Here is a 57,671-nt window from a genome sequence, read left to right as displayed (position 1 = left end):
ACTTTTGATACCCATCAATCTCCTTCTGCCATTAAAAAACGCTTTGTGTTGCATTACGTAAGAAGTGAACATTCAAAAGCCCAACAAAAAATGATTAAAGATGGGTTTGTCTATTATATGAAGAATGGGAAGTCACATGTGAGAAGTGTCGTTAAATCACCGTACTTTCACGGCATGATACAAAAATTGCAGCACATTGATGGAGCTTTGGATGGACATGCTCCTACTTCTCTCATTCAAATGCAAGACCAACCTGATCACGAAGAAACGATCTCCAAAGAAGCAAAATCAGAGCAAGATCAATATGCAGGATCACTAAATTACGTATCAATGCTCGAGCACGAGTTGCCCGCGCCTTTGCAAAACCGACTGCGCCAGCTTCTAGAACGGTTGTATCCACTTAAGCAACAACTTAGACACCTATCGGTTGAAGATCGGTATCAAGTGAAACGCATGCTCCAACAAGACATTCCAAACCTATTAGAAGCCTATCAGCAATTGGATGAGGAAGAGCAGTCGGAGCAGATGGAAAAGGTGTACGAAGCCCTGACACAAATGGAAATTACAGTGAGCCGTTTGCAAGAAAATGAAGACGATATGAAGTCAGAGCGATTCGATTACCTCATTCGACTAAACGAACGCCGCTATAATGAAAAAAAAGACCGCTAAACAACGTTCAGCGGCTGAATGTAACCCCAAGTTCGAACCATAAACGAATTTGGGGTGTTTTATTTGTGAAAGCATCGAGAGCGTGTATGAAGAGGTGGTTTAGAAGTCTATGGAAGGCTCGGATTGTAACATTCAATTATCGCAAAACAACAAGTCATAAAGTTCATCTTGTATCCATTCAAAATATCTTATTCATAATACCAGTACAGAAGACGACGAAGTGAATTTTTATAAATCGGAAGATTGTTAAGATATCCTTTATGCAAATTGTGATTTTACGTTAAAATAATGAGCATATGGCACTTGCCGTTACAATCAGCCACTTTGGAAAGGAATCGATGATGCAGAAACTATTTGATCACACGTATCTCATTGACGGACTCGACCTTGGCATGAAAGAACGTACCGGAATTTATGTGTTGGATAATGAGCAACTAACCATTATCGAAACAGGACCGAGTCAATCATTTGAGCCGATTCGCCTTGGACTCAAACAGCTCGGTTATAAAATGACTGATATTTCTCACATTATCTTAACCCACATTCATTTAGATCATGCAGGAGGTGCTGGGCAGCTCGTTCAACACGCCACTAATGCTCGCGTCCACGTTCACCCAAGTGGCTACAAACATCTCATTGACCCGACGAAATTGATCGAAGGAGCTCGTGTTGTGTATGGCGATGCGTTTGACCGCACGTTTGCACCTGTTCTCCCCGTTCCAAAACGGATGGTCGTTAGTCAAGAAGATGGAGCACAGCTCTCTATTGGCAACAACCGAACGCTCACATTTTTCCATACTCCTGGCCATGCAATGCATCATATCTCCATTCTAGACAGCGAAACGAATGGGATCTTTACTGGCGATACGGTTGCGGTCTATTATAAAAGTTTGAGCGATCGTCACAATCAATGTGTAAGCGTGCCGAGTACATCCCCTTCCCAATTCGACCCAGCAATGATGGCAAATTCGTGGGAAAAGATTCGTCGGTTATCTCCGGATGTTTTGTATTTAGGCCATTTTGGCGCCCCTCAGCAAACCGATCAACTGTTTCTAAACAGCGAACAACTGCTCGAGAAATTTATTGATGCTTTAAGAACAGAGTCACAAGATGCAAAGCGGTTAGCGCGCGTCCTTCAACAAACCGTTCAAGATTATTATCAGCTCGAACAACTTACAGATGATGAATCCAATATGTTAAACGTCGATTGCCAAGTTTCAGCACTCGGTCTCATCCACGCTTATGAAAAAGGGAGAATCGAGCTAGATGGTTGAACAACGGTTGAAAGCCCTTTATAATGATTAGGTGAACTGTGTTGAAAAGAGAGGATATGTATGAATCGTAAAGAAGCATTGCAATGGCAAGGAAAAACGGTTATTTTTCAAAATGATTCGACGTGCAGTTATTACGGAGTGCTAGAAGAAATCCATACACCCCAAAACAAGATTTGGACCGGAACCATTCTCGTTCAAGGTGTACACGAAATCTTTGATGTGGATGCGATCTTTTCGCTAAAAGACCGTGGTGGTGAACGGTTTACGATCTCGGGAAACAACATCCATCCTTTTGACGGAAAAACCTCTCGTTCATTTCGAGGGTCTGTGCTCAGAGCGCTCACAAATCTAGAAAACGTAACAAGTGCAAACATCCAACATTTAAAAGAACAAAAGAAACACCTTCAAGATTCTCGCTTGCGCTTTAAAAATGGCCATCGTCAATCAGAAGATCCTTATTTATATTTTACATTAGGGTATGAAGAAGAAGAAATTGTACTCATCGAAAACTCGCAAAAAGAGCGCATGATGCTAGACGGTTGCCTTTTGATTTAGAATGGTACAATGCAAAACATGACGAGTGGTTGATGGTTCTTCATGAGCGCGAATGGAAATTCAAATTAAGAAACGGCAAGAAAGTCCGGCTCGAACAAGGTGCTGCCGTTCGTATTCACAAGGAACAGTTTGAACCTTTCCAAATTCTGCTCAACGAACTTGAAACGCCAGCGAAAGAATCTCTAGCAAGTATTCTTAGAGATTTCGGATATAAACGTAAACATCTTGTGAAATGTCACAACACGTTACTTCGCCAATTGTTGCACGCACAAGAGGAGCAAAAGTTTACCGGAGTGAACTTCTTGATCTTTGAAAAAGAAGCGTCCTCCATCATTATTCAACATCGTTACGAACGCATTTTGCACCATATCGGTGAAGATTACGTGTATGACCGATTTGAATGCACGTCTGACCAAAACGAGCGTCAAGTGCTTACGTATACGAATATGCAGACACTAAAATAAAGAAGATGAACCCTTTAGAGCGGTTCATCTTCTTTTTCGTTTGAATCCAGTTGTGTATGATGTTTTGAAAACCAGGCGAGTAACGTCCGTCCGTCTTCTTCGCCTAAATCATATACTTCAAAACTTTTCCCCGATAAACTTGAAAGAATGGATACTGAAAATGTTGATAACGTTCTCCACCTTTGAATTGGGGATTGTACGACGTCAGCAGCTTGAATTCTTCGCTTAGGAATGAGAACTCGGTTCAGGTTGAACAATCGCCATTGCATAATAACAAATTGATCATCATGATAAAATCCTCCGTGCTTATGTCGCCAATGCCCGACGAGCATACCCGGAATAATCAACAATAAACTGTACCACCCTACCGGTTGGAAGAAATAGACGATCGGAACAATCACGAATAAGAGAGGGAAAACGGAGCGAATCATGTAGCGGAACTTCGCCCTCTTCGGCAAACGTGACAACGTGTATTCCTCTTCAAAAGAGAATTCTGGTAGAAACTGAGCGAGCACGTCCTCCACTTCAGAACGTTTAATAAGCGGAATGAGCATCGTTGACTGTTGCTCCTCTGCACTGCCGCCACCTTTAGATTCAACATATAAGGTTGTATAGCCAAACGGCTGTCTAAGAATACTCGAAACCATGCGGACAGCAGTAATCCGGTGTTCTTTTAGTGTGAGTTGTTTTCTTTCCAACAATCCTCGGGAAACGATAATATCCGTCCCGCGCTTTTCCACTTGAAATTGCCCGTACTTGATGACTGTAATTCCTATTGAAATAACCCAAGCAATAATGGCAATAGAAACGACAATCACAGCAATAAGCGTCATCGTTAAGGAGAGTGCAATACCGATCGTTGACTCGTAAAATTGTTCAGGCAAAAGGAAGTCGATTTGGGATACGAGTGCCACTACTGCTGATAGCACAAGTCCGACACCGCCAGACGTCATACCGGCTACGATTAGTCGCTTCGTACCGAGTACCCACTTTTCTTCTGGCTCTTCTTCTACCCAATCTTCTCCCACCTCATCCAGTTCTTGATCCACAAGTTCTTCATCTGTGTGCGGCTCTTCATAAAGCGCCTTTTCATCTGTTTGGACCTCTTCATCAACCATCTCTTCTTGAGGTTTTTTGAGAAGTTTTTTCTTTAGGCGATTCGCTTCACTTCGGTCGAGTGCAATTAACTCTACATCAGGCTCACTGCCTCCACCTGCAGTCTCAATTTTCACTTTTACTAACCCAAAAGTCGTTGTAAAAGACCCGCCGACATGTCAAAGCTTTGTACACGACTTCTTTGAATATAGCGCTGTTTTTTTATGAGGACGCCTTGGCGAATATGAAGTTCTCGATCTTCCACACGGTATCGGTACATGAACCAATACAAAAAGCTATATCCTCCAGAGATGAGCAAGATTGCAGGTATGATGATGAGTGCGAATAAACCTGGAAATCCTGTACCTCCGATAAAAAAGGCTATGATGATCGGGATAATAAAACTTTTCAAGCCCGATAACACCATGATTACGACAGCTGCCCAGTGCATTCTTTTACCGTCAGTCATCTTCATCAGCCGTTTGGGCCAAAACGGCAATTTGATCCCGAAGATCCGAGGCCACTTCTTCTGTTAATGCAGGAATTTGATGAATGGTCGCAGCCGTTGATATGGAAACAGCCGATAGCTTATAGTGTCTATAGATCGGCCCTTGTTCTGTATCTACATGCTGCACACGATTCATTGGAACGAGCGTTCTACGTATAATGAATACACCGTACTGAAAGTCAATTTCCTCGTCGTGAACTTCATAGCGCCATCGGCGCCACCTAACTGCTGGAATGACAAGACTTTTTAATATTGCAATCAAGATCCATAGCAGCATCACCGGGTATAAAATCCAAAACGGCCAATCAAAGAAAAACGACAACCCTGCATATGCAAGTGGTAATACTAAGTAAAATAAACTTTCTAAAAGTCCTGTAATACGCCAAACAGGAAGCGCCTTTTTAGATAGGCGCTTCGCCGGTACTTCTCGCATAAGCGGTGCTCCTTCCTTGATTACTCCTCATCAGTTACGTACACGATCTCGACACCGATCTCTTCAAGTAACGCAATTACTCGTCGGTTCAAGTCTTCATCACGCAACAATCCAAGAGATTCAACGAGCTCGAGCTCATCAAACTCACCGGCTTTCGCTTCTTCTATGAGCTCGAGCACGTCGGTCATTTTCTTGTCTTCAAGTTGTTGAATTAATTGTTCGTTCGTCATCTCTTCCACCTCTTAAGATTCCCTGCTCGCTCTTACTGAATCGGTCATTTGTTTCCAGACTGACCCTTTCGCTTCTTCACCACCAGCAATTCTTTCAAGCGCGAGCTGCATCTGCATGTCAACTTCAAATTCCGAGTCACCAATGGCTGCTTTTAACGGTTCAATCGCCCGCTCGTCTCCAAGCTCATATAAGAACATTGCTGCTCGCCAACGAACGAGTTTGCTTTTGTCTGTTAAGCTTTCAATGACAACGTCCATTGCACTCGCATCGCCAAGATCAGAAAACGCATCTGCAGCTGTCCGCCGTACCGTTGCCGACTTATCGTTCATCGCCTCGTACAAATAAGGAAGAATGGCTGGCGTTTCGATCATGCCGATTAGTGTAACCGCAAGACGCCGAACTGATAACTTCTGGTCTTTCATCGCCTTTTGCAGTACTTCGAGGTCCTCCTCAGACGGGTCCATCTGATCTAAGGCGGCAAAGCGTGCTTTCCAATCTGGGTTATCAAGCATCTCCAGCGTAACAGCATAAGGTTCTGGTCGGCTGTTTGATCCAGACACTTCGCTCCACTCAATCAGTTTATTCAAACGTTCCTTCGTGTAGGCCGCTTCAATTTCCTCTGCTACCTCTTCACCGATCTTATCCAAATCACTTCCGTAGCGAACACTTCGCTCTTCCCATTTACGTTCTGTCACAATGTTTTCCGAATCTCCAGCCGCAGTAAACGCCGCTTCCATGAAGCGCCCAGGTAAAGCGACGCGCTTCTCCTCATCACCTGCGACGAGCTTAATTTGCATCGGAATGTTTTTATACACTTGCAGTTGAACAGTGACCTCTCCGTAATGTTCATCCATCACGTGTTCACCCGTGCTCGTGCTCTGGGTTTGCTCGCCAAAGACTTTTCTTGCCTCTTGCAGGACAGCTTCCCATTTCGCTTTTGGTTCACGTTCTAATGCGATGAAGTCTGCGACGTGATAAACCCCTTTAATTCCTTCGATTTGAAAAAGCTCTTTGATTTCTTCGGGTGCACCCGCATAGTCCGTTTTTGTATAATTATTGCTCTTCCCACTGGAAAGAGATTCATCTAGCGTTAGTTTCATCGTATTCGGACTTGGTGTCGGTTCAATAGAAATTATTTTCATCGTTTGTTCCTCCTCAAAAACAGCGTTCTCGGCTTCTATCATAACAAATTGCGTATGAGATAGCTATTTAACGAATCCACGGGGTCAAATGTTGCACAATTTCCGTAAAAGGCGTTTTGTCACCGAATCGCTCTGATACCTCACCCCGTTCATTGATGAGGACCGTCGTTGGTACACCGATGGCGCGATACGCTTCGTATGTAGTCATTCCGTCATCGATCACATACAAAACGGTGTACGGGGCATTGTCCATAAATTGTTTGCCATCACCACGGTTTCTCTCACGGCCTTCTACATTAATAAACAACAAGTGTAAACCCGCTTCTTCCAACGACTGTTGGATTTTCGCTTTTTTGTCGAGGTCGATTTGCGAATCAGGCACCAAGATGCCCAAAACGTCAGAAGTAATGGCTTGCCTTTATAATCTTCCAAAGATATCCGTTCGTTTGATACCGGATTTAATAATGAAAATGCTGGCGCTTTCACTTCGATTCTCCTTTCCTCGTTTCGACAACCATTGGATGACGTTTGCGGTGGACCGAATTTGTGTGAGCTGAGTATACCCCTCAGGTTGTTTGCATAATAACGTCGGGACGGTTTCAATGTTGTAATCATAAGCAAATGTCTTCGTGAGTTGTAAATTTAATTTATACATTGTTTCTTTTGGAGCTACGTACCGAAACGCTTCTTCAACCATCGTTTCTGCCACTTGACAACTTAAACAAAACGGGGACACGATCAATGTGTATCGGATGTTTCTTTTTCGCCACTCGGCCTCGGTAATTTCTTCTAGCACGCTCATTCCCCTTTTTGTTTATGGAGTCAATACACTATGATGCACAAACAAAAAAGCGCTACAGGCAGTCAAGTTCACTACTGCCAACAGGTGAAAATCTACACCCGAGCGCTTCTTCAAAAACCGTTATTTATGCTTCGCTTGCTTTCATGAACGTCACGATATTCTTTTCCATTTTGGCATGATTCCACGCTGCTTTCAAGCCATCCGAAAACACGATCTCCTTTTGCAAGTGAAAACTGTGTAATGGGTAACGGATCGTCTCCAAAAGCGGAAACGGATCCAAAACAATCCGCCGCTCGTCGTGCCAATGTGCTTGCACAATTTGATCATCTAAAAATGTAAATCGAGAAGAGAAACCATTCTTAAACCAAGGAAACTCATCTTTCTTTTGTACTCCCGGTCGGTTCAAGCATGCATATAGCGACAGCTCGTCGCACATTGTGAGTATTTGTTGGTCGATCGTCGTATCTGTCTTTATCCTCATGTTCGATTGCCGCAGCTGCTCACCCTTTATAAATGCAGATGCACGAGGCGTATCAATACTTATAAAGAATGCCGACAAATGGCGACTCACCAAATATGCTGCTCGCTCATCCATCAACTGCACTTCTTCGATCCCGTTTCGATAAAGTGCAATCTTATCCTCATCTGGATAGGAATTAAAGTCATGCGGTTGCCCATGAATGGCGTCCCATTTCGGGAGGTGGTCGGCTTCTTTCCACCCGCGATCATGTTCCCGCGCGGCGATTACAACCGATTGCCAGTCGCTTTGTTTCCTTCGATTTGTATCACCCCAACGACTGGCAAGGTGACCGCTTAGTCCCCCGTGCTCATGTTGCGTCGTAACGACCCAGAATTCAGACTCCTCTCGAATGATCATAAGACGAAATTGAACAATTTGTCTGACGTAGAGATTTCATCAACATCAAACCCTTCAGATCGCATACGAGCCATAAGAACCGGATAGTCATCAGCATGTTTCAGTTCAATTCCGACAAGCGCGGGCGCAACTGACCGGTTATTCTTTTTCACATAATCAAACCTCGTAATGTCATCATTTGGACCGAGTACATCATTTAAAAATTCTCGTAAAGCTCCAGCTCTTTGTGGGAAATTCACGATAAAGTAGTGCTGTAAACCTTCATAAACGAGCGATCGTTCTCTCATCTCTGCCATTCTACCGATGTCATTGTTTCCCCCTGATACGACACAAACGACCGTTTTTCCTTTAATCTGATCCTGATAAAAGTCTAGAGCAGAAATGGACATGGCTCCAGCAGGTTCTGCGACAATGGCTTGCTGATTATACAACTCCAAAATTGTCGAACAAATCTTACCTTCAGGCACTAATACGACATCATCTAAAAGTTTTTCACACATTCTAAATGTTTTGTTGCCGACACGCTTCACTGCAGCGCCGTCAACAAACTTGTCAATCTCACCAAGCTCAACAACCTCACTTTTTGCGAGGGAGTCCCGCATTGATGGCGCTCCTTTAGGTTCTACACCAATGATGTTAATGCGAGGGTCAATCGACTTTAAATACGTGCCGACACCGGAAATAAGGCCACCACCTCCAATTGAGGCAAATACATAATCAATGTTCTCTCCGATATCATTAAGAATTTCCATTCCAACCGTTCCTTGGCCAGCAATGATCTTTTCATGATCAAACGGGTGAACAAAAGTCATGCCATGCTCTTCTTCATAGCGTTTCGCCTCTTTAAATGCATCATCAAATGTATCTCCAGTAATGATAACGTCAACAAATTCTTTCCCAAATTGCTTCACTTGGTCTTGTTTTTGCCTCGGTGTCGTTGTTGGCATGAAGATTTTCCCTTTAACTTTTAACTGCCTGCAGGAATAGGCCACTCCTTGAGCATGGTTGCCTGCACTTGCGCAAACAACACCGTTTTGGAGGTCTTCTTCAGGAAGGCTTTTCATTAAGTAATAAGCGCCTCTAATCTTAAATGAGCGAACGACTTGCATGTCTTCTCTTTTTAAATATATATTGGCATCGTAGCGCTCTGATAAAACCTCATCTCTTTGAAGAGGGGTGTGCGTCACGACATCTTTTAACGTTTGGTATGCAATAATGATGTCTTCTAGTTGGACTTCCTCGATTGTTTCACTTTTTTGTGCCATCTTTTACGCCGCCTTTGTATACAATTCTAACGCTAACCGTAACATATATAACGTGAATTATAACACGCTTGTTTGAAGATTTCTTCTATTTCTTTAACGATGTGATGAGTTTATCGACAAAAGCGTACAAAACGAGAAACCGTAATACATTTCGTTGAAAATCAAGCCCAATCCTTCTATAATTAATGAAGAATGGCGTCTACGAAGGAGGAAGAGAAAAATGAAATTTAAAACCGCAATGATGAGCATGATTGTTTTCTTAGCATTTTTAGCCCCAACTACGCAAACACTAGCAGCATATGGGGAAGAGGCTGGTAGTGACGCGAGCACATTTCTTGTATTTTCACTTAGTGCTTTTTCAATCGTTACACTCGTCTACTTAGTCGTTTCAGCATTTAAAGACAACAACAGCTAACAAATGGTTAAAATCTTGGTTTTTCGGGAAACTAGATAGCTATAACGATTGTATTAGGGAGGCTGTTAACGATGAATGATTGGTTAAAGAATGGATTTTTCTTAGGACTTGGTGCTGCCGCTGCTGGAACAGAGAAAGTGCAAAGTTATTTAGACGACCTTGTTACCCGCGGAAGAATTACGCCAAAGGAAGCTGAGCAATTTGCAGAGGAACTGATCTCTAAAGGTGAATCAAAGGAACAAGAATGGTCAGATGCCTCCAAAGTGCGTATGAAAAAGATGTTCAAAGACATGGGTCTAGTTACGACGGATGATTTAAGCCGCCTTGAAGAACAAATCGCTCATCTGGAAACACTCGTGAACAACCAAAATGATTCAACTGACTCTAAAGAGTCGTAAGGAAGATGACTATTGCTCTCTAATGGGTTAAAACATGCCAATCGTTACCGAAAAATTGTCACCATCCTCGCCCGCCATGGGTTTGGATACGTACTCAAAGAAGTTGGTCTTTTTCATGTGTTGTCCCTTCCAAAGCGTATGGCTACAAATCGGAATGACCCGAACTATCGACTGATTGGCGAGCGCTTCGTAATGCATTGGAAGAACTCGGGCCGACCTTCATTAAATTAGGTCAAATGGTCAGTACTCGCCAAGATCTTTTTCCGAAGCATATTGTTGATGAACTTGTTGAACTTCAAGATAACGTGGCAGCGTTTAAATATAGCGAAGTGAAGGCCATTGTTGAAGAAGAATTAAACATGCCGATTGAAAAAGCATACAAAAGCTTCAATGAGTTGCCCATTGCTGCAGCTTCAATCGGGCAAGTTCATAAAGCAGAGCTGGATGACGGTACAATTGTTGCCGTCAAAGTGGCTCGACCAAATATTAAAGAGACAATAGAAAAAGACTTGGACATTCTTCATGACATTGCTCGCCTATTTACACAACGTTTTCGTTGGGCGGAATATTACCGGTTAGAAGAAGTTGCAGATGAATTCGCAGAGGCCATTCGTAATGAAGTGGACTACACACTTGAGATTCGCAACACAGAAAAAATGCGGATGAATATGAAGAAATTTTCGCTCATTCAAGTTCCAGAAATCTATGAGCCGCTTTGTACCCGGAAGATGATTACGATGAGCTTTATAGATGGGGACAGCTTACATGATTGGGAACCTCCGAATGAAGAGATACGCCAGCAGTTCGCTCGCGAACTTGCTGATGCTTTTTTACAACAAGTATTGATCGATGGCTTCTTTCACAGCGACCCCCACCCCGGTAACTTCATTGTCACCCGTGATGAGAAGATTTGCATGCTTGACTACGGTCAGATTGGTCGCTTGAATAAATCAATGCGAAATCAATTCGTTGACTATGTGATCTCTTTGACGAGAGGTGACCCTAACGATGTGGCTCGGTCTGTGTATACGATGGCGGATGTCCCAGATACGGTCGACCCCGAAGAGTTTAGTGAAGAAGTAGAATACTTACTGGATAAATATTATGAGCAACCATTTGAAGAAGTAAAAATAGGCGAAGCGATTAATGATATCTTTTCTGCGTCCCACCGGTATAACATTCGAATTTATAAGGAATATACGTTACTTGCAAAAGCATTCATTACCGTGGAAAGCATCCTTTCCCGCCTTGATCCGAATTTAAGTATCGTTGAAATTGCCGAGCCGTATGGACGCGACTTAGCCCGTGAACGATTGAATCCAAAGAACTGGTCAAAGGATATCTATCGACAAGCAAAGTCACAGTCAAAAACGCTTTTTGCTCTCCCTACTTCACTGAAACGAGCCATTGATCGTGTTGGAAATGACGAACTCTCGGTTCAATTGCGGTTGCCAAAGTTGAATTTGTTCTTTCGCAAACTGGACCGCATTTCCAACCGCATCTCTTTTAGCCTGACGTTACTCGCGTTTAGCATCATCATGGTCGGTCTAATCATTGGTTCTACGTTTGGTGAACAAGGATCTATCCTCGTGCAATTACCTGTCATTCAAATTAGCTTTATCGTTTCGTTCCTCATGTTTGTGCTTATCCTCTTCTCGATTTTAAAGTCGGGAAGGTTCTAACACGGAAAAGAGCAACGCCCTAATCGGCGTTGCTCTTTTCGTTCATCTCATCGAATAGCAATTCCATGACATAGTAAATTGCTTGTATCCGTTCTTCATATCGTTTCTCGCGAACGTGTGCTTGAAACGATTCTGTTGGAATCACATACATATTTTCGTATGTATGTTCAATTTGCACCGCATTTAGCGTATTCATTGCATTTTCTTCTGCGAACGCTAACGCTTCTCCCCGCCACACTTCAACACGCTCTTGCACTTCATTCACGAATGGAAGAATCGTTCCTTCAAATGAAAACGACTGTCCTTCTTGCTTTTGTCGATGATATTGCTTCGCTCGCTCAACGTCACTGAGCAGTTGAAGTGACCGTTCGCGAAGTTGCTGTACCATGGTTAGTCCCTCACTTTATGAACCGGAGAAAGAGAACATTTTGCCGAGTTTTCTTTTCTCACGTACCGGTTGTTCATCCGTTTTTGTTTCACTACTTTGATCGTCATTTTGAAAGGATGCGAGCTGATCTTCAAGAGAGAGCATCGATTTTTGAACATCATCCAACTCATGGCGATGTTTAAGAAGTTGAAAGCTAACGACTTCATCGGCTTTTCTTTCAATCATTCTTTCTAAATGTTCAAGTCGAAACAAGATGTCTTCCATCTTCTTCTCTGCTTCTCTCGTTGACGCCATGAGTGTTGGTGATTTCTCCTCTTGGTTGATGATGAACGCCTCTTGCGCCGGCATTTGCCGCTCTTTTATGCCTTTTAGCATTTCAATCATCTGTTCGTCATACAAATAATGGCCACGATCATTGGTGTTCACTTGAACTCCGTGTTTTCTTACCCAGTTTTGAATCGTCTTTGGTGCCACTTGGAGCATGTCTGCCACTGCTTGCGTTTTTACATAAGTCAATCGAATCGCCCTCCCCGTTTAAGAAAACGTACTGCCTTCTTTCTTAACGGTAAGATTCACGCAAACAAGTCCCATCTCCTTTCTGGCTGACAAAACTGGTATTAATTCGTCAAATGTTCTCTTTATTCATCGCCAAGACGATGGCCGATCGTCTCAGGTGGATCGCTGACAAAACGACATGGTTACTATCCATAAGAATAATACTTCTCGTTTTACGTCCATTTGTGGCATCAATGCACATTTTTCTTTCTTTCGACTCTTGCACAATACGCTTGGTCGGTGCAGAATCTGCATGTACAATGGAGATAATGCGCTCGCCGGGAACAATATTGCCAAAACCAATATTCGTTGGTTTATCGTTCATGTTTTGTTCACCTCTTTCATAGCACTTTAAAAAGTGTAACATGAGCCCGTCTCATAGAAAACAATTCTTCAAAAATCGTAAAACGTATGCTATTATTAGCTGTTGTTATTATTCATATTGAGACCTCCGGGAAAGGATGAGACGATTGACGTTTCGTTATCCGAACGGAAAGCGCTACACGAAATCAGCGACCCCCAGAAAATGGGGAAAGCAAACCGAGGAATGAGCTTAGAAGAAGACATTAACCAATCAATCATTCACTATCGAAATACTGAACGAGCAATTATTCATAAAAAACCAACGCCTGTACAAATTGTAAACGTCGATTACCCGAAAAGAAGCCGAGCCAAAATTACAGAAGCGTATTTTCGGCAAGCGTCTACGACGGACTATAACGGCGTATATAAAGGTCGATACGTCGATTTCGAAGCTAAGGAAACCCATCAAGTTCAATCTTTTCCTCTAAAAAACTTACACGAGCATCAAATTACACATATGCAAGAGATTGATGCACACGGAGGTTTTGGATTTCTCATCTTGCGATTTGCCCGCTCTCAAGAAACCTTTGTCATCAAAACGAGTGATTTCTTGCATTTGAAAGCTTCAACCGAGCGAAAATCTGTACAGAAGACTCACATTGAAACATACGGTGTAAAACTAGCAAATACTACGCTTCCACCTGTCGATTTTCTGCCTGCTGTCGATTTATTATTTCAATAATGTAACCTGTGACAGGTTGTAACGTCTAAAGTAATGAGAAATGAGGGGAATTTATGACAGAATATAGATCAAGAACGGAGAAACGGCGAGCAGCCGAAACTTCTTCTAACAAAAACCAAAAACCATCTAAAAAGAAATCAAAAGGAAAACGCTCACTATTTAAAAAGTTAATCATTAGTTTTGCAATTGTCATTGTCGTTGGCTTGCTTGCGGGCGTTGCAACCGCTGCTGCAATTATAAGTGGTGCACCTGAATTAGACCCAGATGAGTTGATGCTCGCTGAAGGAGCTACGGTGTACGATGTGAATGACAATGAAATTGGACGGCTGCACGGAAATGAAGCGCGTAGCTACCGGACAATCGAAGAGACCCCACAACATGTCCAAGACGCTTTTATCGCTGTAGAGGATATGCGTTTTTATGACATATGGGTGTCGATGTTCGACGCGTTGGTGGTGCCGTTATTGCCAACATTACCGGTGGCTTTGGTTCAGAAGGTGCGAGTACAATTACGCAACAAGTTGTTCGGAATGCGTTTTTGAGCGCAGATAAATCAATGTCAAGAAAGGTACAAGAACAGTGGCTGGCTCTGCAATTAGAGCGTCAATTCAGTAAAGATGAGATTATGGAAATGTACTTAAATATCATCTATTTCAGCCATGAAGCTTACGGAATTGGCGAGGCTTCGATTCGTTGGTTCGACAAAGAGAGCTTAGAAGAATTAACGATTGCTGACGCAGCGGTTCTTGCAGCCGTGCCGAGAAGACCGTCTTATTACAACCCTATTGAGAACCCAGAGAACGCTGAAAATCGACGAAACTTGATCATTTCTATGATGGAAGACCAAGAGTTGATTACAAATGAAGAAGCCGAGGAAGCGAGAAATACGAACATTGAAGACCAGCTTGACTACACTCCTGCTGATGATTCAATTGGGCATACGTCGTTTATTAACCACGTAATGCGTGAAATTGAACAAATCGACGGATTAGAAATCGGCGACTTGTACGCAGCTGGCTTTGATGTGTACACAACAATTGACGTTGAAGCCCAGCGTTATGCTGAACAAGTCATTCAAACGAACGATTATATTAGTGGATTCCCAGATGACCCTGCTTTCCAAGTCGGGTTCACCATGCTTAATACGAATACCGGCGGAATTGCTGCCATTGTTGGAGACCGAGGCGGCGAGGAAGTGCTTCGTGGCGATAGCTATGCGATGAATCGCGTCGGCCAACCTGGTTCAACAGTAAAACCGATGCTTGATTTCGGGCCAGCGATCGATAACCTCGGTTGGGGGACCGGTCAAACGCTCGTAGATGAGCCGCACAGCTATTCCGATGGCACACAAATTCGGAATGCTTCTGGTAATTACAGCGGGCAAGTGACGATGCGTGAAGCACTCGTGCGGTCATTAAACATTCCAGCGCTAAAAGCCCATCAAGAGGTGGGCAAGGAAGAAGCACATGAGTTTGCGAACCGTCTAGGCATGGAGTTCGATAGCGTTGAAGAAGGAAATGCGCTTGGTTCACAATACGAGTCACCAGAAACAATTGCAGGAGCGTATGCTGCTTTTGGTAACGACGGTGTGTATAACGATCCGTACAGTGTGCGCAAGATTGTCTTTACAGACGAACGTGAATTGGACTTAACGCCTGAGTCCACTCGGGCGATGAACGATTACACCGCTTATATGGTGACCGATATGCTTAAAGATGTCGTGACGGACCCACGGGGAACGGGTACCGCTGCGAACATTGAAGGTCTTCCACTCGCTGGTAAAACAGGAACATCGAACTTCGGTGATGGAGAAAGAGACAACGTTCCCGCAGGTGGCGTGCCAGACATTTGGTTTGCAGGGTACACCCCTGAGTACACCGCAGCAGTATGGACGGGATACGAAAATCGTGGTGCCGGGTATTTGCTCGGTGAAGAGCATCAGCTTGCAAGAAATATCTTCCGAACGATTATGACCGAAGTTCATGCAGGTATGGACGTATCGGACTTCCAACGTCCTGATTCCGTTTGTGAGCAAGGTGGAGAACTATATATTTGTGGTGGAACACCGGATATGCCTGACGAACCAGAAGTGAGTGAAGAAATATCTGATCTTACAGCTGGATTTGATGAAGGCAATAACCAAATTATCGTAAGCTGGAACTTCCCTGATGAAGCGATGGACGGCGTAAGCTTTATCGTCCGCCACGGTGTAAACGGTCAAGGAATGAGTGACGTACAGGAGAGCAGTGACCGACAATTTGTGCTCACTGACCCAGAAAGAGAGAGTACTCATAACTTTGAAGTCGTTGCAGTTCGTGACGGAGAACCGATTGACAGTGCGCAAACGTCCGTAGAAATCGCTGAAGCAATTGAAGAAGAAGATCCAGAAGAAGACGAAGAAGAAAATGAAGAAGAAGAAGCACCTGAAGAAGATCAAAGCCCTCCTGAAGACGCAGATGAATCAGATGAACCGACCCCTACCCCACCGACAGACGAAGGTGACAACGGCGAAGGAGAAGGCGGTTCTGACGGAGACGACTCTAGTGATGATGGCGAAGATCCAGAAGAAGAAACCCAATCAGAAACCACAAACGATGATGAAGATGATAATGAAGAATAGTCAAAACCGCCCGTAACGGGCGGTTTTTTATCCGTGCACAAAAATTAGATGTAGATCGCATAAAGCTGAACAATTCTCTGTTTAAATTTCGCCTACCGCTCAGCTACTCTATCTTGATAAGTCGATGTAAATCATATGTTTGATTGCCACTAAAGGCAGATGGCTGTAGTTCAGACGATAAAGCAAACATTAGAAGCCCATTCGGCTCCACTTGTTTTCCCTGTTGTCTAGCGAGCTAAAGGAAAACATACGCTCTACGATCTACCGTTTTAAATAAAACAGATGAGTATCAATTGCCTCAAATATTAGCTTTTGAGACAATTAAACGAGCAAAATCCGTCATTCTTAACTTAAATTGTCACACAAACTTACCCAACGGTCACAAATAGAGATTTATGAGCAGATTTGCACCTTAAAGTGTCCCATTTGAAAAACGGGGATTGTTACATAAAAGAGCCAGAGAAAGTAGCTTGCTCTTCTTCTATATGATGAAAAAGAGCATACCGATTACGTCTTTTCAAAGATGTTAAAATGCCAAGCCATAAATCTCAAGGGCTAGCAACGATCGGCACCTACAGAGCCGATGCGAAATTGACCGGAGTTCATCATGAGTCATGACGACATGATGTTGCCTTTTGCCTGTAAAAGCGCTCGAATTGCCTACTTCGTGAAAAGAAAGCGGACGTTAGATGGAAACCTTACCGAATAGTTTAAGAATTTCATTAACTCAACATACACGGATCACGACTTTTGAGTAGACTGTGACACATGAGCGAAATTCTGCTCGTGCTAAGCTGAACATTTCAACGAAATCGCCATTTTAAAAACCCGGTTGCGCTGTACAGCGCAACCGGGTTTTAGTGGACTGTCTATTCCTCTACGTACAGCATCATTTATGGACATACTCTTGATCTCGTGCGACGAGATGAGACTTGAGAGATTGGAGTTCTTCTTGCACTCGTGTTAAATCGGGTTGTGGGTGTTGCAATTGCTCCATCCATGCTTCATTCTCGCTCATGACTCGGTCAATGTCTTGCGTTAGCTCCTCTTTTGCAAGGTGAACCCGCTCGCTCCACAGTTCGCGCAATTGCTCAACGGCTTCGTCGAGTCGTGTACGTAACGCTTCTTTTGTTCGTTCTAAAATACGCTGCTTAAACTGTTCCCCTTCTTGATCATGAACAAAACTCGGTTTTACTTTCAGAGTCTTTATTTCGTTAACGAACTTTCTAATGTTCCATGTAATTGGAGTGAAAGGTCTAGGTGCTCTCGTAAGTCTATAGGCAGTTGTCGCTCGTTCGAAACTGTATATAGACGCTCACCCTCTTGTTCTAGAGTGGTTTTCCAGTCGTTTTCTGCTACTTCCATCCACTCGTTCAACCCTTTTTGCAACTGGTCTTTGCGGCCCTCTTGTTGGCCAACACTCGCAGAAATGATTGACTTGTAGTGATCGGCAAAACGTAAGAATAGGCGACGATGTGCATACACACCGAAGGCACGAATTTCTACGTCTTCAGATTCTAGTTGCCTTATAGCCTCTTCTCCTTCATCTTTCTTCTGTTGAACCGGTAGTCGAAAAGCTTGTGCTTTTTGTTTTCGGTCGGCTTCTGGTTGGTTCATCCATACTTGCCACTCGGATAACTTTTCAATATGCGCTCTAAGCAACGCTTCCAATTCCTCATCGAGTCGAGCTCTTAACACCGGTTTCAAACCGTTCTCAAAATGTTGAGTAAATGAAAGAATCCCTTCTTCATCCGTGTGGTCTTCAAGTGCGCGCTTACTAGAGATAGGTACCACGTCTGTATGAGGGAAACCGAGGGTTTGAAGTTGATCACGCACATGGGTCATAACCGCTTGCTTTTCTCCATCATCTGCAGCGAGATCACTCGCGTTAATAAGCAAATAGTCTGGAGACTGAATGGTTTTAATCTTTTCCATGAATCGTTCATCAGCGTTTGAGAACGCATGGTGATAGTAAGTCACATAGATAAAAGCATCCGCTTTTTCGATCTCTGACATTGCAAGTGCAGTGTGGCGTTCATGCACACTTTGCACGCCAGGCGTGTCAATTAGTTCATAGCCTGCATCTGTCCAAGCGGTATGCACATAGACGTGTGAAACATCAATTAAACAAGCTTTTGCTTCATCTACGGCCATCTCTTGCCATTCCGTTAACGAAATAACAATCGTGCTTCCCCATTCGTATTGTTCTTTTTTGACACCCATTTGCAATGCACGCAAATACTCTACCCATTGCTTTTCTTCGAGCGTATCCGTCTTCTTAATCGACAAACCTTCAGCTTGTTTCAATGATTCAAGTGTGTACGTTAAGTTGCACAAATATGAGACGTGTGCGATTTCACTATCTAAGTCCGCTCTTGTCTTAATTCGAACACGAACTTGTTCTGGTCGGTTCGACCGCTCGGTGCGCTCACAGTTGTTAAGGAAGCCGTCGTTGGATGGGGAGAGCTTGGCATGAGTTCCCTTTGCAAAAGTGCATTGATGAACGTTGATTTGCCCGCACTAAACGCACCCGCAACAACGACGGACGTCGGTCGATTCTCCAGGCGATCGATGAATGCTACGATGTTGTTGCGTTCGTTTTTCTCAAAAAGCACATCTTGAAACGTTGCCAAGTCGCCTCGGAGCGAATCGAGTGCGAACAGTGGCTTTACTTGGACAGATTCACTTGATACGTCTGCAATTTGCTCTCTATCTCTAGCATCCTCTTGAAATACCGCATTGGAATCGTTCACTACGATCGACGCATCAACACCTGATAAGTCGGGATGTGCTGTTAGCGCCTGTTCGATCTTCTCTTCGTAATGAGCGGCAGCACTCGTTTGAAGTCGTTGTTGGACCGTGTTCAGTTGCGACTGGATTGTTTGTTCCTCTTCCATAAACGATTGCTGTAGTTCATTAAGACGCTGAAATGGTTGCAAATCCTGCTGATTTTGCTGCTCTAGTTGTCTCTTACGCTCAGGGTATAATGACCTGAGTTGCTCTACAATTGGCTCAATGGAACGTTTGATATCTTGAATAATAGCTTGATTGATCTCTTTAGTAAGCTGATAAATGTATTGATTACTTTTTTCGCCCGTCGTCACAAATGCTCTATACCACTCGATCGATTCCGGCAAATGCAATTGTTCAACCTGTTGAATAAGATCATCTCGAACGCGTTCAGGCATCTCTAATTTGCTAAACTGTTGGAGCAAATAAAAGCGAATTTCCGACTCGTAGCGCTCGTTCATTAAATGAATCATCTTATCAAAATATTGTTGTTCCACTTCCAACTTTTTCTTTTTCCCTGCGAACAATCCGAATTTGTACGAACCGTCAACGACCTGCCACCAGTCATTCGCTGCAGACGTCGTGTCATGAGGGAACAAGTTAGTTTGTTTGTAGAATTGTTGCAACGTATGAACGAGTGCTGAGATTTCTTGATCTAATTGTTGTTCAATTTCTTGACCCGCTTTGACTAAAGCGAAATAGCGTTGATGATCTTCTTGATGATAACCTTCGTTCTTCATCGCTTCTCGCATTCGGATGGTCACTTGATCACGGTCAGCGAGTAGCCGTTCTCGTAGCGAAGAAACCGCACTTTCCACCATGCGGGCGTTGGCATCAGCAATTAATGACTGGCCTTCATATAACCACGAACGAATCTGTTGAACGAACAGTGGCAATTGATTATGTTTATGAGATTCATCTCTTGAAGTGGTCGTATAAATCGCCACCGGATGTATGCCATACCGTTGGAGCATATCTTTTAGGCCATGATAAAAAATAGAAAACGATAATTCACTTTCATTGTGCTTATCGATCTGATTAATGACAATGATAATTGGCTTATTTTCCCGCTGGATTTGCCTGAGAAACTCAACGTTTGTTTGCGAGCGAACATGATTGTAGTCGGTTACATAGATAATTGCATCTGTTGTAATGAGCTGATTAGCTGTATACTTCCCATGGGTAGGGTCTGTAGAATCCATGCCCGGTGTATCGGCAATCGTTACTTTGTTCGAAAGAAACGGCACTGGCAATGTGAGGGCAACTTCTTCAATACCCGCGCCATCAACCGCCATCTCCTGAAGCTTGTCCCACGGAATTTCATTTTCAAAGTGACTCACTTGCCCATCGCTTTGAACCGCTTTTATCTGGCGGTCGGTCCACCAAGAATTGTCATAATATTGGCAGTCGTCGGGATCGGGCTCGATGGCAGCAGAGCTGCTCCGAGCAATTGATTGATTAGTGTTGATTTACCCGCAGAAAAATGGCCACAAATTGCGACCGAATACGTCGGTTCCCCAGCAAGTTTGCTAGAAATTCGCGCTAAGCGCTCCTCTTCAGTTTGCCAAACGGTAACATTTGTTTTATCTCTTCGATGCTGTAGCCACCATCGATCGCACTCATACATTTCCTCCTTGTTGTCACTAGACTCGTTTACGCCCTTCTCGACAAATCTCTAGAAGAGGACAGGTTTCGCACTGAGGGTTTCTTGCTTTGCAATGATAACGACCGAAAAAAATCAATTGATGATGGCTATCTGACCATTTTTCTTCGGGTAACTTCCTCATAAGAGTCTTTTCTACTTCTAAAACACTGTCTTTCCATCGACAAATGCCTAATCGTTTGGATACCCGCTCTACGTGGGTATCTACAGCAATTGCAGGCAAGTCAAATGCGACAGACGCAACGACATTTGCCGTTTTTCTTCCAACCCCGGCAAGCTTCATAAGTTCATCGCGGTCCGCAGGCACTTCACCACCGTAGTGATCTAATAAAGATTGACTCATTTTTTGAATGTTTTTTGCCTTGTTTCGAAATAAGCCAATTCGCCGAATATCTTGTTCTAATTCTTCTTGTGGCACTCGGATGTAGTCGTCTGGACGTTTGTATTTTGAAAACAGTCCAGGTGTAACTTTGTTTACGAGGCATCGGTGCATTGAGCGGAAAGAATTACAGCAACAAGTAACTCTAAAGCATTCGTATGTGTGAGTTCACACTCCGCTTCTGGGTACATTTGTTCAATTTGCTCCATCGCCCATGTCGTTTGTTTATTCGATAGCATAAATGGTTCCCCTCATCTGTCAATCTGACTCTAACCAATTATATGTCGGATACGGTTCACTTGTCTTTTTGGTTCCTGCCGGTTCCGCTCGTTTGTTTTGTCGAAAGCTTTCACTGTGTGCGTGTGCTTGTTCTGGTGTTTTGATGCCACTTCGCTTCCACTCATATAAAATTCGATCGATATAGCGGAGATTTAATTTCCCGGAGATCACCGCTTCTTTTAATGCAGCTTTAATCATTTCCATTGAATAATGGTCTTGGTCAATCCATACGCCAATCGTTTCAGATTCCATCGGTGAAAGTGGCCGACTGAACTCGTTTTCGAACAGTTGATACAGCTCTCCACTTTGATTCACTTCTAGGTCGGTTTGCTCCGATTCTAAGTAGTAAAGAATCTTTTCATAAAACGGTCGCAAGCTATACATTTCAAACATAATGCCGTCATCTTCTTTTTTCTCAAGCGCTAATACGCCTCGTTTCATGAGACGGCCTAACCCTTCTTGGCAATGGGCGACGGTCAGTGACATCTTTCTCGCTAAATGTTCTGGCGTAGGAAATGCACGCCCTTGCTGGATTTCTCGATGCAAATGCAACAGAAGCATCATGTCTTTCTCGTGGATGCCTAGTGCGTCGTAGTAATCTAAAAACACAACTGGAATGGATACTTGACCTTGTTCCAGCAGATCAATCATGACATTTTTATTCATTGGTTTCACCTCTTACATCCTTACCTCTTTGAAAAAAACCATCTCCTCCGGCGGACGAGGAGATGGGAGTATCCGGTTTATGGATACAAACGATTAAGCAAACGTGGAAATGGAATCGTCTCACGAACATGCTCTGTTCCGCTAAGCCAAGCAACCGTTCTTTCTAATCCGAGTCCAAATCCTGAATGAGGAACACTACCGTATTGTCTAAGCTCTTTATACCAGCGGTATGCATCTTCTGACAACTGATGTTCTTTGAAGCGTTCATCCATCAGTTTATAATCATCAATTCGTTGACTACCCCCAATAATTTCCCCGTAACCTTCTGGCGCAATCAAGTCAGCACAAAGAACCAAATCTTCATTCTCAGGGTCTGGCTTCATATAGAACGCTTTGATCTCTTTTGGCCAATGTGTAATAAACACTGGCGTGTCAAACTGGTTCGCAAGCTCTGTCTCATGCGGTGACCCGAGATCTTCTCCCCACTGAATCTCATAACCTTTATCTTGTAAACGTTGAATCGCTTCGCTGTACGTCAAACGTGCAAACGGTGCACGAATCTTTTCAAGCTGAGCGATGTCGCGCTCGAGAGTTTTTAATTCTTTTTGTCCTTCACGTAGTACCGCATCTACAATGTACGTAACGTACGCCTCTTGGATTTCTAAGCTTTCTTCGTGATCACAAAACGCCATCTCTGGTTCAATCATCCAAAATTCAATGAGATGCCTGCGGGTCTTTGATTTTTCAGCTCTAAATGTCGGCCCAAACGAGTATACGCGTTGAAAAGCCATCGCTGCGGCTTCCATGTACAACTGTCCAGATTGTGAAAGGAACGCGTCCTCATCAAAATACTTCGTATGGAACAACTCCGTCGTCCCTTCTGCTGAGTTCGCAGTAAGAATGGGTGGGTCCACTTTCGTAAATCCATTCTCATGATAAAAGCGATGCGTCGCTTGAATAATAATATCGCGAATTCTAAGAACAGCATGCTGTTTGCTCGAACGAATCCACAAATGACGATGATCCATGAGAAACTCTGTTCCATGATCTTTTGGTGTAATCGGATAGTCAACCGCTTCTTGAATCACTTCCACACCTGTGACGGTGAGTTCAAAGCCACTCGGGGCACGATCATCCTTTTGCACTTGACCTGTCACATAGAGAGCACTCTCTTGCCCAAGCCCTTTAACTTGTTGAAACAATTCTTCTCCGACTTCGCTTTTAACGACAACGCCTTGAATAAAGCCTGTCCCATCTCGAAGTTGTAGAAAAGCAATCTTTCCGCTGGATCTTTTATTGCTCAGCCAACAACCGAGTGTCACTTCTTGGCTTTCAAATTGACCGATGCTGTGAATCGTAGGTTTCACGTACGGTAACTCCCTTCAAAATTCCATCTGTTTTCATTGATACACATCTCAATTCATTACTTATCTAGTTTACGAGACGAGCGGTCGAACTTCAAGCGAAGATGTTGAATTTCCCGATTTATGGCAGTCTTAATACTTGATTCGTACTTCCTGACTCGGCATCTACATAATGATAAATGTGACCGTCTTCTTCATCAATATAAATGACTTCGTATACATACGCCCCGTCCAATAAACCGAGTGTGACACCTCGTTGTTCATCAATCGAAGACGCCTCTTCTTCGACAACGCTCCACGCCTGTTCTTTCGTTATAAATTGATCAGCGGCGATCCGATCAAAGCGCTCGTATGATTCATTAAACATCCATACTTCTTGCTGAGAGTCTTGGAGATCAACAAGCGCATTCGCCGTCATCTCGTCCCCGTAATGATGGTCAAAATACACGACGTTTGCGACTTCATCTTCATGCATTATGCGGGTTTCCATCTCTTTTTTCTTGTCATTTATATCGCCGAGTGCTGAAGAATGAACGCCGAAAAGCATGACTGACAATACGAGCACAACAGCCCCTACACTAATCGCACCAATCTTTAACATACAGACGCCCCCTCTTAGTTGCTCGATTCAACCAACTGTTTTCTCGCGCGATTGGCATCATACAAGACTCGTTCTTCGTCAATCGTGAGCAATTCTTTGTTCGTCATTAATGGACGACCATTCACATACACGTCGCTCACATCGCATTTGCCTGCGGCGTAGACGATTGTTGCTGGATCAATCGTAAGCGGTTGAAGGTGTGCAGAGCGTGTATCAATCATAATGAAGTCCGCTGCGTACCCCGCTTGAATCAAGCCACTATCTAAAAAGCCAAGCGCCTTAGCACCGTTCACTGTAGCCATCCTTAACGCCTCTTGGCTGGAAATGACTTCAGCAGACTGCAAATTTCCTTTATGGAGCATCGCCGCTTGGCGCATTTCTGCAAATATATCCAACGTATTGTTTGACGCTGCACTATCCGTCCCTAACGAGATCCCAACGCCTTGACGATGCATGTGTGGGATCGGGGCAATGCCCGACCCGAGTTTAAGGTTACTCAATGGATTGTGAGAAACGTTCACGTTTTATCGTTCATTAGCGTGATTTCGTCCTCATCCACATGGACCGCGTGCACGAGCAAATCGCCTTCTGACAAAATGCCCCCAGTAAGAAGATGTTCAGCGGGACGCATGCCATACGTCCGCAAATGGTCTGCGACTTCTTTTTTTGTTTCACTCATGTGTAGCTGGATTGGCAATTGCTCTTTGGTCGCCGCTTCCCTCACATCTTCTAAAAATGTGAAACGGTTCGTATATACCGCATGTGGGAACAACCCACCTTTCAGGCGCCTCGTCGATGAGGCATTACACCGTTTTGCATAGTCGACCGCTTTGTGCAATTTCTCGCTTGCCACACTAGCACTATCAAACATCGTAATCATTCCACGTGTTAGCAATGCTTTCATGCCTGTTTCTTCTACGGCTTTCGCTGTGCCTTCACGGTTTAAGTGATACATATCCGAAAACATCGTCGTGCCAGATCGAATCATTTCGACTAGAGCAAGATTCGTCCCCACTTCACTCATCTGTTCGGTCATTTGTGCTTCAGCAGGCCAGATCTTCTCACTGAGCCATCTTTCAAGCTCAAGGTCATCGCTCCAACCTCGTAGAAGGGTCATCGGTGAGTGGGTATGTGTGTTCACAAGCCCAGGTATCATCATTTTCCCTTTTCCACTGATCACATGTGTACGCGTGTTTGAATTCGTTTCATAGTCACCAGCTCTTACTTCTTGGAACTGCCCCTCTCTAATTACAACATACCCTTGTTCAATGACTGTCTCGCCGTCGATAATGCTCATATCTTTTATCACGAGATCACTCATTTTATCGGTCTCCTTTTTCAGCGTAAAAATCGTTAGCAATGTCCAATACTTTGTCAGTACCGGTGAATGTGACCGGTACGTTTGGCAATGAATCGATGAAACTTTTGCCGTACCTCGCCTCGATTAAACGTTTGTCTAGAACAAACACAAGCCCTCGGTCTGTACTCGTACGAATCAATCGACCAAACCCTTGTTTAAATCGGAGGACGGCTTTTGGAATCGCTAGATTCATAAACGAGTTTTTGCGGTTTTTATTAAGCTCATTTGCTTTTGCTGTATATACCGGGTCATTCGGCGGCGTAAACGGTAGTCTTACGATAATGAGGCAGACACGTCGTCTCCAGGCAAATCAATCCCTTCCCAAAACGTGCTCGTGCCCATAAGAATGGAGCGTTCATGCTTTTTGAATTTCTTAATGAGCTTCCCACGCTGCTCGCCGTTTGCTCCTTGAGTGAATACGGAATAGTTTAGGTCCTCGATATATGGCTTTAATTGTTCATACGTTTTTTGGAGCATTTCATATGAGGTAAATAAGACGAGCATGCGTCCATTAACAGCACTTGTGAGCATGGATATGAACTCAGTAACGCTACTCACAAACTGTTCCTCATTTTTTACATCAGGAAAGTCACTTGGTATGAGCAATTCTGCTTGATTTTCATAGGAAAAAGGTGATTTTACAACGAGCGTATCGGTTTGATTATTCGTGAGGCCAATTTCATCCATCATGTATTGAAAGGACCCTTTTACAGTCAAAGTAGCGGATGTAAATATGATGCTTTTTGTACACGTAAACAGTTGTTCATCTAATTGCTTACCAATTTGGACTGGCCTTTCGGTTAAACGAATCCGATCTGCTCGCTTATCACGGTCGGTTTCCATCCAATACACATGCTGTTCGTGCTCTTCTACGAGTAGAAATGAAAGTTGATCATGCTCATCTTTAAGATCATCTAGCAAATGCCTTACCTTTTTCCATAACACTTGCTCACGGTCTTTTTCATCTAACGCTTCAATGGCTTGGTTCCAAGAGTGGAGCGTTTGATCAACGAGCAGATCAACCCGCCTTATCGTATCCTCAACCCCACGACCTTGAAATTGAGAAGGCCGGTAACGTACGACCGGATCGACAGACCCACTTGCGACGGCTTGCAATTGATGAAATAACTGTAACCATTCTTGTTGCAAACCGATAAGTTCAGATTTACGATTCTTTAGCCATTCACTCGACAACGCTTTTGTATCTTCAGTCCGATTGGCCAACTCAATTTCACTGAACAACCCTTCTCGATCTTGAAGTCCCCACCGACCCGTCCATCGAACGAGAGCTTGATAGCTTGAGCGACGGCCGAGATGCCGACCTGCTGTCTCCTCAATTTGATGAGCCTCATCGATGATCGCATACTGGAATTCTGGAAGCAGTTGATGCCTCGAAAAACGATCAGCAAACAAAAGGGCGTGATTCGTAATAATGAGTTGAGCCGTCTTTGCGCGCTCCAACGCTTTGTAATAGAAACACTGGTGCCAATACGCGCACTCCGCACCGACACACGTATGCGGATCACTCTTTAGCTCATCCCAAAGGCTCGCCCTCCACTAGGCAAATTCAGTTCCTCTACATCGCCAGTTTCGGTTTCAGTAAGCCATACGAGTAGTTGACAAGCCATTAGCTGCTCATCATAGTGTGCAGGCATACGCTCTAGGAAATGTTCAAACTTCTGCACACATAGATAATGGTCTCTTCCTTTTAAAAGAGCTGTTTTTACCGTTGTCCCTAGCGCTCGCTCCAACTTAGGTACATCGTTTTCAAGAATCTGCTGTTGCAAGGCAATCGTATCGGTCGCAATGACGACTGGCAAATTCTCCTCAACACTTTTTACGAATGCTGGATACAAGTAAGCCATCGTTTTACCTGTACCTGTTGCAGCTTCAACGAGCAAGTGTTGTTCGTTTTCAAACGCTTGCCAAACCGCTTCAGCCATTTGCTGTTGCGAGCCACGAGGCTCATAATTTTGGATCACTTGATGTAATGAGCCTTTTTCCCCATAAAATGTATCTCCAGAAAACGGTCCGGATTTCACAGCACCTTCCAGCTCAAGCTCGATATGTTTTACCGGAAAGCTTCGGACATACTGAACATTCGGGTCCGGTGCTTGTTCGCGCGCGTCTTTTAAACAGTCGTACACTAACTGTTGTAATCCGGAACTCATCCCCGCTGTAAATGGCTCCATCTTCATGACAGTTGCTTTTGGTAATGAGCGTAGCTTCTCTTCCATTTTTATAAGGATTTCTGCAGTCACATGAGCGTCACTCCCCGCCCTGTGTGGGGCGTTATGACCGAAAGAGAAATGTTGTGCAATCGCCGATAGCCGGTAACTATCGAGGGTCGGATACACCATCCGAGCCATTTCTACCGTGTCCAAAACTGGACCTTCAAAAGGTGAATAGCCCGCATTTTCTAGAGCGACGTTAATAAACTGCAAATCAAAATCTGCCCGGTGAGCGACAAAGCAACTTCCATCCAATGCTTGGAGAAGCTCAGGAACAATCGCTTCAAATGACGGAGCATCTTGAAGATCCTCGCTTCGTATACCTGTCAGCTGCTCAATGAAAAGTGGAATATTACGGTCCGTATAGACGAGCGAGGAAAACGTGTGCACCACTTTCATCTTTTCGATCACCGTCATGCCGACTTCTATGATCTGATCTCCTGCTGTCGGACGGTTGCCCGTCGTTTCTACATCGATTACGACATAACGGTCTACATTCATAAAATCCTCCTACCCATTACTCCACAGTAAAAATGATATTATCGATCAGCCTAGCTTTTGAGTAGCGAATCGCAGCTGCTATTACGTACTCGCCACCCGGCAACTCATTCGTTGACGCTTGAAGAGTTGGAAATGCTTTTAGTTCAACATACTCAACGCTTGCTTCCATGTTGCTTAACGCATCCGTCACTCTTTTTAGTACGTCTTTTCGGCTGTTGTTTTCTTTCAATTCAGCGACACCTTTTTTAAGCGTTTGGTAAAGCCTGGTGCATCTTTTCGTTCTTGTTCAGTTAAATATTGATTTCTTGAAGATAAGGCCAAGCCGTCGTGGTCTCGAACGGTCGGACCACCAACGATCGTAGTATTGATTAGAAAATCGGTAGCCATCTGCTTGATGATCGCAAGCTGCTGGGCATCTTTTTGACCGAAATAAGCACGATCTGGACGAATGATTTGTAAAAATTTCATCACTACCGTCGCCATACCGTTAAAATGTCCAGGGCGATTCTTCCCACACAGCTCTTCGCCTAATTCACCCACATCGATCATCAAGGTTTGTTTTTGCTCGTAAAGATCATGAACTTCTGGAAGCCAAACAACGTCCGCGCCCGCAGATTGAGCTTTCTCAAGATCCACTTCCGGGGTACGGGGGTACGTCTCATAATCTTCTCCTTCACCAAACTGTAAAGGGTTTATGAAAATCGTAACGACGACTTGATCGGCTTCTTGCTTGGCTTGACGAATGAGAGATAGGTGACCTTCATGAAGGGTCCCATCGTCGGCACAAGGCCAACGACTCCTTGCAGCCGGCTACGAGTTTGTTGAAACTCTGACTTTGAACGGACAATTTTCATTGTTTTGCCCCTTGTTTTCTTGCTGAGAACGTGTGGGCTTCTGTTGGAAAAGCACCCGTTTTCACTTCATGATGATACAGCTGTACCGCCTCTTTCATCTGATCATAAACGTTGGCGTAGGTTTTCACGAATTTCGGCAGTTTACCTGTGGTTATTCCGACACAATCATGGAAGACAAGCACTTGCCCATCAGCAATCCCTGCACCAATACCAATAACTGGAATCTCAACGGCTTCTCGAACACGATTCGTGACGACTTGAGGCACGCACTCTAATACAAGAGCGAATGCACCGGCTTCAGCAATTCGCTTACTTTCAGCAACGATCCGAGCCTCTTCTTCTTGACTACGACCTTGAACTTTAAAACCACCGAGTACAGTACTTGACTGCGGCGTTAGGCCGAGGTGACCCATGACTGCCACACCTCCTGCGGTTAACTGCTCGATACTTTCCACCATCAAATCTGTGCAACCTTCAAGCTTTACCGCATGAGCTCCGCCTTGTTGAATCATCGTTCGCGCATTCCCTACGGTCTCACTTATGGACCCATGATAAGTCATAAACGGCAAATCCGCTACTATAAACGTATCCTTTGCCCCTCGCCGTACTGCACGGGTATGCAAAACCATGTCATCTAGCGTTACAGGTTGTGTTCCGTCATAACCGTGAACAACCATGCCGACAGAATCACCGACGAGAATCATATCAACGTCTGCTTCTTCAACGATTCGCCCCGTCGGTGCATCATAAGCCGTCATCATAGAAATCATCTCTTCATTTTGCTTCATCTTCAAAAAATCAATCGTTTGCTTCATTGTCTTATCCCTCCCATAATTAGAGGGAGCGTCTGATGGGTCATCTCGTTCCCTCCGTCCCTGTCAACAGTGATCAAGCAGATTTACTACTTACATTTACCGGTAAACCATGTACAGCTCCGTAATGGATGCCATCATTTCATACACCTTCAGTATAGCAAAAACAACCGCACGGTTCTATTGTAGATCCCCACTATAAATGAGCCGTTCAACTCCTGTCTCGTCTTCCAACTTGAGAACACCATCATCTGTAATGCCGACCATCTTACCTTTAACGACACGGTGCTGATCCGTTACCGTCACTGTCTGACCGTAAAGCAACGCCCGCCTTTCCCATTCATTACGAATGCTTTGAAACCCTTCTTTAATCCAACGTTCATACTCGAGTTCAAACTCGGAAAAGATCGCTTGAAGCAATTGCTTTCGATTCCAAGATTGTTTCGTCTCAATGTAGAGCGAAGAAGCTTTTTGCTCTAAGCCTCTCTCCACCATCTCTTGAGTCGTTTCATTCACATTCAATCCAATGCCCGCAACCATCATTTCCACACGACTTCCTTCAGCTTGCACCTCTGTTAGAATGCCGGCAATCTTCTTTGAACCGATGTACAAATCATTCGGCCACTTAATGCTCACACTCACATTTGCTACCTTTTCACACGCTTTTGCAACGGCTACAGCCGTCACCAATGTCAGTTGGGGAGCTGTGTGCAGTGGAAGGTGCGGGGTTACGAGTAACGAAAACATAATGCCTTTGGATTGAGGGGCCTGCCAAGGTCGACTCATTCGCCCTCTGCCGCTCGTTTGTTCTTCTGTCGTAACCACTGCCCCGTGCACAGCCCCTTGTTTGTACCATTCCTTCATCACATCTTGTGTAGAGGAGACGACAGGCTCATAGCGGACGGTTTGACCGATATGCTTCGTCTTAAGCCCTTTTCGCACTTCAGACTCATTGAGCGTATTGGGACGCGAAACAAGCCGATAGCCACGACGAGGTACCGCTTCAATTCCATACCCTTCTTGGCGTAATGATTCAATATGCTTCCACACCGCCGTTCTTGATACGTTCAAATGATCACTAATTTCTTGACCTGAACGGTACGTTCGATTGGCATCTTCAAGCAGTTCCAGCAATTTAGTTTTCATCATCCAGCTCCTTTGCCCTTTGCCATAAGGTTTGTTTATCGTTTTTTAATGTTCCTTCAACAACTTCGCTTTCCAACCGCTCCATCATCAGTCCGAGCCAACGACCTGGTGTACGTTGAAAATGGGTCAATAACTCTCTAGGCTGTAACAAAAGATCTTTTCGTGTCTCAATTGGGATAAGGTTTGCTAATTGCTTAATTTGTTCCTCTTTTGAAGTGAACTGCTCATCTACAGTACTCACTAGCCGGTCCACTTGCAGATGTACGTGCACCCCATATGTGTAAATTTCTTTTTTAGACGGTGCGTGTGTTCGTACGCTTTGCATCAACCGATGCCGTATGTGATACGCGCGTACAACAGAAGTAGCCAGTCCCCATTTTCGAAACACAGGGTCATATTTACTTTCCATTGATCGGATAAAAGCAACCACCGCTCCCACTCCTCTTTCACACCATAAAACGAGAGGGGGCTTGTTTTCGTATACTCGGGAAAAATGTACGGCAACACGTGTTCATGATCTAGTTCATTAAGAACCGCTTCTGCATTTGAACTCGTGATTATTTTCCTCATTTCCAACCCGATCCGCTCTTTTGCAACATCGCGCAGTTTGTATTTCTCTGTACGAATGGCGCTCATCGTTTCCGCAGAAATGATAAACCCGGATGCCGCCCTGAAACGAAACGCTCGTAAAATACGGACTGGATCTGTATACAAGCTTTTTGGGGAAGCAAGCTGTAAGGTTTTTTGCTCGAGTGCTATTCTACCATCTAGTGGATCAATGACATTCCCCGAAACGTCAATAGCCATCGCATTCATTGTGAAATCACGTTGTCGTAGATGAGAGACGATGTTTGTCCCTTCCCATTGGCTTACATCGACCGACACGTCTCGTTTAAAATGAAGGAGCGGCACTTTTGTTGCAATGAGTGCCGCTCCTTCAATCCGCTCATCCAAAGATGACAGCGGTTCATTGGTTACCATGTCAACATCTTTTGGGCACGTTCCTTGTAGCCAATCTCTCACCGCACCGCCAACGACGTACACTTCAAATTCATCCGCTCGAAGAAGGGCAAACAACGGCTGAAACGGATGATTAATGGCAGGCATCTTGTAACATCCGATAATATAGTGCTTCGTATTGTGGGACAATCACATCTTTACTAAAGTTCGTAAGCGCTCGTTTTCTGCTATTCGCTGAGTATCGTTGCCAAGTTTGTTTATCCGCGAGCAATCGTACAGCCTCTTCAGCTGCCTGCTCGTATTCGTACACAGGCACAATGATGCCCGTTTCTTCGTGCACGACGACTTCGGAGATGCCACCGATGTTTGCACCGATGACTGGAACCCCGACACTCATTGCTTCTAACGCTGCCAGTCCAAAGCTTTCTTTTTCAGATAGTAGCAGTTTCACATCTCCGATTGCCAAGAGTTGAAACACTTGCATTTGATTTCCTAAAAAGAATACACAATCATCTAACCCTAAAGATTTCACGAGTGTCTCCATCACATGTCGGTCTGGACCGTCACCGATCAGATAGAGTTTACTTTTCACTTGGCTCTGAATAAGCGCAAAGGCACGAATTACATCATCCACGCGTTTCACACCGCGAAAGTTCGACATATGTACGATCACTTTTTCGTCATCTTGGATGTTGAATTGTTCGCGTATGAGTTGACGGTTCACGTCAACAAGCTCTCGTTCATCGACAAAGTTATATACGGTGTCGATTGAATTTTTAATATCAAGCATGTCATACGTTTGTTTTACAAGAAAGTCGGACACCGCCGTCACTTGATCAGAACGATTTATGCCATGTTCAATGATGTTTGCCAAGGAAGGATCTTCTGCAAGCACCGTAATATCCGTTCCGTGAAGCGTAGTCATCACTTTCACATCCCCATCTAACATATCTTTGGCAAGAGAAGCAGAAATGGCGTGCGGAACGGCATAGTGAACATGCAAGAGGTCAAGTTGATGTTTTCGAGCAACTTCTGCCATCTTACTGGCTAACGTCAAATCATATGGAGGGTAGCGAAACACTTGATATTGATTGACAACCACTTCATGAAAGAAAATGTTTGGATGAACTTGTTGAAGTCGAAACGGCAGGCTGGACGTAATGAAATGGATTTCGTGTCCCCGTTCAGCAAGACGAATGCCCAGCTCCGTCGCAACGACGCCAGACCCGCCAACCGTCGGATAACACGTGATGCCAATTTTTAACGGCCGCATGCTATCCTTCCTCTCTCTTCATCACTTCACGGAATGTAAAGCGACCGTCTTTCATGCCATTAATTAATATTTCTGCGGTTCCCATGTTCGTCGCAATAGGCACTTGATGAACATCGCACAATCGGATGAGCGCTGCAATATCTGGCTCGTGAGGTTGTGCAGTTAGTGGGTCGCGGAAAAAAAGCACTAAGTCCAATCCATTCGTTGCCACACGAGCACCGAGTTGTTGGTCACCACCGAGGGGACCTGATAAATATCGTTGTATAGAAAGGCCTGTTTCATCGGTAATTCTCATTCCGGTCGTTCCTGTAGCAAACAACACATGCTCTTTTAAAATGTGTTTGTACGCAATGGCAAAATCAACCAAATCGTCTTTTTTCTTATCATGGGCAATGAGTGCAATGTTCATGAGTACATCTCCCTCAACTAGTCGATGATTTGTTCCAAACCATAAATCAATGTTTTTGCCGACATAACCGTCTCGACTGCCAATTTCACACCCGGCATAAACGAATAACGATCGATTGAATCATGACGCAATGTGAATGTCTCACCATTGCCCCCGAAAATCACTTCTTGATGGGCGACAAGTCCAGGTAGGCGAACGCTATGAATCGGCATCCCTTGGTACGTGCCACCTCTTGCTCCGTCTAACGTTTCTTGTTCGTCAGGGTGCCCTTGCTTTTTCTCGTTTCTCACTTGAGAGATTAGTTCAGCTGTTTTTAATGCGGTTCCTGAAGGCGCATCAAGTTTTTGATCATGATGACGCTCAATAATCTCGACATCTTCATAAAATTTCGCTGCCATTTGTGAGAACTTCATCATGAGCACCGCTCCGATCGCGAAGTTCGGGACAATCATCGCCCCCAAGCCTTTTTGTTCCGTTTGCTTACGCAACTCATCAATTTCTTGTTCACTAAAACCTGTCGTCCCAATGACAGGACGAATGTTGTATTCAATCGCTTGTTTTAAGTTTTCTTTAGCTGATTCTGGTGTCGTCAAATCAATGAGTACATCCGCATGCACATCATCTTTAAAGCATTCTTCAATGCTTGTATATAAAGGAACTCCTTCTGGGTCAAACCCTGTCTCTTCTTTTGATTTTCGGTCTACATACGCCACCGCCTCAAACTCGGCAGTGTTCGCAATCAATTGCCGTGCAGCGCTGCCCATTTTGCCTCGTGGTCCTGCAAGTATAATTTGTATCATGTTGATTCCTCACTTTCTTCAATGCGTGTCCAACGATCTTTATCTCTTGTATTAAATTTGTGCATAATTTCGTCGAAGCTCTCTGACAAATCCACATCTAAAGAGTTTGCAAAACAAATGAGCACAAACAATATGTCGCCCATTTCTTCTTCGATTTTTTTGTCGGCTTCTTCATTTTTCTTTGGCTTCTCGCCGTATACGTGATTGATTTCTCGGGAAAGTTCTCCGACTTCTTCGGTCATCCGCGCAAGCATCGACAGCGGGGAAAAGTACCCTTCTTTAAACTGCCCAATATAACGGTCCACATCTTCTTGCATATCGTTCATCGTTTTCAACGTCATCGTATCACCCATTCGCATCGTGTAGACTGAAGCAGATTTGCTCCTCGTCTTGTTTTCCACTATAATATGAACGTCTATAGTACCGAAAGTAGGAGGAAGCTCTGTGGCAAACATACTCATACATACAAAGCGGATCTTTTTCATTCTGCTCGGTTGTGCGCTCGTATCATTCGGACTCGTCTATTTTAACATGGAAAACAGTTTAGCTGACGGGGGATTTACCGGAATTACACTGATTCTTTATTTCGTGTGGACGATTGACCCTGCCTTATCGAATATTGTACTCAACATACCTATGTTTATTTTAGGCTACCGAGTGCTCGGGCGTACCTTGTTCGTTTATACAATTATCGGCACCCTCGGCTTGTCATTATTTCTATGGATATTTCAAGCAGTTCAAGTGATTCAGCTTCCGTTACAAGATGACCTGACGCTCGCCGCACTATTTTCAGGCGTGTTCATTGGAACAGGTCTTGGCATCGTCTTTCGTTATGGGGGTACAACTGGCGGTGCTGATATTATCGCCAAACTCGGTTTCAAGTATTTCGGATGGAGCATGGGGAGAACACTGTTTATGTTTGATGCACTCGTCATTACCGCATCATTAATTTACTTAGACTACCGTCAAGCAATGTACACCCTCGTTGCCGTATTTGTAGCCGCTAGAGTTATTGATTTCATTCAGCAAGGCGCTTATTCTGGCAAAGCGGCATTTATTATCTCTGAAAATACTGGCGCTGTAGCCGACGCTATTCTCATGGAGATGGAGCGAGGCGCAACGATCTTGCAAGGAAAAGGCTCATATACAGGCAAAGAGAAGGAAGTTCTTTATTGTGTAATCGCTCGTAACGAAACCGTTCGACTAAAGGCGATCGTAGAAAACGTCGATCCCCATGCGTTTATTACCATTTCCAACGTACAAGATGTTGCTGGAGAAGGCTTTACACTCGATGATGAAAAACGACCGTATCAATAAAGTTAAACGTTAGAGATTCGTAGTTTGCACTGTTTAGTGCTTGACTTTCACTGCAGGCGGAAGTTTGCACTCCAAAGTACAAGGGCAACATCGGTGGCTAAAAATCACCACCGTGTTTTCTAGGCACTCCAAAGTACAAGGGCAACATCGATGGCTAAAAATCACCCACCGTGTTTTCTAGGCACTCCCGAGTATAAGGGGCGATATCAATCCCCAAAATCTACCACCGCGGAGGGGCGGCCGAACCCTTTGGTCTTACGACGAGGGCGATAAAAGCTTGGAAAATGAACCCTCTCGAAATAGGTTGGACAGGATGTCTCACATGAGTGAGTTATGAAGAAAGTGACACACTTCTTTTAGTGACCTCTCGCTTTTACTTAGAAAACTCGGAGTGTCGATAAGGCGGGGGGTGCCAATTAGGACGTCTAGTTAGCTAAAGTTTTAGCTCTACACCTTGCTCAGTGCCTGGCATCAGTGATGGGACCATATACATTTTCAATGCGCTATGTTACCCGAACCCCCGCATAGAATGAGATGGTTCGTTTCGGTTAACGAGGATTTTAAATAGTGATGTGCTTTTTCACTGACCTGAGCAGTTTCTAACGCAAAATGGAAAAAATGTTTCCAAAGGATCACCGATTGGAACCAGATTCACTCATATGTGACCGTTTTCCCTCTTTCTGCTTCCAATCGATGGTCATCTAGTTCCAAACATCCAATTATGGAATCAGATTCAGCACATTAAAGAAATTGAACGACAATCTAGTTCCAAATCGATGTTCACGAGATCGAGTCGCTTGCCCTGCCCCGCTCGGTATATACACCATTGGAGTAATTTCGCTACGGAAAGGGATATGAGGACAGTTTTCTCATAACGGTCAAATCGTATGAAATCACGATGCAACCTCTCCAACCTGGCGTCCAATAATGCCTTTCGTTCATCCTATATCATCCAAAAAAAGAGCGATCGAGTCGCTCTTTTTTACTCTGCCTGCTCTCACTTTTAAGGGTGCTCATGTGATTCACTTAGCAGCTGAATAAGGTTTTTAGCCATATTCCCTTCCACTGAATACAATTCTCCTGGTTCACGATGATTTGAAAACAATACGGACGACTGCTGAACATACACTCGAAATTCCGATCCTCCACCTAGGTCAACCATGTAATCAGGATCGACAATTAATAAGACGTCTGCACTTTCTGCTTCCATGTCGTTAATGAGATTTCGAAGCGCAAACGATGTGTCCCGATCGAGGGTAAGGTGAGGCTGATCGTCATTTCCATAAATGAAAAATGTCACACCTTTCGCTTCGTACGGAATATCCAGTTCTAACTCTGGTTGTTCCTCCTGTGCACAACCTGCCATGAGGCTTAACAATATGAGAACGAATCGAAACTTGGATACGAACATCTTCACAGCCCCTCACTTTCACTACCCACTCATACACATCGTGTGCAACGTATTGTAGTCTTTGAACATTCGTCCTTTCCCGAAAACAAAGGATAATAAAACACTTGGAAGTAGCGACCCGTGTGCTTGATCTCAACGACATGAGAGCGAAAGGGCAACATCGGTGGCTAAAAATCACCCACCGTGTTTTCTAGGCACTCCAGTGTATAAGGGCGATATCATTCCTCACTGCGCTTCGGTTGTGCTCGCTGTGGCAACCATACTCTTCAGAGCATACGGCCGGCATCAATTCTCCACTTTTGTCTAGAAGTTCGCGCAAAACAGGTGCAACTCTATAAAAATTCGCCAAATCCCTAATAATTACCTCGAGAAGATGACTGCCCTTTTCCTCATTCTCTCGGCATGACTCCAAGTCGAGAGAATGAGTTAGAGTCACTTTGCCACACTTTAGCTATCGGTATGTCCATTCAATCAAAAAACACCGCAAACGTTAGTGTTTAACGATTGCGGTGTTTGAAATACTTAATCGTCACCTGCAGCTACATACATCATAATGAAACGTGCAAGTTCTAGCACTGCAACGAGTGCACCAGCGACATAGGTGAGTGCTGCAGCATTTAATACTTTCTTTGACTCTCGTTCTTCATCATTTCGAATAATGCCAGAAGCCGTCATTTGACCCATTGCTCTGTTAGAGGCATCAAACTCAACAGGAAGTGTAACGAGTTGGAATAAGACAGCTGCCCCCATAAATACAATACCGGCAAGCAAAAGACCTTGTGCTTGCAAAATAATGCCAGCCAGTATGAAAATAAATGAGAAGTTCGAGCCGATGCTTGCAAACGGTACAAGCCTCGAACGCAGTCTCATAAAGCTATAATCTTCAGCGTCTTGAATGACGTGACCCACTTCGTGTGCAGCAACTGCAGCACCGGCAATTGAAGTTCCGTAATAGTTATCTTCAGATAGCCGAACAGCTTTTTTTGACGGGTCGTAATGGTCGGTAAGCTTACCCTTAACAGGCTCAATCGTTACATCATATATGCCATTGTCTTCCATAATCCGCCTAGCAACTTCAGCACCTGTCAATCCTTGGCTATTCTGGACTTGTGAATATTTACTATACGTTGATTTCACTCTCGCCTGGGCATAGAGAGGAATAATTAGCAACAAAGCAAAGTAAATAATAAATGAAAAACCACTAAACATGCGATTCACCTCCATAATGGATGGTATATTACTATTTTATTAAGAAAGCATTCGCTCGTCAAAGAATCAGCCTCGCTCACGCTCTTTTTCACCTTTATATTTCTTCCAACCAGCATAAGTAAGGCTCGTCACAATGAAACCACCGACGATAAAAATAACCATAAGCAGCGACGAGCTACTTGATTTAGGCTCCATGTCATACATTCGGTTAAGTTCATAGGTTAATGCCTTAAAAAAGGGCTCAGCTTCAGATTCATCGTAAAGGCGATGGCTATGCTCGCTCATAAACGATAGTATGATCTAATTTCTTCTTGTTCGGATTGGGATGTTCGGAGCATCATCGCTGGACGCACCACTTGAAACTGGACGACCCATTCATTCCACGCGTGTTGGAAACGAGTCGGATCAGATTCGTTAGAGGCTCGTTGCACCGCTTCTAACTGCGCAAAAACGTCTTCTCTCGTATCCAACCAAGCGTTGATGCGGGTGGATGACGGCGTCAATTAAATAATAAAAACGCTCTGCTGCCATCAAACGCTCCTCATGAGGCATATTCGCAGCTGTTAATGCTTCATCGGTCCGTTCATAATTCCTAATTATGATGCCCATATCATGAATATTTAATGAGGCCGATTCATAGTCAGCTCTTGTTAGCGGTGTAGATAATGATCGAAGAACGAGCCTTGCATCTTCATACTTTTCCTCTTCTACAAGTAAAACGATTTCTTCAGCTTTTGTATCAATGTTCACCCACTCATCTTGACGTTCTGCAGCACCGGCAATCTTTGCTCCATGTAAAACTACGAACACCAAAATAAAGGGAATAACGACTCTTATAAACGCCCGCACTAAAAGAGCCTCCTCTCTTGTCCAACTATTCTAGCCTATGAGCCATTGGACAAGAGTAGACCATCATTCAAATTCGCGGTAGTTTTAATTGGTATCGGTCGGTGCGAATACTCAACATATAGGTGGTGAAAACAGCTGTTAAACCGAGCCAAAAAGTGAAATAGCCGATATGATCAATATACGGCATGAGTACGCTATGCACACCAGGGTGCATGCCATACACGTAATCGATAATGTCGTTATGTACGGTCCAGATCATAGCGACGAGCAAGTGCCATGGCTTAATCCGAAAATAGGGCATAAATAATAATGCTTGAAGAGCCATGCCTGCATGGGAGGCAATGAGCATATAATTTTGGAACGATAGCGGCGCCCCCATCACACCCGCACCTACGTTCATTACAACGGCCCAAATGCCGTATTTTATTAACGTGACCGCTGCAAGTGCTTCAATCAGTCCAAGGTTTTTACGCAACAGTAACGCCGCAAGCACGATCGTGAAGAACAAGCTTGCCGTTGGACTATCTGGCACAAATGGCAAGAATATCGGTGGAGTAACCATCAATTGACTTTCATACCATAAAAAACCATAAAGCGTACCAAATGCATTAATAAAGAATAATGCCCACAATCCATACGGATGGCCAACGACATGAATCAACGCTCTTATCATGTTTCATCCTCACTTTATGTAATGATGAAGAAAAAAAGCTGACAAACGCGTCAGCTTTTCTTCGGACGCTTATTCATCAGCGTCTTCATCTTCTTCATCATCTGTATCTTCTGCGTCTTCATCGCCTTCAGCGCCGCCAGCACCTTCATTCGTGCCGCCACCACTTACAACATATTCAGAAATGGTTTCAATTTCTTCTGTTTGATCTGCATCAATAACAGCAGGCATTTCGCCAATTCCTTCAACAACGATTTGCGCTACGCCTTCTTCGTCATATGCCAAGTCATATAAGTCAGGTCCCATGGCGGTCCCCTCCATATTATCACCGTGACAGGCAATACAACTTTCTTCGACGTAAATATCATAACCTGGATGGGTCGTATCAATTTCCCTGACATCATCGTCAATGGAAGCTGCTCCACCCCATTCGTGCTGATCTGCAGCTTCCCATGTTAAGTAAGCAACAGAGATAAAACCTAGAAGCATCATACCTGTGGCAATCGGTCGCTTAGATAATCTACGCTCTGGACCTTTGTCAAGCCAAGGAGCGAGCATTAGCGCACCGAACGCAAGACCTGGGATAACCACTGTACCTAAAACAGTGAAGGCTCCTGCGGCTGCTTCATACTTTAGCAACTGGTAAAGGAATAAGAAGAACCAGTCTGGTACCGGGATATAACCGGTGGCATTCGGGTCAGCTTCTTGCTCAAGTGGTGCTGGATGAGCAATCGTTAAACAAAGGAACCCGATGAGGAATACTGCACCAACAAGCCATTCTTTTAACAAATAGTTTGGAAAGAATGCTTCTGTCTTGCCAGGGTACTCCGAATAATCTTTAGGTATATTCTTCATGCGATGTTCGCGATCGGGGATTCTGGAATCTCCGACGAACTTCATCCCTTTTCCACGTTTCATCTGTTCCCCTCCTTTGATGTTGATTGAGGGGCAATCTCGCTAATTCCTATAGTGGACCGGAGATGCCCTGTCTACGAATCATAATAAAGTGAACAGCTATTAAACCGAGTAGTGCTCCTGGTAAGAAGAACACATGGATGGCAAAGAAGCGTGTGAGCGTCTGTGCACCAATGATTTCTCCACCGGCGAGTAATTCTCCGAGCAAATCACCTATGACCGGAACACTTATGGCAATTTCAAGTCCTACTTGTGTCGCAAAGTAAGCCTTCATATCCCAAGGTAGTAAGTATCCCGTAAAACCAAGTCCTAAAATCACGAAAAAGATAAGTACGCCGACAACCCAGTTAATTTCCCTAGGTTTCTTGTATGAGCCGGTAAAGAAAACGCGTAAAGTATGCAGGAACATCATGACGATAACAACACTGGCACCCCAATGGTGCATGCCGCGAACAATCATCCCGAAGGCAACTTCACTTTGTAAGTATTCTACCGACGCGTGTGCATTAACAATGTCCGGAACGTAATACATTGTAAGAAACATTCCGGAGAGGATTTGGATGACGACGGTAAAAAACGTCAGACCACCAAAGCAGTAGACAAAGGCCGAGAAATGGTGACCGGGTTTACGTGCTCAGGCACTTCATGATCGGCAATGTCACGCCAGATCGGCGTAATATCGATACGGTCGTCGATCCAATCGTAAATACGTTGTAACATTCGTCGTGCCCCTCCTACTGTTGTGATTGTGGCCGCCCGACATAGACAATGCCGTCGCGAACTTCGTGCTCATAGCGGTGCAACGGTTCCGTTGGCGGTGTGCCCGGCACGTTTGTTCCGTCTTGTTCAAACCTTCCGAAGTGGCAAGGGCAGAAGAACTGATCAGGGTTGCTCTCATCTCCTCCAAAACTTACCGTACAACCAAGGTGTGTACATACTGGCGACAATGCAACAACATCTTCACCATCGAGGTATGCCCAAACCGTTTCTTCAACCTGTTGTGTTACCCAACCATCATCTTGCTCAAATGATAATGGAAATGATTGCGGTTCATCTGTTAGGTTCTCAACTTCAGTTAACTCGTACATATCACTTGCAGCTTCTGCTCGCAAGATTGGATCTACCGCAAAACGAACCATGGGCATAATCATCGCTGAACCCATGAAACCGCCTACACCCATGAGTGTATAAGTTAGAAATTGACGTCTAGATACGTTGTGGTTCTTCTCACTCACTTATGTTCCCCCCCTACGTTGCAAAATCAATGCTTGCTTTGCACTGTGCAGAGCGTGATCAAGGGCAGTTGTGAAACTCTTCACGCGGCAAACCAAGATTCGCTCCTGTTCCATTTATAAGACTAAGACATATACATGATAGCGTAGCCGTTTTGGACATGTCAATCTTTTCACAGTGCTATTTTACGAAAACTATACAAGACCGTCTTCTTTCCGCCATTCATCCATGACGACAGGTAGAAGTTGTTGCATTTGGTCGCGTATCGTTTTCGTGCGATAATTCGGATCCAAGTGCTCTACTGGCAAGTGCGGAATCCATAATAAAAGACCTGGCGCCACGTCTTCTAGTTTCTTAAGACGTGGGTCCGAAGTGAGCCAAATCACATGCTTCACTTCATGAGTTCGAAATTCATCGACCCATATACTAAGACGCTCTCCAATACTTTCTTCTGATTCTGTTGATGGATACATAAGGGGTGGCAACTGGAGCAACCTCCCTCGAAATTGTTTCTCCATCTCCATCGTAATTAAAGAGATGTACTCCCCCATCGCCACTTTGCTTCTCATCTCATCATCCAACGATACGGGGACAAGCGGCACGAGAATCGTGTCCACATAAGCCTTAGATTGTTGGTACGTATCGACATCAGTCGTTTGCCATCTCATGCTTGTTACACTCCTAATCTTCCTGTATTAGACGCTCGACATAAGCTGCCAAGCCTGCGTTGTCTTCTTGAAGTATGACGGCTTGTCGGAGTGCTTCGAATCCGTCTTTGCGTCTACCATTTTCGATGAGGAGATAGCCGAACTCTTCCATAGCTTCTCCGTCATTTCTTATTTCATTACGCACTTCTTCATACAAAACAAGCGCTTCCTCGACTTCATCTTCAAGGTGCTTTGCCTTGCCTTTGTAGTACGTATACAGCGGGTCTTCTTCCCCAGCATCACGCAGCTTTTCAATTACACGATACATTTCTTCTGTTTCCTCTTCTTCAAACAGAAGGTCCAATAGAGATTTAGCTGCTTGAAAATTACCTGGATTGAGCTCTAGCGCTCGGTAAAGATCCGGTTTTGCTAGATCAGGCTGATCATCTTGCTCAAGACGACTTTTCACGACATACAATTGTTCATTCTCTTCGTCTTGCAAAATGCCAGCATCTGCAACCTCTTTGGCCAAGCCAATTTTATTCTCTTTTTCGTATGCCTCAATGAGTGGTAAATAGAGGCTAGAGTAGGCAGGGTCTTTCTCTCTTAAAGCTTCCAGCTGTTCAATAGCGAGCGTTGAATCATCTGCACGAAGTGCTGTCAGTCCATAGCCAAATACGCCCGAGGCTCTGCTCGTTCATCGATGGCTTGTTCATAATATGACAATGCCGTCTCAAACGCACCCGTGCCACTATAAGCTTCTGCGAGCATGAGAGAAAGGTTCGCCTCTTCAAGGTCAAACCCATTGGCAACCGCTTGCTTTAAAAAGGGAATCGCCTTTTGATAGTTGCCTCGTTCAACATAGTAACTCCCTATGCCTGCCAATAAAACCGCTTCATCAGGTGCATGCTCATATGCTAATAACAACTTCTGTTCTGCCACTTCTTCAAGTCCTTGCAACTGATACAAATCAGCCAAAAGCATGAGCGATTCTACAAAAACTTCATCGTTTGCATCGATCTGTTCCAAACTTCCGATGGCCGTATCTTCATCACCAAGGTCGATCGCCGCTTCCGCTTTTAGCGTAAGCAAACTCCCCTCACCTGGGAATTCATCTAATAAATTGTCAACAATCGCAACCGTCTCGTTCGCGTGTCCGAGTTCTTGATAGACGAAAGCTGCTTGAAATCTCGCCTCAGCGTCACCGCGGGAAACGACTTCTTGAAGAAGCGATAATCCCTCGTCAACATCCCCAGACTCAATCCGCTTAATGGCTTCTTCTACTTTTTCGAGCAATGTCAAACCTCCGATTCCGCTAGATCTGTTTTTAATTCCGATCAACCTTAGACCTTCGGATCTTTATTATACCAAAAAAACCCGTAGAATGGCTACGGATCGAATACGACAACAACGTGAACATTGCACAAAAAAACCTGAATTGCATCGCGTAAACGCTTACAATTCAGGTCGAGAAATAAAATTCTCTAGGTTATGGATAGGAGTGGAGAGAAACCATACGCTAACTATTAGTATACGCATTATTCTGTAAACGTCAAGGGGTTTTCCAAAATTTATCTTCTTAAAATGTTTTGTTTGTAATCGTAAAGAACAGCCGATCTTCCTATGCCGTCGTATGGAAAGGAAAGTCAGTGAATTACTTTAGTTCAACTTTTATCGCCTCAAAAAAATGCCCGGGGAGAACATTTTTCGTTCTCCCCAGAGCGATCTCTTTCTAACCTATTATTTTGATCAAGCTCGAAAAACGCAACAAAAAGTTATGATTGCACGTCTTGAAGCAGTTTAAAAAAATTAGGGAATGATACGTCAGCAGCACCAGCATCATTAACGATCGTTTCCCCTGATGCAACCAATCCAGCGACAGCAAATGCCATAGCAATGCGGTGATCACCAAAACTTTCTACTTCGCATCCGGTCAAAGGTGTTGGGCCGTGAACGATCATCCCGTCAGATGTCGCCTCAATATTCGCTCCCATTGCGTTTAGCTGGTTCACAACAGTATCAATACGATTTGTTTCTTTATACTTTAGTTCTTCGGCGTCTTTGATAATGGTTGTTCCTTCTGCTTGTGTTGCTAAGACGGCAATGACGGGAATCTCATCAATAAGTCTCGGAATGAGCTCGCGATCAATTGTCGTTCCGACAAGATTCGCATAGTGAACAACAAAGTCAGCGACTGGCTCTCCGCTCTCTATTCTCTCATTCTCAATGTTTAGTTGGCCGCCCATCGCTTTCAATACATCAATAATCCCAGCGCGAGTTGGATTCATGCCCGTTTCATTAATGCGAAGTTTACTATCGGGTACGAGTGTCGCTGCGGCGAGCAAAAAAGCAGCAGAAGATATATCCCCCGGCACGTTTACATCCGCTGATTGCAGCGTTTGGTTTCCTGCGATTGTCACTCGCGTGTCCTGGACGTCAAGTTTTGCACCAAATGCGCCAAGCATGCGCTCAGTATGATCTCTTGAGCGGGAAGGCTCAGTCACAGACGTCTGGCCATCAGCAAACAAACCTGCAAGTAAGATGCTACTTTTTACTTGTGCACTTGCGACACGAGTCGTATAGTCTTTTCCGTGAAGCTTCGTTCCTCTGATCGCAAGAGGTGTAAGGTTCGCTTCGTCTCTGCCCCAAATTTGCGCCCCCATACTGACGAGAGGTTCCGTCACCCTTGCCATCGGACGCTTCGCTATAGACGCGTCCCCTGCAACTGTTGAAAAAAACGGTGCACCCGCAAGAATGCCCATGATTAGGCGAATCGTTGTACCGGAGTTTCCGACATCGAGTTGATTTTTCGGCTCTGTAAGACCTTCAAGCCCTTTTCCTTCAACAACAATCTCATCTGCCACTTCTTGAATGTTGACACCAAGCTGCCTGAAGCAATGGATCGTACTTTTGCAATCTTCACCTTGCAAGAAGCCACGTATTCTCGTCGTCCCATGTGCAATGCTTCCGAACATCACTGCTCGGTGTGAAATTGATTTATCCCCAGGAACAGAGACTGCTCCTGTTAGCGGTCTTGCCCGCTGAATCACTTGTGTTGTCATCGTCTCCACCCCTACTCACTTTTATATGTTGAAAAATGCTCGTTTTCTAGACATTTTTGTCCTCGTTCTCGATCAGTCGTCGTGCGGAAGGTGAGCCTTAACACACCCATAATGTCTTCTCGGGCTTCGATAATTCGAATGTTCGTAATGCTAATACCATGCTCAGCAAGAATACCCGTGACATCCGAGATTACACCCGGATGGTCGGGTACATCTACATACAAATCTTTCAACGCGGGTATGGCACCAGATGTCTTCACTGGAAGATCGTCGCGGTGACGCTTTGCACCATCAAAGAACGAAAACAAAGATTCAGCATCTCCTTGCCTAATCAGCTCGGTGATGCTCTCCATATCTTGCTGCCACTCTACCATCATCTGTGTCAAAACTTCACGATTTTGCAACAAAATATCTCGCCACATGACAGGATTCGCCGACGCAATCCGTGTAATGTCGCGAAATCCTCCTGCTGCAAGGTCCCGAATCATCGGCTGGCTTTGTTCAACTTTGTGCAATTGATGAACGAGCGCAGAAGCAACAATGTGCGGTAGGTGACTGACACTACCAGCAACTTCATCGTGCTCATCAGGACCCATTTCTACAAAGCGGGCATTCGTTCCAGCTAAAAGCCTTTGAATCTCTTCACTAGCGGCTCGCTCTTTCTCATCTTGCTTTGGCAGAGTGAGGATATAAAAGGCATTTTCGAACAAGTCATGCCTCGCTCCTTGAACGCCACTTTTGTGAGAGCCTGCCATCGGGTGTCCCCCAATAAAGGTAACGCCTCTTTTTACGAGCGGTTCAGCTGCTTGCAAAACGGTTGACTTCGTGCTGCCTGTGTCCGTAATAATCAAATCGGTTTTGAGGGGCACACGCATCAATGTTTCCGTTAACATCTCTATAGATTTAGAAACCGGTGTAGCGATGACGAGAACATCTGCCTCACTCGCTAATTGTGATACGGTTGGGCTTACCTCATCAATAACGCCCAATCTCATCGCTTCTTCTACTGCGACCTGGTCAACATCCACACCTACGATGTGTACATCTTTCCCATGGCGCGCTTTTATTCCTAATGAAATAGAACCTCCAATCAGTCCCATCCCAATGATTCCAATCGTTTTCTTCAAGGTGCTTCCCCTTTCAATTACTACGCAATACGTTAGCTGTACAAATGGTTAAAAGCACGTATCAGTGTATCATTTTCTTCTTTACTTCCTACAGTTAAGCGAATGCATTCCGGGAAACCGAGCGGTACTCCCGAACGAACGATTACTCCTTGCTTCATCAGCTCTTGAAATACTTCACTTCCGTTTTTTTGAACGTTCACGAGTAAGAAATTCGTTTCGCTCGGATAAACATTATAGCCTTGATCTTCAAAATAAGACCGCAACCGTTGCTTTTCCGCGCGGTTCTTCTCGTAACATTGCTGAACGAACTCTGTATCAGCTAGTGCAATTATGGCTGCTTGTTGAGCAATCGTCGTCGTATTAAACGGCGGACGTAGCGGTTCAACCTTACTAATAAGGTCACGGTGACCGACCCCGTACCCAATTCTTAATCCTGCAAGACCGTACATCTTTGAAAATGTCCGAAGAATAAGGAGGTTGTCGTACGTTTCAAGCATCGGAATTGTATCGGGATAATCTTGTGCTTCGACATATTCCACATACGCTTCGTCGCTCACAACGAGCACATGATCAGGAACCTTCTTCATAAAAGAAGAAAACATGTCCTGATTAATATAGTTGCCAGAAGGATTGTTCGGATTACATACCCAAACAATTCTCGTCTCCTCATTTATTGCTGCGAGCATACGCTCTAAATCATGATCCCCTGAGGACGTCAATGGCACCTCAATGATTTCACAGCCTTCAATCGAGGCATTGTGCTTGTACTGGGAAAACGAGGGGGTAGCCATGACCGTATTCGTGCCTGGTCCTAATATGGCACGGCATAAAAACAAAATCACTTCATCTGATCCTGCACCAAAAAGCAGTTGATCTTCCTGAACATCCAAGTGTTCAGCGACAGTCTTGCGTAAACTCGCAGCATGTCCATCAGGGTATATTTGAGAAGGAGAAGGATTTTGAAGGAACTGTTCCACATCTTTGGAGGCTCCGTAAGGATTTTCGTTGGAAGCAAGTTTAATCACTTCAGTCAGTCCATATTCAGCCTTTACTGCTTCCATAGGTCTACCTGGCTCATAAGGCGTGAGATGATCGACCGTTGGCTTTAGTTTTACTTTCATAATCATCACCTTCCGAATATTCTGTTCGTAAGAAAAAAAGAGAAGAACAGTTCGTCTTCTCATCAATTTAGCTTTCCTTATAGTTTACGACGAAACGAGGGATTGAACAATCGTTTTTATTTCTTCGATGGCTTCGTCTTGCTTTTGTGAGGAACATAACGCCTCATTTCGCTCACTTATCTCTGATACAATTTTAGAACCGACCACAGCTCCGTAACCTTGTCTATGAATGGTTTTAACATGCTCACGTGTAGAAATTCCAAAACCCACGGCCATCGGCACCGAGCTATATTGCTCGACTGTCGTGACAAATTCCGTTAAATTCGGATCTAAAGATTCTCTTACACCTGTCACTCCAAGACTCGAAACACAATATAAGAACCTTCCGCTTGCTCAGCAATTTTTTGGACGCGATGTTTGGACGTTGGTGCAACTAACGAAATTAGTTCCGTTTCATGCTCATGGCAAGTGCGCTTGATTTCTTCATTTTCTTCAAAAGGTAAATCTGGAATTAACCAGCCATCAACGCCAACTTCTTTACCTTTTTTTATTGCGTCTTTAATGCCATATTTTAGCAGAGGATTTATATAGCAAAACAAAACGATCGGAATATGCACGCCACGAGCTCGTATGTCTTCGACGAGAGAAAATACATGTTTGAGTGACATTCCCCCATCCAATGCTCGTTTGGCTGCATTTTGAATTGTTGGTCCGTCCGCAAGAGGGTCTGAGTACGGGACACCAAGCTCAACAATATGGCTCCACTAGTCTCTAGCATGCTCACTAGTTTTACCGTTGCTTTGGGTGTTGGGTCTCCTGCGACAATATACGGGATAAACAATTGACCTTTCGCCTCTCTTGCTGCTCGTTCGACACGTTTCATGACCTCACTGCTCCTTCCCCTCATCAACAGCGCGTTGAATGGTTTCTACATCTTTATCTCCACGACCCGACAAACAGACGAGCATCGTCTCATCATTTGGCATTTGCTTTGCTTTTCGTATGGCAAGAGCGAGGGCATGGGCACTTTCAATCGCTGGTAAAATCCCTTCTGTTCTTGTGAGTAAAAGTAGCGCATCCATTGCTTCTTCGTCGGTAACCGCCTCATACACAACACGCCCAGCATCGTTTAAATAAGCATGCTCAGGGCCAATACCTGGGTAGTCTAAACCTGCAGATATGGAGTACGGCTCAATAATTTGGCCGGAATCATCTTGCATTAGATAGGTAAGTGCTCCGTGAATTACCCCACGATCTCCTTTAGAAAGCGTCGCCGCATGATGGGGGGTGTCAATGCCTTTCCCTCCAGCTTCTGCTCCGTACAACGAGACAGACTTATCGGCGAGAAACTGTGTGAAAATTCCAATCGCATTACTTCCTCCACCTACACATGCACAGACCGCATCTGGATGATGTTGAAGTTGACGTTTAGCTTCTTCACCAATGACCTTCTGAAACTCTCGTACCATATACGGGTAAGGATGAGGACCAACAACCGAACCGATGAGGTACATCGTGTCTTCCACATTCGCTACCCAGTAGCGAATCGCTTCATTGGTCGCATCTTTGAGCGTTTGACTGCCACTCGTTGCCGGTATCACTTCTGCACCTAAAAGCCGCATGCGAAAAACGTTTAACTTTTGCCGCTCCATATCTTTCGCACCCATAAAAATCTTACACGACAAACCGTACTTGGCAGCAACTGTTGCCGTAGCGACGCCATGTTGACCAGCACCCGTCTCTGCAACAATTTTCTTCTTGCCCATCCGCTGTGCAAGTAACGCTTGTCCAAGGGCATTATTAATCTTGTGAGCGCCCGTATGCAAAAGATCTTCTCGCTTCAAGTAAATCTTCGCCCCACCCACATCCGCAGTTAACCGATCGGCATACGTAATTGGTGTCGGCCGACCCGCATATTCATGAAGCACTTCTCTTAGCTCCTCTTGAAACGCATCACTCTTTAGCGCTTCGTCTAAACCCGCTTGCAGCTCTTCCAAAGCCGCCATTACCGTTTCAGGTACATACCTTCCGCCAAAGTCGCCAAAACGTCCTCTTTCATCTGGATACTCATTAGCCATGATCTTTCACCTGTCCTATCAGCCTACGCATTGTTGGTTTATCTTTTACACCATCTTTTTCAATACCGCTGGATACGTCTACACCATCAGGTCGGTATGCGCATAATGTCGCTACATTCTGCTCATTAATTCCCCCTGCAATCCATATCGGTATTCCGAGCCGGTTTGCCAATTGAATATACGGAGGCACGTGCTTCCAATCAAATGCCTTCCCCGTCCCTCCTCGTTGACTGTTCGTGCCTGCATCAATGAGGAAAATGTCCACGTCCTCGGCGTAGTGACCGAGCTGTTGAAGCGTATCTCCTTGATGTGGGAACGCTTTAATCACACGCTTCCCCGTCACTGCTTTCACTTCTCGGACTGTTTCGAGCGTTTCTTCCCCGTGCAACTGGATAATGTCTAAATTCGCTACATTCATAACGGATTGAATGGTTTCTGTACACTCATTCACAAACACGCCTACGCGGTCAACAGGAGCATCTTTAGATGAAGAAAGCCAGTCCCGAACGTCCTCTTTTCGAACTTGACGCCGACTTTTTGTAAATATAAACCCGACGGCATCAGCACCACAAGAAATTGCATCGTTAACGTCTTTCTCTGACATCATTCCACAACATTTAATGTACATGTTCCGAGGCACCCGCCTTTAGATCCCTAATCGCCTCACGCGGGTCACCGCTTTTGACGAGATGCTCGCCAACGAGTAAAGCCTTTGCACCTGCACCACGAACAAACGAAGCATCTTCACGGGAATGAATACCACTTTCACTAACAATTGTACACGTTTTCGGTACATAGTCTGCCAACGTTTTTGTTTTTTCAATGGATGTTTCAAAGGTTTTTAGGTTGCGATTATTAATCCCGATCAGTTCTGGTTGACTATAGGCAAAAACTTCTTGAATTTCGTCCTCGTTGTGAACTTCTACAAGTACTTCCAATCCGAAATGCTGAGCTTTCTCAGTAAAGGACTGGATTTGTAAGCCGCTAAGCACTGCGGCAATTAGAAGGATTGCATCTGCCCCGATCCGGTAGCTTTCTTCAATCTGTCTCTCATCAACGATAAAATCTTTTCTTAAGATCGGTAGGTTGGTGGCAGCACGAACGGACTGTAGGTCGATGTTGCTCCCTTTAAAGTACGGCTCGTCTGTTAGAACAGAAATGGCGTCTGCGCCCCCATTCTCATAGGCAACTGCACGACCTGAGACGTCCAAGTCTTGTTTGATCCACCCTTTTGAAGGTGACGCTCTTTTAATTTCAGCAATAATGCCAACACCTGTATTGTTTGCGCCTTTTGTTAAAGCGGTACTAAGGCTAAGCGGTTGTTTGTTGTTTCTCATATATTCTGGCATGATAAACTGCTCTAAATCTTTTTGTTTACGTTGAACAATTTCAGGAAGCATATGTTTCCCCTGCCTTTTTCGTTAATTGGTGAAAGTGATTGTCAATCGTTCCATCCTTAAGGCATTTCTCGGCAATTGTTGCCCCTTCGACGAGTGTTTCACTCTTGCCGCTCACATACAAACCTGCGGCCATATTCATGACGAGCACTGACCTTGCCGCTTCATGACCTGAACCTTTGAATACGTTTCGAATAAGCGCGGCACTTTCAGCAATTGAATCGACTTGGATGCTTGATAAAGGATGCCTCCTAAACCCAAACATTTCGGGCTCAATATCATAAGAGCGGATGTTGCCATTATGAAGTTCTGTAACGGTTGTTTTACCTGTAATCGTAATCTCGTCAACCCCATCTTCTCCAGTAACAAACAATGCCCGTTTTGTACCTAGTCGCTTTAACACTTCCGCCATTTTCTTGCCGTAATTCGCGTCAAATACTCCGATCACTTGGTAACAAGCGTTTGCAGGGTTTGTAAGTGGCCCGAGCAAGTTAAATATTGTCTTAAACCCAAGTTCTTGTCTCGTTTTGGAAACGTGCTTCATCGCGCTATGATATAGCGGTGCGTACAAAAAAGCGAGATTCGATTGCTCAAGTTGGCCATTCAACTGTTCTGGTTCATGAATGACAGGCATTTGCAACGCTTGTAACACGTCGGCACTGCCACTTTTTGATGAGACGGAGCGATTTCCGTGTTTTGCAACCGCTACACCGAGGCACTTAGACCGATCGCCGACGCTGTAGAAATATTAAACGTAGAGCTCTGGTCGCCACCAGTACCACACGTGTCGAGAAGCTCCGGATATTCGAGACACGCTTCTTTCGCTTTCGCTCTCATTGCTCGAGTGAACCCCGTTAACTCTTCAACACTCTCGCCACGAAACCTCATAATTGAGAGCAGACTCGCCATTTGTGTCTCTGGCACCTGTCCATTCATCATTTCAAACATGATGCGTTCTGCTTCGCTTTCAGTAAAAGTCTTGCCGCTCATCAATTGTGTTAATTGCTCTTTCATTTTGTTACCGCTCCTCTCTCATACATCTTCTCAGCTGTCTGAATGGCACTAAACAAAGCGGCCGCTTTGTTTCTCGTCTCTTCATACTCTTCTTCAGGAACGGAATCCGCAACGACTCCAGCTCCCGCTTGAACGGTAACTTCTCCATTTCGAACAACCATCGTCCGAATAGCAATGCACGAATCTACGACATTGTTATACCCAAGATAAGCGATACCCCCAGAGTAGATGCCGCGCTTAGTAGGCTCTAACTCCTTTAAAATTTCCATCGCTCGCACTTTTGGTGCTCCAGACACCGTACCTGCCGGAAAACCGGCCATCAATGCAGAGAGGGGGTGGGTGTTATCGTTTAACTGTCCCCTTACGACAGAGATAATGTGCATCACATGGGAAAACAGTCCAATTTCCATTAACACAGGCAAGTAAATCGTTCCATACTTTGACACTCGCCCAATGTCGTTTCTTGCTAAATCTACGAGCATCTGATGCTCGGCACATTCCTTCTCTGATGCCAATAACTCCTGTTTCAACCGATCATCTTCAGCTTGAGTTGATCCGCGCTTTCGTGTACCGGCAATCGGATGAATTTCCACTTGACCATCCTCAACGCCAACAAGCTTCTCCGGAGAACTTCCAACGATCTCTTTGTCACCAATTTTGAGGAAAAAAAGGTATGGAGAAGGATTCACGCGACGCAATACACGGTAGATCGTAAAAGCAGAAACCCCTGTCTCATATCGGAATCGCTGCGATAACACGGTTTGAAAAACATCTCCGTTTTGAATGTATTCCTTAATTCGATCCACATCTCGCATAAACTCTCGTTTTGTATAGTTGGATTGAATAGACGTCCAGTCTGGGGAAACAGGGTGAATAAAATCTACGGGTAGCGATTGTTCATCTGACGTATTTATTCGCTCTACGAGCGTTTTGATGTTATTAACCGCTGAATTGTAGAGAGCCTGCTCGTCGTCATGCTCCCTTGTATCAACGTAATGAATAACTGAGATCGATGATTGTTTATGATGAATACAAATCATCGTATGACAAAAAACAAAATGAATACTCTCATCATCTGTATCGTTTTCAGACACTAATGATTTCTCAAGGTGTTTCACACTGTCATAAGGGAGCACACCTACTGCCCCACCTGGGAAAGGTACGTCTGCCTCCTTCCCTGGACAAGGATTCACATGTTGAAATGCGCGTTGAAAAGCAACGACTGGATCTTTTTCAGAAAAAATTAAATCACCTGTACGGCTCGTAAATTGAAACTGGCCTGCTTTTTCGGTTAATTCAAAGGCTGGGTCCAATCCGATAAAAGAATAATGCGACCAATTTGACGACTCGTCATTGCTCTCAAGTAAACAGACCGCCTCATCGCTTAAACGCTGATAAAGTTCAATTGGGGTGATTGTGTCTACAAACATTTGACGAATGACAGGTACATGGCGGTATTTCTCGGATTGTTGCTGGAAAGTCGTAAACGAAGTTATCATTTGGGGTTCACCTCTCGTCAATGGAGAAGTGGAGGGTAATCGATTGAAAAATCGCAGTAGAAAATAAACACGCTCATCCACATGTAAGAGGATGAGCGATTATTCGTTAACAGTTAAGTACTCTGCTCAGCTCTTCTCTACTCGTCTCCACTCTGCTCATCTCATTATCTCGTTATCTCTTCTCGGGTAAAGCTTCTCGTCTACTGTAAGCGTAAAATGTTTATTCGCTTTTGTCAATCCCTTGAACCAAATCTGGGCGGAGTTTCACCGCGTCATTTTGAAATACATGATGAATGTCGACTTGGTTTTTTGATGAGTTCACACTCATCATCACGCGAATACAGTGATTCAAACTATCTGGCACACCAATCTCTGTGGCGCACATAACCGGAACGTACGCCCAAGAGGGGTCCTCTAACAAACGAGCTGCTTTCGCTGGAAAAGCAGCGTTGATGTCTGGCGTAACCGTAAACCAAATGTGTGCCACATCTTCTGGGCGAATGTCATTTTGCGTGACCATCTCTTGTAAGCAGTCTTTCGTTCGACTCCATATCTCTTCATCATTGTTCGCATCGATCGTCGTTGCACCACGAATTCCTCTAATCATTGAATACATCCTCCTTGCATTTATCGATAAGCTCACGCATCTTTACTACTGGGATTTGAACGAATTGAGGTTCACCCAGTTTTTCTAAGACAACAAACCCGATATGCCCCGCTTTATTCTTCTTATCGTACTTCATCTTTTCAACTAGCTCATCTGTCGTCACTCTTAGCACTTGATCGAACCGATAGCCACATTGTTGCCACCGTTCTTTTTCTTTCTTCGCATCGGGAACTTGCCCGCTGTATAACTGTTTGGAAACAAACAGCGCGAAAATGATACCTATAACGACTGCCTCTCCGTGTGACAACTTCCCAAAACCCGAACTCGCTTCTAAAGAATGGCCAAGTGTGTGTCCAAAGTTCAAAAACGCCCGCACTCCCCGCTCCTTCTCATCTTGAGAAACGATATTCGCTTTCACACGGATTGAGTCCGCTAAGTCTTGTTCGGCAATTTGCCATTCTGTTTGTCCTGCAAGTGTCTTTTCAATTCTACCGAGCAATCCGTAGTGATGAATGTAGGCGTGCTTAATCACTTCACCAAACCCTGAGCGCCATTCCCTTTCAGGCATTGTTTGTAGAAAACGAGTGTCATAGATGACAAGATCGGTTGATGAAAGGAACCGATTAGGTTTTTCCCTTGGGGGTGATTAATACCAGTTTTTCCTCCAACACTGCTGTCATGAGCGAGTAACGTAGTAGGCACTTGCACGAAGGAAATACCACGCATATAAGTGCTCGCACAAAATCCTGCCAAGTCACCGACCACACCGCCCCCAAAAGCAATGACCGCGCTATTTCGATCTAGTTCACTCTGAAACATCTCATCTAAAACGTAAGAATACGTATCAAGGGATTTTGAAGCTTCTCCAGCTGAGATGATACAACTTGTTACAGAAAAATTCCCCAAACGTTTTTCGAGAGTATCCAAATGAAGATGACCTACCATTTCATCAGTAAGAATAAACAATCGTTTTCGATCATTTCCCCACTGTTTTACAAGTATATCTTCAATCTGCTCTGTGACACCCTCACCGATATAAATCGGGTACGTCTTAGAGTCAGTAACAATATCAAGCACTTCCATCTAAAACTCTCTCGTCTCTTTGCGGTATGCGCCAATTGTCTCTTTTAGGCGGTCAAACTGATCGGCACCAAACATTTCCAACAAGCCGTTTGCCATCTCAAAAGCCACGACGTGCTCACAAACAACCGCCGCTGCTGGCACTGCACAACTATCCGAACGTTCAATCGACGCCTCAAACGCTTCCTTACTATCAATATCTACACTCTTTAATGGTTTGTACAACGTCGGAATGGGTTTCATGACGCCGTTAATGACGATCGGCATACCTGTTGTCATCCCGCCTTCAAATCCACCAAGGCGATTGCTGCTTCTACTGTATCCGTCTTCTTTTGTCCAATAAATCTCATCATGGACTTTACTTCCAGGCAAATTGGCTGCATCAAATCCAATGCTACCTCTGCCCCTTTAAAAGCGTTAATGCTCATGACCGCACCGGCAATTTTCCCATCCAGCTTACGATCATAATGAACGTGGCTGCCAACACCCGGGGGCATTCCTTCAGCAACCACTTGGACGATTCCACCGATGGAGTCGCCATTCGCTTTCGCTTCGTCAATCGCTTCTTTCATCTTTTCACTTGCTTGTTCATCGATACAACGAACTGGAGAAGCCTCTGCACGTTCAATTAGCTCACTGAGATTGGCGTACTCTCCATTCGCTTCGACACCTCCTATATTCAACACGTGAACACCGATCGTAATTCCAAGTTCACTAAGAATTTTTTTCGCTACACTGCCAACAGCAACACGCATCGTCGTCTCCCGTGCAGATGAACGTTCCAATACATTTCTCATATCACGATGGCGATATTTCAGTGCACCGTTGAGGTCGGCGTGCCCTGGCCTTGGCCTTGTTAATTTCTTTGTATTTACGCGATGCTCATCTTCACTGGATACAGGATCAATACCCATCACTTGTTCCCAATGAACCCAATCATCATTTGTGACCGTCAGTGTAATCGGGGCTCCTGTCGTTTTGCCGTGGCGAACACCACTCGTAATCGACACTAGATCCTTTTCAATTTTCATTCTGCGTCCACGGCCGTAACCACCTTGGCGACGTTTCAACTCTTTATTAATGTCTTCTGTTGATAATGGTAATGATGCTGGCACCCCTTCAACAATCGTTGTCAATCCGGGGCCGTGTGATTCTCCGGCTGTTAGAAAACGCATATGCTTACCTCCAAAATTTCTCTCACTTTAATGCTTTTATGTAGTAAATTATATCACATCTTAAGACGGTAGTGAACCGTTCATTGGCTCGTTTTCTTACGGTAGATGAATGATTTGTAATTCTCAAGCCCGTACTTCTCAGGTGAAAATAACTGTTCAGTACTACCGACAAAAAGAAAGCCACCAGGCTTAAGCGTTGCTGAAAATTGCGCAATGATTTGTTGCTTTGCAATATCAGTCATATAAATAAGCACATTGCGACAAACAATCAAATCGACGTGATCTGGGTAACGATCTTGAAGTAAGTTATGACGCTCAAAAGTGATCGGTTGTTTAAATTGTCCTTTCACTTCAAACACTCGGTTTCGCTCATGGAAACCAAATTGTCTCTCTCTTTCATGTAGCGACCGTACTGAACGTTCGGAGTATTGTCCGACCTTAGCTGCTTCTAAAACGGTCGGATCGAGGTCAGTAGCTAATATGTGATAGTCGCTTGCTTGCAACTGTTTGTGAAAAACCATTGAAAGTGTATACGGTTCTTCACCTGTTGAACATGCCGCAGACCATACCGATAATGGCAGATGCTGTTCCTTTAATATCGGCACAATCTCTCGCTCAAATTCAAACCAGCGCTCTTTATTTCGGTAAAATTCTGACACATTAATCGTCACACGATCGAGAAACTGATGCAATAGCTTATCGTCACGTGCTAACCCTTGCTCAAAAAACTCCATAAAAGACTGAAACTGGTAAC

At 44.4% G+C, this 57,671-nt stretch carries 58 protein-coding genes and 11 pseudogenes (2 of these 69 cut by a window edge); 12 read left to right on the top strand and 57 right to left on the bottom strand.

The annotated features are described in order from the left end of the window. The 4 genes from JCM19037_RS03150 to JCM19037_RS03135 all read left to right on the top strand — a co-directional run. Window positions 1–669, top strand: the 3' portion of a protein-coding gene (locus JCM19037_RS03150) for a hypothetical protein (protein WP_042397762.1). It extends 246 nt beyond the left edge of the window; only the last 669 of its 915 coding nucleotides appear in the window; its start codon lies off the left edge, out of view; the stop codon is at window positions 667–669. Window positions 670–1,007: 338 nt separating this feature from the next. Beyond that, window positions 1,008–1,943 carry an MBL fold metallo-hydrolase gene (locus JCM19037_RS03145; RefSeq protein WP_193744643.1) on the top strand — a complete coding sequence of 312 codons (936 nt, stop codon included), beginning with the start codon at window positions 1,008–1,010 and terminating at the stop codon, window positions 1,941–1,943. Window positions 1,944–2,003: 60 nt separating this feature from the next. Continuing rightward, window positions 2,004–2,498 carry a hypothetical protein gene (locus JCM19037_RS03140; protein ID WP_042397759.1) on the top strand — a complete coding sequence of 165 codons (495 nt, stop codon included), beginning with the start codon at window positions 2,004–2,006 and terminating at the stop codon, window positions 2,496–2,498. Then, the gene (locus tag JCM19037_RS03135; RefSeq protein ID WP_042397756.1) at window positions 2,483–2,962 is read left to right on the top strand and encodes a DUF2777 family protein; all 480 of its coding nucleotides are present in this window, start codon (window positions 2,483–2,485) and stop codon (window positions 2,960–2,962) included. Before JCM19037_RS03140 ends, JCM19037_RS03135 begins: the two co-directional genes overlap by 16 nt. 14 nt (window positions 2,963–2,976) lie before the next feature. Here JCM19037_RS03135 and JCM19037_RS03130 read toward each other — a convergent pair whose 3' ends face one another. From JCM19037_RS03130 to ilvA, 10 genes are all read right to left on the bottom strand, one after another. Then, window positions 2,977–4,194 (bottom strand): PH domain-containing protein, encoded by a 1,218-nt coding sequence (locus JCM19037_RS03130; RefSeq protein WP_042397751.1) that lies wholly within the window; start codon window positions 4,192–4,194, stop codon window positions 2,977–2,979. A gap of 5 nt (window positions 4,195–4,199) precedes the next feature. Beyond that, the gene (locus JCM19037_RS03125; protein WP_042397749.1) at window positions 4,200–4,526 is read right to left on the bottom strand and encodes a PH domain-containing protein; all 327 of its coding nucleotides are present in this window, start codon (window positions 4,524–4,526) and stop codon (window positions 4,200–4,202) included. Continuing rightward, window positions 4,519–4,998, bottom strand: coding sequence for a PH domain-containing protein (locus JCM19037_RS03120; RefSeq protein WP_042397747.1), 480 nt, complete (start codon window positions 4,996–4,998; stop codon window positions 4,519–4,521). The genes JCM19037_RS03125 and JCM19037_RS03120 overlap by 8 nt, the downstream gene beginning before the upstream one ends. 20 nt (window positions 4,999–5,018) lie before the next feature. Continuing rightward, window positions 5,019–5,228 carry a hypothetical protein gene (locus JCM19037_RS03115; protein ID WP_042397744.1) on the bottom strand — a complete coding sequence of 70 codons (210 nt, stop codon included), beginning with the start codon at window positions 5,226–5,228 and terminating at the stop codon, window positions 5,019–5,021. A 12-nt stretch (window positions 5,229–5,240) separates the two neighbouring features. Beyond that, on the bottom strand, window positions 5,241–6,371 hold the full coding sequence (locus tag JCM19037_RS03110) for a conserved virulence factor C family protein (RefSeq protein ID WP_042397741.1): 1,131 nt from the start codon (window positions 6,369–6,371) through the stop codon (window positions 5,241–5,243). 67 nt (window positions 6,372–6,438) lie between these two features. Then, window positions 6,439–6,753 (bottom strand): hypothetical protein, encoded by a 315-nt coding sequence (locus tag JCM19037_RS03105; protein WP_152548918.1) that lies wholly within the window; start codon window positions 6,751–6,753, stop codon window positions 6,439–6,441. Next, complete coding sequence (locus tag JCM19037_RS29825) at window positions 6,663–6,857, bottom strand: redoxin domain-containing protein (RefSeq protein ID WP_193744642.1); 195 nt, start codon at window positions 6,855–6,857, stop codon at window positions 6,663–6,665. The genes JCM19037_RS03105 and JCM19037_RS29825 overlap by 91 nt, the downstream gene beginning before the upstream one ends. Beyond that, window positions 6,790–7,167, bottom strand: coding sequence for a thioredoxin domain-containing protein (locus JCM19037_RS03100; RefSeq protein WP_042397735.1), 378 nt, complete (start codon window positions 7,165–7,167; stop codon window positions 6,790–6,792). The genes JCM19037_RS29825 and JCM19037_RS03100 overlap by 68 nt, the downstream gene beginning before the upstream one ends. Before the next feature lie 130 nt (window positions 7,168–7,297). After that, window positions 7,298–8,050 carry a DUF3891 family protein gene (locus JCM19037_RS03095; protein ID WP_042397732.1) on the bottom strand — a complete coding sequence of 251 codons (753 nt, stop codon included), beginning with the start codon at window positions 8,048–8,050 and terminating at the stop codon, window positions 7,298–7,300. Next, window positions 8,047–9,315, bottom strand: a complete 1,269-nt coding sequence (ilvA, locus tag JCM19037_RS03090; protein ID WP_042397729.1) for a threonine ammonia-lyase IlvA — start codon at window positions 9,313–9,315, stop codon at window positions 8,047–8,049. The genes JCM19037_RS03095 and ilvA overlap by 4 nt, the downstream gene beginning before the upstream one ends. Before the next feature lie 220 nt (window positions 9,316–9,535). Here ilvA and JCM19037_RS03085 point away from each other — a divergent pair, with 220 nt between their 5' ends. The 4 genes from JCM19037_RS03085 to JCM19037_RS03075 all read left to right on the top strand — a co-directional run bounded on the left by JCM19037_RS03085 (window position 9,536) and on the right by JCM19037_RS03075 (window position 11,810). Further along, window positions 9,536–9,730 (top strand): hypothetical protein, encoded by a 195-nt coding sequence (locus JCM19037_RS03085; RefSeq protein ID WP_042397725.1) that lies wholly within the window; start codon window positions 9,536–9,538, stop codon window positions 9,728–9,730. A gap of 71 nt (window positions 9,731–9,801) precedes the next feature. Beyond that, window positions 9,802–10,128: a phasin family protein gene (locus tag JCM19037_RS03080; protein WP_042397724.1), complete on the top strand. Its 327-nt coding sequence runs from the start codon at window positions 9,802–9,804 to the stop codon at window positions 10,126–10,128. A 12-nt stretch (window positions 10,129–10,140) separates the two neighbouring features. Then, window positions 10,141–10,359: a hypothetical protein gene (locus JCM19037_RS25485; RefSeq protein WP_193744641.1), complete on the top strand. Its 219-nt coding sequence runs from the start codon at window positions 10,141–10,143 to the stop codon at window positions 10,357–10,359. Continuing rightward, a complete protein-coding gene (locus JCM19037_RS03075; protein ID WP_052363486.1) occupies window positions 10,326–11,810 on the top strand; it encodes an AarF/ABC1/UbiB kinase family protein in 1,485 nt (494 codons plus the stop codon). The genes JCM19037_RS25485 and JCM19037_RS03075 overlap by 34 nt, the downstream gene beginning before the upstream one ends. A gap of 19 nt (window positions 11,811–11,829) precedes the next feature. Here JCM19037_RS03075 and JCM19037_RS03070 read toward each other — a convergent pair whose 3' ends face one another. The 3 genes and pseudogenes from JCM19037_RS03070 to JCM19037_RS03060 form a co-directional block, all read right to left on the bottom strand. After that, window positions 11,830–12,198, bottom strand: coding sequence for a DUF1798 family protein (locus tag JCM19037_RS03070; protein ID WP_042397722.1), 369 nt, complete (start codon window positions 12,196–12,198; stop codon window positions 11,830–11,832). A gap of 15 nt (window positions 12,199–12,213) precedes the next feature. Continuing rightward, on the bottom strand, window positions 12,214–12,714 hold the full coding sequence (locus JCM19037_RS03065) for a MerR family transcriptional regulator (RefSeq protein WP_042397721.1): 501 nt from the start codon (window positions 12,712–12,714) through the stop codon (window positions 12,214–12,216). Between the two features lie 122 nt (window positions 12,715–12,836). Continuing rightward, window positions 12,837–13,078 (bottom strand): annotated as a pseudogene (locus JCM19037_RS03060) (DUF370 domain-containing protein). A gap of 145 nt (window positions 13,079–13,223) precedes the next feature. Here JCM19037_RS03060 and recU point away from each other — a divergent pair. The 3 genes and pseudogenes from recU (at window position 13,224) to JCM19037_RS03050 (ending at window position 16,418) form a co-directional block, all read left to right on the top strand. Further along, window positions 13,224–13,798, top strand: a pseudogene (gene recU / locus JCM19037_RS03055) (Holliday junction resolvase RecU). A 53-nt stretch (window positions 13,799–13,851) separates the two neighbouring features. Further along, a complete protein-coding gene (locus JCM19037_RS29090) occupies window positions 13,852–14,340 on the top strand; it encodes a transglycosylase domain-containing protein (RefSeq protein ID WP_052363485.1) in 489 nt (162 codons plus the stop codon). Beyond that, window positions 14,226–16,418 (top strand): transglycosylase domain-containing protein, encoded by a 2,193-nt coding sequence (locus JCM19037_RS03050; RefSeq protein WP_081829003.1) that lies wholly within the window; start codon window positions 14,226–14,228, stop codon window positions 16,416–16,418. Before JCM19037_RS29090 ends, JCM19037_RS03050 begins: the two co-directional genes overlap by 115 nt. 889 nt (window positions 16,419–17,307) lie before the next feature. On the opposite strand, the gene JCM19037_RS03045 is transcribed toward JCM19037_RS03050, so the two are convergent. The 21 genes and pseudogenes from JCM19037_RS03045 to JCM19037_RS02940 all read right to left on the bottom strand — a co-directional run bounded on the left by JCM19037_RS03045 (window position 17,308) and on the right by JCM19037_RS02940 (window position 34,847). Beyond that, window positions 17,308–17,505: a hypothetical protein gene (locus tag JCM19037_RS03045; RefSeq protein ID WP_042397718.1), complete on the bottom strand. Its 198-nt coding sequence runs from the start codon at window positions 17,503–17,505 to the stop codon at window positions 17,308–17,310. Window positions 17,506–17,624: 119 nt separating this feature from the next. Beyond that, window positions 17,625–18,755 carry a dynamin family protein gene (locus JCM19037_RS03040; protein WP_042397715.1) on the bottom strand — a complete coding sequence of 377 codons (1,131 nt, stop codon included), beginning with the start codon at window positions 18,753–18,755 and terminating at the stop codon, window positions 17,625–17,627. A gap of 26 nt (window positions 18,756–18,781) precedes the next feature. Beyond that, on the bottom strand, window positions 18,782–20,548 hold the full coding sequence (locus JCM19037_RS03035; RefSeq protein WP_042397711.1) for a dynamin family protein: 1,767 nt from the start codon (window positions 20,546–20,548) through the stop codon (window positions 18,782–18,784). Between the two features lie 23 nt (window positions 20,549–20,571). Next, window positions 20,572–20,835 carry a dynamin family protein gene (locus tag JCM19037_RS28140; protein WP_042397707.1) on the bottom strand — a complete coding sequence of 88 codons (264 nt, stop codon included), beginning with the start codon at window positions 20,833–20,835 and terminating at the stop codon, window positions 20,572–20,574. A gap of 16 nt (window positions 20,836–20,851) precedes the next feature. Further along, window positions 20,852–21,489: pseudogene (gene nth / locus JCM19037_RS03025) on the bottom strand (endonuclease III). Window positions 21,490–21,508: 19 nt separating this feature from the next. Next, window positions 21,509–22,195: a DnaD domain-containing protein gene (locus JCM19037_RS03020; RefSeq protein ID WP_042397704.1), complete on the bottom strand. Its 687-nt coding sequence runs from the start codon at window positions 22,193–22,195 to the stop codon at window positions 21,509–21,511. Between the two features lie 77 nt (window positions 22,196–22,272). Next, on the bottom strand, window positions 22,273–23,562 hold the full coding sequence (gene asnS / locus JCM19037_RS03015; protein ID WP_042397699.1) for an asparagine--tRNA ligase: 1,290 nt from the start codon (window positions 23,560–23,562) through the stop codon (window positions 22,273–22,275). 118 nt (window positions 23,563–23,680) lie between these two features. Next, window positions 23,681–24,160 carry a hypothetical protein gene (locus JCM19037_RS03010; RefSeq protein ID WP_042397696.1) on the bottom strand — a complete coding sequence of 160 codons (480 nt, stop codon included), beginning with the start codon at window positions 24,158–24,160 and terminating at the stop codon, window positions 23,681–23,683. Between the two features lie 14 nt (window positions 24,161–24,174). Further along, complete coding sequence (locus tag JCM19037_RS28135) at window positions 24,175–24,681, bottom strand: amidohydrolase family protein (RefSeq protein ID WP_052363483.1); 507 nt, start codon at window positions 24,679–24,681, stop codon at window positions 24,175–24,177. Continuing rightward, window positions 24,678–25,481, bottom strand: a complete 804-nt coding sequence (locus tag JCM19037_RS28130) for an amidohydrolase family protein (protein WP_052363482.1) — start codon at window positions 25,479–25,481, stop codon at window positions 24,678–24,680. The genes JCM19037_RS28135 and JCM19037_RS28130 overlap by 4 nt, the downstream gene beginning before the upstream one ends. 1 nt (window position 25,482) lies before the next feature. After that, a pseudogene (locus JCM19037_RS26570) lies at window positions 25,483–26,051 on the bottom strand (helicase C-terminal domain-containing protein). Between the two features lie 998 nt (window positions 26,052–27,049). After that, window positions 27,050–28,252, bottom strand: a complete 1,203-nt coding sequence (locus JCM19037_RS02990) for an exonuclease domain-containing protein (protein WP_042397688.1) — start codon at window positions 28,250–28,252, stop codon at window positions 27,050–27,052. 16 nt (window positions 28,253–28,268) lie between these two features. Then, a pseudogene (gene panC / locus JCM19037_RS23920) lies at window positions 28,269–29,008 on the bottom strand (pantoate--beta-alanine ligase); the annotation flags it as partial. A gap of 94 nt (window positions 29,009–29,102) precedes the next feature. Beyond that, window positions 29,103–29,921 carry a 3-methyl-2-oxobutanoate hydroxymethyltransferase gene (gene panB / locus JCM19037_RS02975; RefSeq protein WP_042397682.1) on the bottom strand — a complete coding sequence of 273 codons (819 nt, stop codon included), beginning with the start codon at window positions 29,919–29,921 and terminating at the stop codon, window positions 29,103–29,105. A 177-nt stretch (window positions 29,922–30,098) separates the two neighbouring features. Continuing rightward, the gene (locus JCM19037_RS02970; RefSeq protein WP_238544507.1) at window positions 30,099–31,064 is read right to left on the bottom strand and encodes a biotin--[acetyl-CoA-carboxylase] ligase; all 966 of its coding nucleotides are present in this window, start codon (window positions 31,062–31,064) and stop codon (window positions 30,099–30,101) included. Next, window positions 31,054–31,473, bottom strand: coding sequence for a hypothetical protein (locus tag JCM19037_RS02965; protein WP_081829000.1), 420 nt, complete (start codon window positions 31,471–31,473; stop codon window positions 31,054–31,056). The genes JCM19037_RS02970 and JCM19037_RS02965 overlap by 11 nt, the downstream gene beginning before the upstream one ends. After that, the gene (locus tag JCM19037_RS02960; RefSeq protein ID WP_042397673.1) at window positions 31,389–32,171 is read right to left on the bottom strand and encodes a CCA tRNA nucleotidyltransferase; all 783 of its coding nucleotides are present in this window, start codon (window positions 32,169–32,171) and stop codon (window positions 31,389–31,391) included. The genes JCM19037_RS02965 and JCM19037_RS02960 overlap by 85 nt, the downstream gene beginning before the upstream one ends. After that, window positions 32,158–33,297 carry an N-acetyl-alpha-D-glucosaminyl L-malate synthase BshA gene (gene bshA, locus JCM19037_RS02955; RefSeq protein WP_042397670.1) on the bottom strand — a complete coding sequence of 380 codons (1,140 nt, stop codon included), beginning with the start codon at window positions 33,295–33,297 and terminating at the stop codon, window positions 32,158–32,160. The genes JCM19037_RS02960 and bshA overlap by 14 nt, the downstream gene beginning before the upstream one ends. Window position 33,298: 1 nt before the next feature. Then, window positions 33,299–33,706, bottom strand: a complete 408-nt coding sequence (gene mgsA / locus JCM19037_RS02950) for a methylglyoxal synthase (RefSeq protein ID WP_042397667.1) — start codon at window positions 33,704–33,706, stop codon at window positions 33,299–33,301. Window positions 33,707–33,723: 17 nt separating this feature from the next. Beyond that, a complete protein-coding gene (gene dapB / locus JCM19037_RS02945; RefSeq protein ID WP_042397663.1) occupies window positions 33,724–34,506 on the bottom strand; it encodes a 4-hydroxy-tetrahydrodipicolinate reductase in 783 nt (260 codons plus the stop codon). Beyond that, window positions 34,503–34,847 (bottom strand): nucleotide pyrophosphohydrolase, encoded by a 345-nt coding sequence (locus JCM19037_RS02940; protein WP_042397796.1) that lies wholly within the window; start codon window positions 34,845–34,847, stop codon window positions 34,503–34,505. The genes dapB and JCM19037_RS02940 overlap by 4 nt, the downstream gene beginning before the upstream one ends. 103 nt (window positions 34,848–34,950) lie before the next feature. On the opposite strand from JCM19037_RS02940, the gene JCM19037_RS02935 reads away from it, so the two are divergent. Then, a complete protein-coding gene (locus JCM19037_RS02935) occupies window positions 34,951–35,823 on the top strand; it encodes a YitT family protein (RefSeq protein WP_042397660.1) in 873 nt (290 codons plus the stop codon). A gap of 1,003 nt (window positions 35,824–36,826) precedes the next feature. Here JCM19037_RS02935 and JCM19037_RS02930 read toward each other — a convergent pair. From JCM19037_RS02930 to JCM19037_RS02815, 23 genes and pseudogenes are all read right to left on the bottom strand, one after another. Further along, complete coding sequence (locus tag JCM19037_RS02930) at window positions 36,827–37,234, bottom strand: hypothetical protein (protein ID WP_042397658.1); 408 nt, start codon at window positions 37,232–37,234, stop codon at window positions 36,827–36,829. Between the two features lie 522 nt (window positions 37,235–37,756). Beyond that, a complete protein-coding gene (locus JCM19037_RS02925) occupies window positions 37,757–38,443 on the bottom strand; it encodes a zinc metallopeptidase (protein ID WP_042397655.1) in 687 nt (228 codons plus the stop codon). 66 nt (window positions 38,444–38,509) lie between these two features. After that, window positions 38,510–39,193, bottom strand: a pseudogene (locus JCM19037_RS26565) (sporulation protein YpjB). 166 nt (window positions 39,194–39,359) lie between these two features. After that, a complete protein-coding gene (locus JCM19037_RS02910; protein WP_042397646.1) occupies window positions 39,360–39,965 on the bottom strand; it encodes a DUF1405 domain-containing protein in 606 nt (201 codons plus the stop codon). Window positions 39,966–40,034: 69 nt separating this feature from the next. Continuing rightward, window positions 40,035–40,880, bottom strand: a complete 846-nt coding sequence (locus tag JCM19037_RS02905) for a menaquinol-cytochrome c reductase cytochrome b/c subunit (RefSeq protein ID WP_042397644.1) — start codon at window positions 40,878–40,880, stop codon at window positions 40,035–40,037. Between the two features lie 46 nt (window positions 40,881–40,926). Continuing rightward, a pseudogene (gene qcrB, locus JCM19037_RS02900) lies at window positions 40,927–41,597 on the bottom strand (menaquinol-cytochrome c reductase cytochrome b subunit). A 14-nt stretch (window positions 41,598–41,611) separates the two neighbouring features. Then, a complete protein-coding gene (locus JCM19037_RS02895) occupies window positions 41,612–42,112 on the bottom strand; it encodes a ubiquinol-cytochrome c reductase iron-sulfur subunit (protein ID WP_042397641.1) in 501 nt (166 codons plus the stop codon). Between the two features lie 192 nt (window positions 42,113–42,304). Next, entirely contained in the window at window positions 42,305–42,778 is a 474-nt protein-coding gene (locus JCM19037_RS02890) for a YpiF family protein (RefSeq protein WP_042397639.1), read from the bottom strand. A gap of 13 nt (window positions 42,779–42,791) precedes the next feature. Further along, on the bottom strand, window positions 42,792–43,289 hold the full coding sequence (locus JCM19037_RS02885; RefSeq protein ID WP_042397637.1) for a tetratricopeptide repeat protein: 498 nt from the start codon (window positions 43,287–43,289) through the stop codon (window positions 42,792–42,794). A gap of 128 nt (window positions 43,290–43,417) precedes the next feature. Beyond that, on the bottom strand, window positions 43,418–44,053 hold the full coding sequence (locus JCM19037_RS02880) for a lipopolysaccharide assembly protein LapB (RefSeq protein ID WP_042397634.1): 636 nt from the start codon (window positions 44,051–44,053) through the stop codon (window positions 43,418–43,420). Window positions 44,054–44,532: 479 nt separating this feature from the next. Continuing rightward, on the bottom strand, window positions 44,533–45,819 hold the full coding sequence (gene aroA, locus JCM19037_RS02875; RefSeq protein WP_042397632.1) for a 3-phosphoshikimate 1-carboxyvinyltransferase: 1,287 nt from the start codon (window positions 45,817–45,819) through the stop codon (window positions 44,533–44,535). A gap of 11 nt (window positions 45,820–45,830) precedes the next feature. After that, window positions 45,831–46,946 carry a prephenate dehydrogenase gene (locus JCM19037_RS02870; RefSeq protein WP_042397628.1) on the bottom strand — a complete coding sequence of 372 codons (1,116 nt, stop codon included), beginning with the start codon at window positions 46,944–46,946 and terminating at the stop codon, window positions 45,831–45,833. Window positions 46,947–46,978: 32 nt separating this feature from the next. Beyond that, complete coding sequence (gene hisC, locus JCM19037_RS02865; protein WP_042397624.1) at window positions 46,979–48,067, bottom strand: histidinol-phosphate transaminase; 1,089 nt, start codon at window positions 48,065–48,067, stop codon at window positions 46,979–46,981. A gap of 84 nt (window positions 48,068–48,151) precedes the next feature. Further along, a pseudogene (trpA, locus tag JCM19037_RS02860) lies at window positions 48,152–48,771 on the bottom strand (tryptophan synthase subunit alpha). Between the two features lie 183 nt (window positions 48,772–48,954). Continuing rightward, the gene (gene trpB, locus JCM19037_RS02855; protein WP_042397622.1) at window positions 48,955–50,145 is read right to left on the bottom strand and encodes a tryptophan synthase subunit beta; all 1,191 of its coding nucleotides are present in this window, start codon (window positions 50,143–50,145) and stop codon (window positions 48,955–48,957) included. After that, window positions 50,138–50,773 (bottom strand): phosphoribosylanthranilate isomerase, encoded by a 636-nt coding sequence (locus JCM19037_RS02850; RefSeq protein ID WP_042397619.1) that lies wholly within the window; start codon window positions 50,771–50,773, stop codon window positions 50,138–50,140. Before JCM19037_RS02850 ends, trpB begins: the two co-directional genes overlap by 8 nt. Beyond that, window positions 50,763–51,545: an indole-3-glycerol phosphate synthase TrpC gene (gene trpC, locus JCM19037_RS02845; RefSeq protein ID WP_042397616.1), complete on the bottom strand. Its 783-nt coding sequence runs from the start codon at window positions 51,543–51,545 to the stop codon at window positions 50,763–50,765. Before trpC ends, JCM19037_RS02850 begins: the two co-directional genes overlap by 11 nt. Further along, window positions 51,535–52,490: pseudogene (gene trpD, locus JCM19037_RS02840) on the bottom strand (anthranilate phosphoribosyltransferase). The gene trpC and the pseudogene trpD overlap by 11 nt, the downstream one beginning before the upstream one ends. A 62-nt stretch (window positions 52,491–52,552) precedes the next feature. Continuing rightward, a complete protein-coding gene (gene trpE, locus JCM19037_RS02835) occupies window positions 52,553–54,055 on the bottom strand; it encodes an anthranilate synthase component I (RefSeq protein ID WP_042397613.1) in 1,503 nt (500 codons plus the stop codon). A 220-nt stretch (window positions 54,056–54,275) separates the two neighbouring features. Continuing rightward, window positions 54,276–54,662 (bottom strand): chorismate mutase, encoded by a 387-nt coding sequence (gene aroH, locus JCM19037_RS02830; protein ID WP_042397610.1) that lies wholly within the window; start codon window positions 54,660–54,662, stop codon window positions 54,276–54,278. After that, window positions 54,655–55,745, bottom strand: a pseudogene (gene aroB, locus JCM19037_RS26560) (3-dehydroquinate synthase). Before aroB ends, aroH begins: the two are co-directional and overlap by 8 nt. Then, window positions 55,746–56,917: pseudogene (gene aroC, locus JCM19037_RS02820) on the bottom strand (chorismate synthase). 80 nt (window positions 56,918–56,997) lie between these two features. After that, window positions 56,998–57,671: the 3' portion of a protein-glutamate O-methyltransferase CheR gene (locus JCM19037_RS02815; protein ID WP_042397608.1), read on the bottom strand. It continues 112 nt past the right edge of the window; 674 of the gene's 786 nt are visible here — the last part of the coding sequence; the start codon falls outside the window, past its right edge; the stop codon is at window positions 56,998–57,000.

It is taken from the genome of Geomicrobium sp. JCM 19037, assembly GCF_000698105.1.
In the GTDB taxonomy this organism is placed as follows: Bacteria; Bacillota; Bacilli; order Bacillales; family Marinococcaceae; genus Geomicrobium_A.
The sequence above is the reverse complement of the archived record's forward strand: the minus strand, read 5'-3'. Positions and strand labels throughout refer to the sequence as shown.

Excerpts from the sequence above, each read along its gene's own strand:
- JCM19037_RS28140 (WP_042397707.1), bottom strand. The coding sequence starts at position 20,835 with ATGTATGAGTGCGATCGATGGTGGCTACAGCATCGAAGAGATAAAACA.
- JCM19037_RS02960 (WP_042397673.1), bottom strand. The coding sequence starts at position 32,171 with ATGCCTGCCATTAATCATCCGTTTCAGCCGTTGTTTGCCCTTCTTCGA.
- JCM19037_RS03110 (WP_042397741.1), bottom strand. The coding sequence starts at position 6,371 with ATGAAAATAATTTCTATTGAACCGACACCAAGTCCGAATACGATGAAA.
- hisC (WP_042397624.1), bottom strand. The coding sequence starts at position 48,067 with ATGAAAGTAAAACTAAAGCCAACGGTCGATCATCTCACGCCTTATGAG.
- JCM19037_RS03085 (WP_042397725.1), top strand. The coding sequence starts at position 9,536 with ATGAAATTTAAAACCGCAATGATGAGCATGATTGTTTTCTTAGCATTT.
- JCM19037_RS03020 (WP_042397704.1), bottom strand. The coding sequence starts at position 22,195 with ATGAATAAAAATGTCATGATTGATCTGCTGGAACAAGGTCAAGTATCC.
- JCM19037_RS03050 (WP_081829003.1), top strand. The coding sequence starts at position 14,226 with ATGGGTGTCGATGTTCGACGCGTTGGTGGTGCCGTTATTGCCAACATT.
- JCM19037_RS02910 (WP_042397646.1), bottom strand. The coding sequence starts at position 39,965 with ATGATAAGAGCGTTGATTCATGTCGTTGGCCATCCGTATGGATTGTGG.
- JCM19037_RS02850 (WP_042397619.1), bottom strand. The coding sequence starts at position 50,773 with ATGTACATTAAATGTTGTGGAATGATGTCAGAGAAAGACGTTAACGAT.
- JCM19037_RS03070 (WP_042397722.1), bottom strand. The coding sequence starts at position 12,198 with ATGGTACAGCAACTTCGCGAACGGTCACTTCAACTGCTCAGTGACGTT.
- JCM19037_RS03010 (WP_042397696.1), bottom strand. The coding sequence starts at position 24,160 with ATGTTAAAGATTGGTGCGATTAGTGTAGGGGCTGTTGTGCTCGTATTG.
- JCM19037_RS03120 (WP_042397747.1), bottom strand. The coding sequence starts at position 4,998 with ATGCGAGAAGTACCGGCGAAGCGCCTATCTAAAAAGGCGCTTCCTGTT.
- JCM19037_RS03125 (WP_042397749.1), bottom strand. The coding sequence starts at position 4,526 with ATGACTGACGGTAAAAGAATGCACTGGGCAGCTGTCGTAATCATGGTG.
- JCM19037_RS29090 (WP_052363485.1), top strand. The coding sequence starts at position 13,852 with ATGACAGAATATAGATCAAGAACGGAGAAACGGCGAGCAGCCGAAACT.
- trpC (WP_042397616.1), bottom strand. The coding sequence starts at position 51,545 with ATGCTTCCTGAAATTGTTCAACGTAAACAAAAAGATTTAGAGCAGTTT.
- trpE (WP_042397613.1), bottom strand. The coding sequence starts at position 54,055 with ATGATAACTTCGTTTACGACTTTCCAGCAACAATCCGAGAAATACCGC.
- JCM19037_RS03145 (WP_193744643.1), top strand. The coding sequence starts at position 1,008 with ATGATGCAGAAACTATTTGATCACACGTATCTCATTGACGGACTCGAC.
- JCM19037_RS02930 (WP_042397658.1), bottom strand. The coding sequence starts at position 37,234 with ATGTTCGTATCCAAGTTTCGATTCGTTCTCATATTGTTAAGCCTCATG.
- ilvA (WP_042397729.1), bottom strand. The coding sequence starts at position 9,315 with ATGGCACAAAAAAGTGAAACAATCGAGGAAGTCCAACTAGAAGACATC.
- trpB (WP_042397622.1), bottom strand. The coding sequence starts at position 50,145 with ATGGCTAATGAGTATCCAGATGAAAGAGGACGTTTTGGCGACTTTGGC.
- panB (WP_042397682.1), bottom strand. The coding sequence starts at position 29,921 with ATGAAGCAAACGATTGATTTTTTGAAGATGAAGCAAAATGAAGAGATG.
- JCM19037_RS03080 (WP_042397724.1), top strand. The coding sequence starts at position 9,802 with ATGAATGATTGGTTAAAGAATGGATTTTTCTTAGGACTTGGTGCTGCC.
- JCM19037_RS02890 (WP_042397639.1), bottom strand. The coding sequence starts at position 42,778 with ATGAGATGGCAAACGACTGATGTCGATACGTACCAACAATCTAAGGCT.
- bshA (WP_042397670.1), bottom strand. The coding sequence starts at position 33,297 with ATGCGGCCGTTAAAAATTGGCATCACGTGTTATCCGACGGTTGGCGGG.
- JCM19037_RS02940 (WP_042397796.1), bottom strand. The coding sequence starts at position 34,847 with ATGACGTTGAAAACGATGAACGATATGCAAGAAGATGTGGACCGTTAT.
- dapB (WP_042397663.1), bottom strand. The coding sequence starts at position 34,506 with ATGATACAAATTATACTTGCAGGACCACGAGGCAAAATGGGCAGCGCT.
- JCM19037_RS02965 (WP_081829000.1), bottom strand. The coding sequence starts at position 31,473 with ATGGAAAGTAAATATGACCCTGTGTTTCGAAAATGGGGACTGGCTACT.
- JCM19037_RS28130 (WP_052363482.1), bottom strand. The coding sequence starts at position 25,481 with ATGAGTGATCTCGTGATAAAAGATATGAGCATTATCGACGGCGAGACA.
- JCM19037_RS03095 (WP_042397732.1), bottom strand. The coding sequence starts at position 8,050 with ATGATCATTCGAGAGGAGTCTGAATTCTGGGTCGTTACGACGCAACAT.
- JCM19037_RS03140 (WP_042397759.1), top strand. The coding sequence starts at position 2,004 with ATGAATCGTAAAGAAGCATTGCAATGGCAAGGAAAAACGGTTATTTTT.
- JCM19037_RS02970 (WP_238544507.1), bottom strand. The coding sequence starts at position 31,064 with ATGAAAACTAAATTGCTGGAACTGCTTGAAGATGCCAATCGAACGTAC.
- JCM19037_RS02990 (WP_042397688.1), bottom strand. The coding sequence starts at position 28,252 with ATGAATGTAGACCGTTATGTCGTAATCGATGTAGAAACGACGGGCAAC.
- JCM19037_RS02925 (WP_042397655.1), bottom strand. The coding sequence starts at position 38,443 with ATGTTTAGTGGTTTTTCATTTATTATTTACTTTGCTTTGTTGCTAATT.
- mgsA (WP_042397667.1), bottom strand. The coding sequence starts at position 33,706 with ATGAACATTGCACTCATTGCCCATGATAAGAAAAAAGACGATTTGGTT.
- JCM19037_RS02905 (WP_042397644.1), bottom strand. The coding sequence starts at position 40,880 with ATGAAACGTGGAAAAGGGATGAAGTTCGTCGGAGATTCCAGAATCCCC.
- JCM19037_RS03115 (WP_042397744.1), bottom strand. The coding sequence starts at position 5,228 with ATGACGAACGAACAATTAATTCAACAACTTGAAGACAAGAAAATGACC.
- aroA (WP_042397632.1), bottom strand. The coding sequence starts at position 45,819 with ATGACAACACAAGTGATTCAGCGGGCAAGACCGCTAACAGGAGCAGTC.
- aroH (WP_042397610.1), bottom strand. The coding sequence starts at position 54,662 with ATGATTAGAGGAATTCGTGGTGCAACGACGATCGATGCGAACAATGAT.